Source organism: Idiomarina aquatica, from assembly GCF_003987185.1.
Lineage (GTDB): Bacteria > Pseudomonadota > Gammaproteobacteria > Enterobacterales > Alteromonadaceae > Idiomarina > Idiomarina aquatica.
Genome location: NZ_PIPS01000002.1, coordinates 1 through 57,671, shown reverse-complemented (window position 1 = coordinate 57,671; position 57,671 = coordinate 1). Strand labels below are relative to the sequence as shown.

The 57,671-nt window shown below is 51.0% G+C and carries 51 protein-coding genes and 3 tRNA genes (1 of these 54 running past the window's edge); 18 read left to right on the top strand and 36 right to left on the bottom strand.

All coding sequences use genetic code 11. The features are described 5' to 3' along the window. Positions 1-1,078, top strand: the 3' portion of a protein-coding gene (locus CWE23_RS07145) for a LysM peptidoglycan-binding domain-containing protein (protein ID WP_105306781.1). Its footprint begins 572 nt before the window's first position; 1,078 of the gene's 1,650 nt are visible here — the last part of the coding sequence; the start codon falls outside the window, past its left edge; it ends in the stop codon at positions 1,076-1,078. 10 nt (positions 1,079-1,088) lie between these two features. Further along, positions 1,089-1,598 (top strand): hypothetical protein, encoded by a 510-nt coding sequence (locus tag CWE23_RS07140; RefSeq protein ID WP_241970574.1) that lies wholly within the window; start codon positions 1,089-1,091, stop codon positions 1,596-1,598. A gap of 38 nt (positions 1,599-1,636) precedes the next feature. On the opposite strand, the gene ligA is transcribed toward CWE23_RS07140, so the two are convergent. From ligA to smc, 3 genes are read right to left on the bottom strand one after another with little or no spacing between them, the layout of a single operon-like run. Then, complete coding sequence (ligA, locus tag CWE23_RS07135) at positions 1,637-3,661, bottom strand: NAD-dependent DNA ligase LigA (RefSeq protein ID WP_126819891.1); 2,025 nt, start codon at positions 3,659-3,661, stop codon at positions 1,637-1,639. 28 nt (positions 3,662-3,689) lie between these two features. After that, positions 3,690-4,631: a cell division protein ZipA gene (gene zipA / locus CWE23_RS07130; protein ID WP_126819890.1), complete on the bottom strand. Its 942-nt coding sequence runs from the start codon at positions 4,629-4,631 to the stop codon at positions 3,690-3,692. Positions 4,632-4,656: 25 nt separating this feature from the next. Continuing rightward, positions 4,657-8,124 (bottom strand): chromosome segregation protein SMC, encoded by a 3,468-nt coding sequence (gene smc, locus CWE23_RS07125; RefSeq protein WP_126819889.1) that lies wholly within the window; start codon positions 8,122-8,124, stop codon positions 4,657-4,659. A gap of 115 nt (positions 8,125-8,239) precedes the next feature. Here smc and cysZ point away from each other — a divergent pair, with 115 nt between their 5' ends. Beyond that, positions 8,240-8,980: a sulfate transporter CysZ gene (gene cysZ, locus CWE23_RS07120; RefSeq protein ID WP_126819888.1), complete on the top strand. Its 741-nt coding sequence runs from the start codon at positions 8,240-8,242 to the stop codon at positions 8,978-8,980. A 409-nt stretch (positions 8,981-9,389) separates the two neighbouring features. Here cysZ and rmuC read toward each other — a convergent pair whose 3' ends face one another. Further along, positions 9,390-10,712, bottom strand: coding sequence for a DNA recombination protein RmuC (gene rmuC / locus CWE23_RS07115; RefSeq protein ID WP_241970573.1), 1,323 nt, complete (start codon positions 10,710-10,712; stop codon positions 9,390-9,392). Between the two features lie 3 nt (positions 10,713-10,715). Continuing rightward, entirely contained in the window at positions 10,716-12,239 is a 1,524-nt protein-coding gene (locus CWE23_RS07110; protein WP_105306786.1) for a fumarate hydratase, read from the bottom strand. Positions 12,240-12,378: 139 nt separating this feature from the next. On the opposite strand from CWE23_RS07110, the gene pabB reads away from it, so the two are divergent. Genes pabB through CWE23_RS07095 form a run of 3 tightly spaced genes read left to right on the top strand, consistent with a single transcriptional unit; the run spans position 12,379 to position 15,859 of the window. Next, the gene (pabB, locus tag CWE23_RS07105) at positions 12,379-13,815 is read left to right on the top strand and encodes an aminodeoxychorismate synthase component I (RefSeq protein ID WP_126819887.1); all 1,437 of its coding nucleotides are present in this window, start codon (positions 12,379-12,381) and stop codon (positions 13,813-13,815) included. Continuing rightward, on the top strand, positions 13,812-14,426 hold the full coding sequence (locus tag CWE23_RS07100; RefSeq protein ID WP_105306788.1) for a CoA pyrophosphatase: 615 nt from the start codon (positions 13,812-13,814) through the stop codon (positions 14,424-14,426). The genes pabB and CWE23_RS07100 overlap by 4 nt, the downstream gene beginning before the upstream one ends. A 59-nt stretch (positions 14,427-14,485) precedes the next feature. Then, entirely contained in the window at positions 14,486-15,859 is a 1,374-nt protein-coding gene (locus CWE23_RS07095; protein WP_105306789.1) for an L-serine ammonia-lyase, read from the top strand. A 28-nt stretch (positions 15,860-15,887) separates the two neighbouring features. On the opposite strand, the gene cysB is transcribed toward CWE23_RS07095, so the two are convergent. Then, complete coding sequence (gene cysB, locus CWE23_RS07090) at positions 15,888-16,862, bottom strand: HTH-type transcriptional regulator CysB (RefSeq protein ID WP_105306790.1); 975 nt, start codon at positions 16,860-16,862, stop codon at positions 15,888-15,890. 102 nt (positions 16,863-16,964) lie between these two features. Here cysB and CWE23_RS07085 point away from each other — a divergent pair, with 102 nt between their 5' ends. Genes CWE23_RS07085 through yciH form a run of 3 tightly spaced genes read left to right on the top strand, consistent with a single transcriptional unit; the run spans position 16,965 to position 18,810 of the window. After that, positions 16,965-17,654: a sensor histidine kinase gene (locus tag CWE23_RS07085; protein ID WP_105306791.1), complete on the top strand. Its 690-nt coding sequence runs from the start codon at positions 16,965-16,967 to the stop codon at positions 17,652-17,654. Between the two features lie 58 nt (positions 17,655-17,712). Beyond that, entirely contained in the window at positions 17,713-18,468 is a 756-nt protein-coding gene (locus CWE23_RS07080; protein WP_126819886.1) for a hypothetical protein, read from the top strand. A gap of 6 nt (positions 18,469-18,474) precedes the next feature. Then, positions 18,475-18,810, top strand: coding sequence for a stress response translation initiation inhibitor YciH (gene yciH / locus CWE23_RS07075; protein ID WP_126819885.1), 336 nt, complete (start codon positions 18,475-18,477; stop codon positions 18,808-18,810). Here the strand turns inward: yciH and CWE23_RS07070 are convergent. Together CWE23_RS07070 and CWE23_RS07065 are read right to left on the bottom strand one after the other, a co-directional pair. Then, positions 18,791-20,476: a PP2C family protein-serine/threonine phosphatase gene (locus CWE23_RS07070; RefSeq protein WP_126819884.1), complete on the bottom strand. Its 1,686-nt coding sequence runs from the start codon at positions 20,474-20,476 to the stop codon at positions 18,791-18,793. The two genes, yciH and CWE23_RS07070, sit on opposite strands and share 20 nt — an antisense overlap. Further along, complete coding sequence (locus CWE23_RS07065) at positions 20,476-20,781, bottom strand: STAS domain-containing protein (protein WP_126819883.1); 306 nt, start codon at positions 20,779-20,781, stop codon at positions 20,476-20,478. Before CWE23_RS07065 ends, CWE23_RS07070 begins: the two co-directional genes overlap by 1 nt. 105 nt (positions 20,782-20,886) lie before the next feature. On the opposite strand from CWE23_RS07065, the gene CWE23_RS07060 reads away from it, so the two are divergent. Continuing rightward, on the top strand, positions 20,887-21,681 hold the full coding sequence (locus tag CWE23_RS07060) for a response regulator (RefSeq protein WP_126819882.1): 795 nt from the start codon (positions 20,887-20,889) through the stop codon (positions 21,679-21,681). A 65-nt stretch (positions 21,682-21,746) separates the two neighbouring features. Here CWE23_RS07060 and CWE23_RS07055 read toward each other — a convergent pair whose 3' ends face one another. Beyond that, the gene (locus CWE23_RS07055; protein ID WP_126819881.1) at positions 21,747-23,048 is read right to left on the bottom strand and encodes an amidohydrolase family protein; all 1,302 of its coding nucleotides are present in this window, start codon (positions 23,046-23,048) and stop codon (positions 21,747-21,749) included. Further along, positions 23,048-26,128, bottom strand: coding sequence for an amidohydrolase family protein (locus tag CWE23_RS07050; RefSeq protein ID WP_126819880.1), 3,081 nt, complete (start codon positions 26,126-26,128; stop codon positions 23,048-23,050). The genes CWE23_RS07055 and CWE23_RS07050 overlap by 1 nt, the downstream gene beginning before the upstream one ends. A 151-nt stretch (positions 26,129-26,279) precedes the next feature. Here CWE23_RS07050 and CWE23_RS07045 point away from each other — a divergent pair, with 151 nt between their 5' ends. Then, positions 26,280-26,750, top strand: coding sequence for a c-type cytochrome (locus CWE23_RS07045; protein ID WP_105306797.1), 471 nt, complete (start codon positions 26,280-26,282; stop codon positions 26,748-26,750). On the opposite strand, the gene CWE23_RS07040 is transcribed toward CWE23_RS07045, so the two are convergent. Then, positions 26,747-27,394 carry a cytochrome b/b6 domain-containing protein gene (locus tag CWE23_RS07040; protein WP_105306798.1) on the bottom strand — a complete coding sequence of 216 codons (648 nt, stop codon included), beginning with the start codon at positions 27,392-27,394 and terminating at the stop codon, positions 26,747-26,749. The two genes, CWE23_RS07045 and CWE23_RS07040, sit on opposite strands and share 4 nt — an antisense overlap. Positions 27,395-27,469: 75 nt before the next feature. On the opposite strand from CWE23_RS07040, the gene CWE23_RS07035 reads away from it, so the two are divergent. After that, the gene (locus CWE23_RS07035) at positions 27,470-27,844 is read left to right on the top strand and encodes a response regulator (protein WP_241970572.1); all 375 of its coding nucleotides are present in this window, start codon (positions 27,470-27,472) and stop codon (positions 27,842-27,844) included. 18 nt (positions 27,845-27,862) lie between these two features. Here CWE23_RS07035 and tyrA read toward each other — a convergent pair whose 3' ends face one another. From tyrA to ffh, 7 genes are all read right to left on the bottom strand, one after another. Then, positions 27,863-29,023, bottom strand: a complete 1,161-nt coding sequence (gene tyrA / locus CWE23_RS07030; protein WP_126819879.1) for a bifunctional chorismate mutase/prephenate dehydrogenase — start codon at positions 29,021-29,023, stop codon at positions 27,863-27,865. 46 nt (positions 29,024-29,069) lie between these two features. After that, positions 29,070-29,663, bottom strand: coding sequence for a DNA-J related domain-containing protein (locus CWE23_RS07025; protein WP_126819878.1), 594 nt, complete (start codon positions 29,661-29,663; stop codon positions 29,070-29,072). Positions 29,664-29,820: 157 nt separating this feature from the next. Then, on the bottom strand, positions 29,821-30,186 hold the full coding sequence (gene rplS / locus CWE23_RS07020; protein WP_105306801.1) for a 50S ribosomal protein L19: 366 nt from the start codon (positions 30,184-30,186) through the stop codon (positions 29,821-29,823). A 31-nt stretch (positions 30,187-30,217) separates the two neighbouring features. Then, positions 30,218-30,964 (bottom strand): tRNA (guanosine(37)-N1)-methyltransferase TrmD, encoded by a 747-nt coding sequence (gene trmD, locus CWE23_RS07015; protein WP_126819877.1) that lies wholly within the window; start codon positions 30,962-30,964, stop codon positions 30,218-30,220. 11 nt (positions 30,965-30,975) lie between these two features. Next, positions 30,976-31,515 carry a ribosome maturation factor RimM gene (gene rimM, locus CWE23_RS07010; protein ID WP_105306803.1) on the bottom strand — a complete coding sequence of 180 codons (540 nt, stop codon included), beginning with the start codon at positions 31,513-31,515 and terminating at the stop codon, positions 30,976-30,978. Between the two features lie 35 nt (positions 31,516-31,550). Then, positions 31,551-31,799: a 30S ribosomal protein S16 gene (rpsP, locus tag CWE23_RS07005; protein WP_105306804.1), complete on the bottom strand. Its 249-nt coding sequence runs from the start codon at positions 31,797-31,799 to the stop codon at positions 31,551-31,553. A 118-nt stretch (positions 31,800-31,917) separates the two neighbouring features. Next, positions 31,918-33,282 (bottom strand): signal recognition particle protein, encoded by a 1,365-nt coding sequence (ffh, locus tag CWE23_RS07000; protein ID WP_105306805.1) that lies wholly within the window; start codon positions 33,280-33,282, stop codon positions 31,918-31,920. Between the two features lie 170 nt (positions 33,283-33,452). On the opposite strand from ffh, the gene CWE23_RS06995 reads away from it, so the two are divergent. Further along, positions 33,453-34,247 (top strand): cytochrome C assembly family protein, encoded by a 795-nt coding sequence (locus CWE23_RS06995; protein ID WP_105306806.1) that lies wholly within the window; start codon positions 33,453-33,455, stop codon positions 34,245-34,247. A gap of 11 nt (positions 34,248-34,258) precedes the next feature. Beyond that, a complete protein-coding gene (locus tag CWE23_RS06990; RefSeq protein ID WP_105306807.1) occupies positions 34,259-35,557 on the top strand; it encodes an HlyC/CorC family transporter in 1,299 nt (432 codons plus the stop codon). On the opposite strand, the gene CWE23_RS06985 is transcribed toward CWE23_RS06990, so the two are convergent. Together CWE23_RS06985 and gshA are read right to left on the bottom strand one after the other, a co-directional pair. Continuing rightward, entirely contained in the window at positions 35,554-36,189 is a 636-nt protein-coding gene (locus CWE23_RS06985; RefSeq protein WP_105306808.1) for a transglycosylase SLT domain-containing protein, read from the bottom strand. The genes CWE23_RS06990 and CWE23_RS06985 overlap by 4 nt on opposite strands. A gap of 112 nt (positions 36,190-36,301) precedes the next feature. Then, complete coding sequence (gene gshA, locus CWE23_RS06980; RefSeq protein ID WP_105306809.1) at positions 36,302-37,921, bottom strand: glutamate--cysteine ligase; 1,620 nt, start codon at positions 37,919-37,921, stop codon at positions 36,302-36,304. 160 nt (positions 37,922-38,081) lie between these two features. Between gshA and CWE23_RS06975 the strand changes: the two genes are divergently transcribed. Next, positions 38,082-40,682: a response regulator gene (locus CWE23_RS06975; protein WP_105306810.1), complete on the top strand. Its 2,601-nt coding sequence runs from the start codon at positions 38,082-38,084 to the stop codon at positions 40,680-40,682. 7 nt (positions 40,683-40,689) lie between these two features. After that, positions 40,690-40,863, top strand: coding sequence for a hypothetical protein (locus CWE23_RS13845; RefSeq protein WP_187346262.1), 174 nt, complete (start codon positions 40,690-40,692; stop codon positions 40,861-40,863). Positions 40,864-40,879: 16 nt separating this feature from the next. Here the strand turns inward: CWE23_RS13845 and CWE23_RS06970 are convergent, their stop codons facing one another. The 9 genes from CWE23_RS06970 to CWE23_RS06930 all read right to left on the bottom strand — a co-directional run bounded on the left by CWE23_RS06970 (position 40,880) and on the right by CWE23_RS06930 (position 48,204). Further along, on the bottom strand, positions 40,880-42,007 hold the full coding sequence (locus tag CWE23_RS06970; protein ID WP_105306811.1) for a sodium ion-translocating decarboxylase subunit beta: 1,128 nt from the start codon (positions 42,005-42,007) through the stop codon (positions 40,880-40,882). Positions 42,008-42,010: 3 nt separating this feature from the next. After that, on the bottom strand, positions 42,011-43,804 hold the full coding sequence (oadA, locus tag CWE23_RS06965) for a sodium-extruding oxaloacetate decarboxylase subunit alpha (protein ID WP_126819876.1): 1,794 nt from the start codon (positions 43,802-43,804) through the stop codon (positions 42,011-42,013). Between the two features lie 59 nt (positions 43,805-43,863). Continuing rightward, positions 43,864-44,112 carry an oxaloacetate decarboxylase subunit gamma gene (locus tag CWE23_RS06960; protein WP_105306813.1) on the bottom strand — a complete coding sequence of 83 codons (249 nt, stop codon included), beginning with the start codon at positions 44,110-44,112 and terminating at the stop codon, positions 43,864-43,866. A 128-nt stretch (positions 44,113-44,240) separates the two neighbouring features. Next, a tRNA-Arg gene (locus CWE23_RS06955) sits at positions 44,241-44,317 on the bottom strand. Between the two features lie 22 nt (positions 44,318-44,339). After that, a tRNA-Arg gene (locus tag CWE23_RS06950) sits at positions 44,340-44,416 on the bottom strand. Between the two features lie 25 nt (positions 44,417-44,441). Beyond that, a tRNA-Ser gene (locus CWE23_RS06945) sits at positions 44,442-44,534 on the bottom strand. A 196-nt stretch (positions 44,535-44,730) separates the two neighbouring features. Further along, a complete protein-coding gene (csrA, locus tag CWE23_RS06940) occupies positions 44,731-44,922 on the bottom strand; it encodes a carbon storage regulator CsrA (protein ID WP_105306814.1) in 192 nt (63 codons plus the stop codon). A gap of 119 nt (positions 44,923-45,041) precedes the next feature. After that, on the bottom strand, positions 45,042-47,645 hold the full coding sequence (gene alaS, locus CWE23_RS06935) for an alanine--tRNA ligase (protein WP_126819875.1): 2,604 nt from the start codon (positions 47,643-47,645) through the stop codon (positions 45,042-45,044). Positions 47,646-47,715: 70 nt separating this feature from the next. Continuing rightward, entirely contained in the window at positions 47,716-48,204 is a 489-nt protein-coding gene (locus tag CWE23_RS06930; protein ID WP_126819874.1) for a regulatory protein RecX, read from the bottom strand. A 42-nt stretch (positions 48,205-48,246) separates the two neighbouring features. Between CWE23_RS06930 and CWE23_RS06925 the strand changes: the two genes are divergently transcribed. Then, the gene (locus tag CWE23_RS06925; protein WP_105306817.1) at positions 48,247-48,975 is read left to right on the top strand and encodes an SIMPL domain-containing protein; all 729 of its coding nucleotides are present in this window, start codon (positions 48,247-48,249) and stop codon (positions 48,973-48,975) included. 111 nt (positions 48,976-49,086) lie between these two features. Further along, on the top strand, positions 49,087-50,916 hold the full coding sequence (locus CWE23_RS06920; RefSeq protein ID WP_126819873.1) for a tetratricopeptide repeat-containing diguanylate cyclase: 1,830 nt from the start codon (positions 49,087-49,089) through the stop codon (positions 50,914-50,916). Here CWE23_RS06920 and CWE23_RS06915 read toward each other — a convergent pair. Genes CWE23_RS06915 through CWE23_RS06885 form a run of 7 tightly spaced genes read right to left on the bottom strand, consistent with a single transcriptional unit; the run spans position 50,855 to position 57,594 of the window. Then, entirely contained in the window at positions 50,855-51,859 is a 1,005-nt protein-coding gene (locus tag CWE23_RS06915; RefSeq protein WP_126819872.1) for an agmatine deiminase family protein, read from the bottom strand. The genes CWE23_RS06920 and CWE23_RS06915 overlap by 62 nt on opposite strands. 1 nt (position 51,860) lies before the next feature. Then, positions 51,861-52,733, bottom strand: a complete 873-nt coding sequence (rluB, locus tag CWE23_RS06910; protein WP_126819871.1) for a 23S rRNA pseudouridine(2605) synthase RluB — start codon at positions 52,731-52,733, stop codon at positions 51,861-51,863. Continuing rightward, positions 52,726-53,301, bottom strand: a complete 576-nt coding sequence (gene scpB / locus CWE23_RS06905; protein ID WP_420809956.1) for an SMC-Scp complex subunit ScpB — start codon at positions 53,299-53,301, stop codon at positions 52,726-52,728. Before scpB ends, rluB begins: the two co-directional genes overlap by 8 nt. Beyond that, entirely contained in the window at positions 53,279-54,091 is an 813-nt protein-coding gene (locus CWE23_RS06900) for a segregation and condensation protein A (RefSeq protein ID WP_105306820.1), read from the bottom strand. The genes scpB and CWE23_RS06900 overlap by 23 nt, the downstream gene beginning before the upstream one ends. Before the next feature lie 11 nt (positions 54,092-54,102). Continuing rightward, positions 54,103-54,726, bottom strand: coding sequence for an L-threonylcarbamoyladenylate synthase (locus CWE23_RS06895; protein ID WP_105306821.1), 624 nt, complete (start codon positions 54,724-54,726; stop codon positions 54,103-54,105). A gap of 14 nt (positions 54,727-54,740) precedes the next feature. After that, positions 54,741-55,568, bottom strand: coding sequence for a PHP domain-containing protein (locus tag CWE23_RS06890; RefSeq protein WP_105306822.1), 828 nt, complete (start codon positions 55,566-55,568; stop codon positions 54,741-54,743). A 1-nt stretch (position 55,569) separates the two neighbouring features. Continuing rightward, on the bottom strand, positions 55,570-57,594 hold the full coding sequence (locus CWE23_RS06885) for an NADPH-dependent 2,4-dienoyl-CoA reductase (protein ID WP_126819870.1): 2,025 nt from the start codon (positions 57,592-57,594) through the stop codon (positions 55,570-55,572). Positions 57,595-57,671: the final 77 nt, after the last annotated feature.

The window sequence follows — 57,671 nt, the reverse complement described above, 5'->3', positions numbered from 1 at the left end:
TCGCCGCGATGTTTACGCGGCGACACACGCGGCTCTGGATTACCTGGAAGATCTTTACGATTACTTTGACGGCAACTGGATGCATGCGCTGGCCGCCTACAATTCAGGTCAGGGGCGTGTTGGTCGCGCCATTCGAAAAAATCAACGGGCCGGTAAACCAACCGATTTCTGGTCGCTCGATTTACCCCGTGAAACCCGCGCTTATGTCCCCAAACTTCTTGCGCTCTCTGACATTCTTGCCAACAGTGAAAAATACGGTATTGTCTGGTACCCCATCGAAAACCAGCCGCAACTAGAAGTCGTTGAGCTACCTGCGCAAATCGATTTGGCAAAGGCGGCGGATATGGCCGGTATGCCGTTAGAACTGTTGCACACCTATAATTCGGCTTATAATCGCTGGTCCACCGCCCCCAGCGGCCCGCACCGGTTACTGTTGCCACAACAAAATGCCCAACAATTTGAACAGGCCATCGCCAACTCAGACCCGAAACAATGGTTAAGCTGGCAGCGTCACCAGGTTCGTTCCGGCGAGAGTTTGTTAACCATCGCAAAGCAATACCACACCTCTGTGGAAGTGATTCAACAAGTTAATGACATCAGTAGCCACATCATCCGTGCCGGTGAGTTTTTGCTGATCCCGGTGGCCAGTAATGAACTGAGTGATTATACCTTGTCTCAGGGGCAACGCTTACTGGCGACTCAGGATCGTCAACGCGACGGCAGTAAGACCGAATATGTTGTTCAGGCCGGGGACACGTTGTGGGACATCAGCCGTATGTACGATGTCGGCACGCGCGAGCTGGCAAAGTGGAACGGCATGGCACCGGGTGATTTTTTACGGCCGGGACAAAAACTTGTCATTTGGTCAAAAAATAGCTCGTCATCTGAGCGTGCTGCTGGTTTAATAAGAACCATCACCTATCAGGTACGAAATGGTGACTCACTGGCTCGCATTGCGGATAAGTTTAATGTCAGTATTCGTGATATTGAACAATGGAACAACATTAACCGTAGCCGTTATTTGCAGCCAGGGCAACGGCTCACATTAAAAGTTGATGTGACAAACGTTAGTGGTTAGGGAAGCGATCATGATGAGAAAACTGTTGATGTCGTGTGTCATGCTGTTTGGCGTTATTGCCAGTCAGTCTGTGAATGCTCAGGAATGGGATGCTCCGGGCTCAGGCAAGGTCATTTATCCCAGTGGCCGTGCAGAGGATTTATCCTTTGGCTTTGCCTATCAGAAGAACTTTGACAGCTTTATTTTCAGCGCCGGTGAAGCCAACCTGCGCACCGAGGAAATGCCGCCGAATTACATTCTGAATGTCATCATCAATAAAGAAGGCCTTATCTATATTGCCGAATTTGCCGACGGTTTCTTTGAATCCTTTGAATTAAACCTGGGCGGTCATTACCTGGCAATAAAACCACGTAAAGCATTTGACGAAGACGAACCCTACAAGCATCTGGTTGTGCATGTCGATGACATGAGTTACCTGATTGATACCACGCACCCTTCGTTGAAATTTGTTTTTTCCGATGACGGTATCAAAGATATTGACGGGGTCGGTCTTATTCGCGACTTAAGTTCTCGTCGTTGATTCAGTGTGAAACGCCGCCGTTAACCGGCGGCGTTCGCTTAATCGCCGGCCAGTAATGCCTGCAAGTCATCCTCCGACAGTACCGCAACACCAAGCTGTTCGGCTTTTGTCAGTTTTGAACCGGCACTCTCGCCGGCAATGACCGCCGTGGTTTTCTTCGACACCGAACCCGTGACTTTAGCGCCAAGCGCTTCCAGTGCCTGCTTCGCTTCATCACGCGTCATCGACGCTAAGGTACCGGTCAACACGTAGGTATTACCTGCTAAGCGGTCATCTTTGCTCGCAATTGCCTCGCCTTCCGGCCATGCAATAAACCCGCGCAATTCACTGACCACTTGCTGATTGTGCGGTTCGGCAAAAAAGGTATGAATGTGGTGCGCCACTACTTCACCGATGTCATCAACTTCCTGTAAGGCCTCTATCGACGCCTCGGCGACTTTATCAAACGCCTGGAAATGAGCCGCCAGAGACGCTGCTGTAGCCTCCCCGACTTCCCGAATGCCCAGCGCGTAAATGAATTTAGCCAGGGTTGTTTCGCGCGTTCTGGCAATGGCATTAACCAGATTTTTCGCTGACTTCTGCCCCATACGTGGCAATGACGCCAGCATCGGTTCGGTAAGACGGTACAAATCTGCCGGCGACTTCACCCAGTCCCGCTCGATCAGTTGCTCGACGATTTTGTCGCCCAAGCCATCAATGTCCATGGCTTTGCGGCTGGCAAAATGCTTAATGGCTTCTTTGCGTTGCGCCGCACAAATCAGTCCACCGCTGCAACGCGCGACCGCTTCATCCGCCACTCGTTCGATTTCTGAATCACATACCGGGCAACGGCTGGGAAATTCAATGGCTTCAGTATTTTCCGGCCGTTGATCAGTAATCACACTGACCACCTGCGGAATCACATCACCAGCGCGTCGAATGCTCACCACATCACCGATGCGCACCCCCAGACGCTCAATCTCATCGGCGTTATGCAGCGTTGCGTTGGAGACCGTAACGCCGCCGACCGTGACCGGCTGTAACCGCGCGACTGGCGTAATCGCACCGGTACGGCCAACCTGAAAATCGACACCAATGATTTTGGTTAACTGTTCCTGAGCCGGAAATTTTCGAGCAATAGCCCAGCGCGGCGCTCGCGCCACAAAACCGAGGTCGTTCTGCAGGGCGATGGCATCGACTTTATAAACAATGCCGTCGATTTCGTACCTCAGTTGCTCACGTCGTTGCAGAATGTCCTCGTAAAACGCCTCACATTCAGCCACGGTTGCGGCGGTTTTAACCTCTTCATTCACCGGCAGCCCCCAGGCCGCTAACTGTTGTAAGCGCTGATAGTGACTGCCCGGTAACTGTTGCTCCGCCTGCTCATCGATAACACCAAGGCTGTAAGCGTAAAAGTGCAACGGCCGTTTGGCGGTTATGCGTGAATCCAACTGACGCAGACTGCCTGCGGCCGCATTACGCGGATTGGCAAAGACTTTATCACCGCGAGCCCGCGCCTGGTCATTAAATTGATTAAAAGCGGCCACCGGCATAAACACTTCGCCACGTACTTCCAGACGTTTTGGCGCGCCGGCGGCTAAACTTAACGGCACGTTACGGATGGTCTTGACGTTGGCGGTGATGTTTTCTCCACGGTACCCGTCACCCCGGGTTGCTGCTTGTACCAATTCACCCTCTTCGTACAGAATACTGACGGCTAAGCCGTCCAACTTGGGTTCACAGCAAAAGGTGATCGGTTGGTCACGATCCAGGCGTTGCGCGACACGCTCCGCAAAGGCTTCGAATTCTTCTTCAGAAAATGCGTTATCCAGCGACAACATGGGCACTTCATGCTCAATGGTGTCGAATTTGTCCAGCGGCTTGCTGCCCACCTTCTGGGTGGGTGAATTGGCTGTTGCCAATTCGGGATTTTTTTTTTCCAGTTGCTGCAGCTCGCGAAATAACGCATCGTATTCACTGTCGGGAACGGAGGGTTCATCCAACTCGTAATACTCTCGGTTATATCGGCTTAGCAGCTCTGTTAGGGTGTCGATGCGCTGTTTAACGGACGACTTTTCAGACATAGTAATACAACTCAATTAAAGGGTTAGGCTAGGCACCGGCCTGCGCTTTCTCAAACTCGCGAATGGTGTGATGAGCGCGTTGAATCGACTGTCGAGACAGCACCTGACGTTGGCCATCCAGCACTTGCCCCTGCGGAATTTCCATCGCCAATTTTTTCGCCGCATTCAACATCATATTGAACGCCTGCTGGCCGTCATAATCCAGTGGCAGGCTCATAAACAACGCCACTCCGTCGGTTTCAAAGTTCTCAATGTTGTCGAGGTCGAACGTACCCGGGTTATACATGTTTGCCACGCTGAAGATCAGCGGCCCATTACCCGACGTCTGTTCATAGCGGTGGAAAATCCCCATCTCGCCAAACTTGCAACCGAGCTCAGTCATCATCTGCAACAGCACGGCACCTTGCACCGAGCCTTTTACAAATAACGAAATCACTTCCTGTGCCGGCTGTGGTTTTTCCATAGCTTTGGCCGCCGGCGCTTTGTCCTGCTGCGTTGAGACCGATTCCGGTTGTGACGGCGTGTCGGAATCGACGTTATCTTCAGGTTTCGCCGATGCTGTGGCCTCACGGGAAGCCTTTACCGAAGTCTGCGGCGGCTCATCGGTTTGTGACTCCGACATTGATTCAGGCTCGAGCTTAAATGCTTCCTCCGCGGCGGGTTCGACGTCATCGTCATTTACCCGCATTGACGGTAATGGCGTGTCATCATCGTCGATATCAAGGTTCATTGACATCTGTTCAACCGGGTCATTGGCTTTGGTTTTATCAACCACCTTAACCGAGCCCACGCCGTCATCATCAAAGCCGTTATCCACTGTGCTTTCCCGTTGCTGACGTTTGGCCGCGACTTTACGCGCCTGCCGGGTCATTTGCTGACTGTTGCGGCGCATCGTCCAGAGGCCGTGACCAATGATGGCGACGATCAGTAATACACCGACGATACTTAAGGTTATCTGTAGATTGCTCATTCAGTTGCCAACCCTTTTGTTATAGTTATTCGCCTTCCGTCATCGCGACGGCTTGTTCGACATCCACGGCTACAAGGCGCGATACACCGGCCTCCTGCATGGTAACACCGGCCAGATGCGAAGCCATCTCCATAGCAACTTTATTATGGCTGATGTAGATAAACTGAACCGTTTCGGACATTTCACTGACCAATCGGCAAAAACGCCCGACATTAGCGTCATCGAGCGGCGCGTCCACTTCGTCCAGTAAGCAAAACGGCGCCGGATTCAACCGGAAAATCGCAAAAACTAATGATAAAGCGGTTAGCGCCTTTTCTCCACCACTTAACAGATGAATTGTACTGTTTTTCTTGCCCGGTGGGCGCGCCATGATAGTAACCCCGGTTTCCAGTAAGTCATCATCGGTGAGCTCAAGCTGTGCACTGCCGCCACCAAAAACTTTCGGAAACAACACCTGCAGGTCATTGTTGATCGCCTCAAACGTGGTTTTAAAACGCTGCCGAGTTTCTTTGTCAATTTTGCGAATCGCGTCTTCCAGTGTTTCCAGCGCTGAGGATAAGTCATGGTATTGCTGATCCAGATAGTCTTTACGTTGTTTTTGCGTTTCCGCTTCGTCAATCGCCGCCAGGTTAATCGCACCCAGCCGTTTGATCTGATTTTGTACCTTATCCAGTTGCTGCTGCCAGCGCGTTTCGTCCGCCTCATGACTGAGTTCCTGGAGCAGGGTTTTAAGACTCATTTTGGTCTCGGCCAGCGCCTCCAGAACCGTTTGTGTTCGTTCCTGTAACTTCGCCAATTCGATTTCGGTGTTTTGCATGCGCTGTTCAATCTGATGGATTTTTTCGCGTAACACCGAGCTTCCCTGACTCAGTTCATGCAGTTCGTGCTCGACCGTTGCCAAACGCTCCCGCTGCTCCAACAAGGCCTCGCTGGCGACTTCCCGTTGTTCCAGCAATTGTTGCAGTTGCTCACGTTGCACCTGTTCGTCATTCACATCGTTTTGCGCTGCCGCCAATTGTTCAAGTTCATCAAGCAGTGCCTGCTGACGCTGCTGATGACGCTGCTGAAGCTTTTCTTGTTGCTGTAACTGACTGTTCAGGTGTTGCCTTTCCAGCTGCAACTGTTGCTGTTTGCTGCCCAACTGCTGATGCTGTTGCTGTAACTGACGCAGTCGTTGTTCCAGCTCAGCACCGGCGGCGTTATCCTGCGCAGGTAGTTGTGACAACTGGTGCTCAAGCTGTTCCGCCTGTTGCTGCAGTTGCTGCTGTTGCTCCTGCGCCTGCAATTGTTGCTCCATCAACTCTTCTGCCTGCTGCTGCGCCTGTTGTTGTTGCGCCTGATACTGCTGATATTGTCGCTCAGCGTAGTGACGTTGTTGTTCGCCGGTTGCGACATCGGTGCGCAACTGCTGCACCTTTTGCTGCTCCGCCTGCAGCTCGCTCTGTGCCTGCGTCAATCGCTGCTGATGGTCGGCACAGGTCTGCTGTTGCTGCGTCAGTTGCTGTTGCAAGCGCTGTATCTGCGCTGCAAGTTGTTGTGTTTCATGTTGGGTGGCCAGCACACTGTCTTCTTCATCCACGGCTTCCGTTGTCAGTGAATAACGAGTACACCATTGCCCCGTTACCGTTAGCGCCAGCAGAGCTTGAGGGTTTTGTTGCAGTTGTTGCTGTGCTTCGCCGATATCCTCTACCAGCAGACACAGCGACAGCAGTGGCCATTTCCGGGCAACACCACTCACCACACGAGCGGCTGAATTTGCCGGCTGCTGCGGCGCATTCACCGTGCTTGCCGGCCACAACAGACTGACCCCCTCAGGCACCCGCTGCGACGGCTCTGCGTCAACCCAGAAGCTCTCCAGCCAAGGCTTGACCAAGGTTTCGATGGCACCTCGCCAACGCGGCTCGACCTCCAGCACCTCACGCAAGGGCCGCGCGTTATGTTGCTGCAACCACTGCCGCGCCGCGTCACTCAGGTGCGACTGCCGGCGTTGCAACAGTTGCTGTAACGCCTCATAACGGGCACTGGCCTGCTGCTCGCTGCGCTGATATTCCGTCAACTGCTGTTGATGTCGCTGTAATCCTTGCTGCAGTTCCGTGATTTGCTGTTCACGTTGCTGCAATTGCGCGGTTGCCTGTTCCAGTTGTTCGGTTAACTCAGTCAGGCGTTGCTGTTGCTGTTCCAGCTCAGCTTGCGCCTGCTCGCAGTTACTTTGGTCGTCTCGTTGTGCCAGTTGCTGACGTTGCTGCTGCAGATATTCCAATTGCTGTTCAACCCGTTGCTGCTGCAATTGCAGTTGTTGCTGCTGATGTTGCAATTGCTGGTGCTGTTGTTGATGCTGGCGTTGTTGCTGTTGAAATTGCTGCCACTGTTCGTCAGCCTCCTGCAATTGCTCCTCAAGCAACAGCAGTTGCTCTTCGAGCTGTTCTGTACGCGGCTCGAGCTCTGCGTATTGCTGCTGCAGTTGTTGTTGATGCTGCTGATCTTCCTGGTTCTGTTGTTGCTGTTGCTGCAATTCCTGCTGCAGTTGTTGTTGCCGTTGCTGACGTTGCTGTTGCAACTGTTGTTGATGCTGAAGTCCTTGCTCCAGCCGAGTGATTTGGTTGGATAAATTAAACAACGCCTGTTGTTTGTCATCAACCTGCTGCTTCAGTTGTTCCGCCTGTTCACGCCGTTCTATCACACCGCGTTCATCACCGGTCTGCTCGGCCTGCCAACGTTCCCGTTCGGTACGTTGCTGCTCCAACTCGCTCTGTAATTGCTGACGTTTCTGTTCAAGCTTTAACCAGCGCAGCGCATACAGCTCACCTTTTAACTGGCGCTCTTCCGCCTTCAGGTCTTTATAACGTTTTGCCGCCGCAGCCTGACGTTGCAGTTTTTCCAACTGTTGACCGAGTTCCTCGCGCACGTCACTGATGCGCTCGAGGTTATCACGGGTATGCGCAATTCGGTTCTCGGTCTCGCGGCGCCGTTCTTTGTATTTCGAAATCCCCGCGGCTTCTTCAATAAATACCCGCAGCTCTTGTGGTTTTGATTCAATCAGACGGGAAATCATCCCCTGTTCGATGATCGCGTAGCTGCGCGGGCCAAGTCCCGTCCCTAAAAACAGATCGGTAATGTCCCGGCGGCGGCACTTACTGTTATTGAGAAAATAATTCGACTGCCCGTCACGGGTTACCTGACGTTTTACTGAAATTTCTTTAAACGCCGCATATTCGCCCTGGATGCGCCCACTTTCGTTATCAAACACAAGTTCAACACTGGCTTGAGAAACCGGTTTGCGCGCCGTTGAGCCATTAAAAATGACATCGGTCATGGCGTCACCGCGCAAATTTTTGGCAGAACTCTCACCCAGCACCCAACGCACCGCATCAATGACGTTCGATTTGCCACAGCCATTCGGGCCAACGACACACGTCATTTGATCGGGAAACGGAACTTTTGTAGGGTCGACAAAGGATTTAAAGCCAACCAGTTTTATATGTTTTAGCCGCATTATTGTTGTTATATCGTGTTTTGTAACAATTTCAAGGATGCATCCACTGCCTGCTCGCGCTACTATCTTAGCATTAAAGGTACTCAGATACGCTAGTCAAAAGGACGATGTTAGCATGCGCACGACCATCTACAGTGACAACGGTTTCGCCTATTTAGCACGTGGCCTGCAATTAATCCAAAGCAAAGGCTTAAAGCGCTTTGTGATCATTCCGATCCTGGTTAATTTACTGCTGTTTAGTGCGGCTATCTACTGGCTCACGGTGACCACACAACAGTGGACAACCCAGTTAATGGAATGGCTACCGGGTTATTTCCAATGGGTGGAGTATCTGATTTATCCGTTGCTGGTGATTTTTATTATTGGCATGTTTTATTTTCTGTTTACCTCGCTGACCAATTTAATTGCTGCGCCTTTCAATGGCTTACTGGCCGAGAAGGTCGAACAGTACGAGAGTGGACAAAGCATCGCCGACGATGGCATTGCCGGCCTAATCAAAGATATTCCGCGCACCCTTGGCCGTGAATTTCAGAAAATGGCGTATTTTATTCCACGCGCCCTCGGCTTTTTCCTGCTCTCTCTGCTTATCCCCGTTATCGGCCAGGTTATTTGGTTTGTCTGGGTTTGCTGGATGATGGCGATTCAATATCTCGATTACCCATTCGACAATCATAAACTGCCGTTTACCCGTATGCGCTTCGAGTTACGCGCGCAAAAAGGTAAGTCCTTGAGTTTTGGCTTAGGTATTACGGTGCTTACCATGATTCCGCTGATCAATCTTATCGTCATGCCACTGGCCATCGCTGCTGCCACATCATTGTGGGTCGATCACTACCGCGCCAAAGCGCTACAGTAGTACATCGACGTCAGTCAGCAGTCACTGGTATTTTGCGGCGCTGTTTTTAAACTGAAACAACCAACAGTTTGGTTTTGTTAGATCAGGAAGGACAGCGATATGGATGCGCGCCAGACGAGCCCTTACGTTTATTTGTATCAGCCACAACATGGGGTATTGCTGCTCAGTAATGCCCTGCAAGCTTTCTATAACCTACCCAACCAACAGCGGCTGTGCCCGCCGTTGCGTTGGTTCAACTGCCATGGCCCCGAGTCTCAACAACAATTGAAACAGGCCTTTGCAGCGCTTTGTTTTGCCAACGATGACAATCGTCTGCAACTGACGCTAAAGCTCAACTCCCATACCATTGACGGCCAAAGCCGGCCGGTTGAGCACAAGTTGTGCATGGTACTGATTAACGAGCAACGTTTTATTTGCGGTCGTGTGGCACCGATTTGGAATCCGCGTCTGAGTCGTCGTCATCGAGCCATTCATTGGCAATCCGTTTACTCGTCTGCACCCCCATCTCACGGAATTTCTCGATTCTGCTGACCAGGTTACCACGGCCGCTGGAGAGCTTTTTCATTGCTTCCTGGTAGCGGTTATCCAATGTCTGGAGACTGCTACCGACTTTTTCCAAATCCTCAATAAAGCCGACAAACTTGTCGTACAGCTTGCCCGCATCAATGGCGATCTTCTCGGCGTTACGATTTTGGTATTCATACTGCCAGATGTTGTGGACGGTGCGCAGTGCAACCAACAGGTTAGTCGGACTCACCAGCATGATTTGCTGTTCCAGTGCCAGTTTTATCAACTCGGGTTCACGGTCCACGGCTAATAAGAAGGCCGGCTCGACCGGCACAAACATCAGCACATAGTCGAGCGTCCGTAAGCCTTCCAGTTGCTGATAGTTTTTCTTACCAAGCTGCTTGATGTGCTGTTTTAACGACTGCACATGCTCTTGCAGCAAGCGCTCTTTTTCCGCCTCATCATCACTGTTAAAGTAACGTTCATAGGCCGACAAACTGACTTTGGAGTCAATGACCACGTCTTTTTGGTTTGGCAAATGCACGATTACGTCGGGTTTGAAGGACTTACCGTCTTCATCGCGATGATGACTCTGGGTTTGATACTCATGCCCTTCGCGCAATCCCGACTGTTCCAGAATCCGTTCCAGCACCAACTCGCCCCAGTTGCCCTGTTGTTTGGTGTCACCTTTTAACGCGCGGGTCAGGGCTTCGGCTTCGTGCGCCATTTGTCGGTTGAGTTCACGCAGACTCATTAACTCGCTGCGCAATGCACTGCGTTCTTTGGTTTCGTCGCTGTATTGCTGTTGCACCTGCCGCTTGAACGATTCTAACTGTTGCTTGAAGGGTTCCAGCGTAGCGCTTAGCGTTTGCTGATTCTGCTGTTGCAAGCCCTGCGATTTTTGTTCAAAAATTTTATTGGCCAAATTCTCAAACTGTTGCGACAAACGCTCTTCGGATGCCTGTAATAAGCGCAATTTTTCATCGGCGTTACGGCGCTCCTGCATCGCCGTGGCGCGCAACGTCTGTAACTGCGCTTCCGCATACTGAGCCCGTTCTCTCAGTTCGTTATTGTGCGCTTGTGTTTGCTGCAACTGCTGTTGCAGACGCCGGTTCTGATTGCGTGACATCCACACAACGACCGCCGCCAGTAGCACCACCAGTAGCACAAAAAATAAGGGTATCACCCAGGCGGTGATACCCTCTTGTGTCAGAAACGCTGCCACTGATTAAGCTCCCGCTTTATCACGCATATCAGCAATTTTCACTTTCCAGATGGCCGGTCCTTCCGTGTGGGCATTGTTCCCCTCACTATCCACGGCGACCGTTACCGGCATGTCTTCCACCTCAAATTCGTAGATGGCTTCCATACCCAGATCCTCGAACGCAACCACTTTTGCTTGCTTAATCGCTTTCGCCACCAGGTAAGCGGCACCACCTACGGCCATCAAATAAACGGCTTTATGCTGACGAATGCTTTCAACGGCTTGCGGCCCACGCTCAGCCTTGCCGATCATGCCAATGATACCGGCTTTTTCTAACATTAAGTCGGTGAATTTATCCATCCGCGTTGAGGTCGTCGGGCCTGCCGGGCCAACGACTTCGTCACCCACCGGGTCAACCGGGCCGACGTAATAAATAAAGCGATTATTAAAATCAACCGGCAACGCTTCGCCTTTCTCAATCATGTCCTTAATGCGCTTATGCGCCGCGTCGCGACCGGTCAATAATTTACCGGACAGCAGCACGGTTTCGCCCATTTTCCAGTCCTGGATGTCTTCTTTCGTCACTTCATCAAGGTTAACGCGACGCGCATCGTCACCGAGCTCAAAGGTAACATCCGGCCAGTCTTCCAACTTCGGCGGTGTTAAATCGGCAACCCCTGAACCGTCCAGAGTAAAGTGAACATGGCGGGTCGCCGCGCAGTTCGGAATCAAGGTGACCGGTTTCGACGCGGCGTGAGTTGGCAAGGATTTAATTTTTACATCCAGCACCGTCGTCAATCCACCCAAACCCTGAGCACCGATGCCCAGATCGTTCACCCGGTTAAAAATCTCCAGGCGCAGTTCTTCTTCGGCCGTTTGCGGGCCACGCTCAATCAGTTCATGGATATCAACCGGATCCATTAACGACTCTTTCGCCAGTACCGCTGATTTCTCGGCGGTACCGCCAATGCCAATACCCAGCATACCCGGCGGACACCAGCCAGCCCCCATTTTCGGTAACGTTTCAACCACCCAGTCGGCGATTGAATCACTGGGGTTCAGCATCACCATTTTCGACTTGTTTTCTGAACCACCGCCTTTGGCGGCAATCATCACTTCAACCTTGTCACCGGCGACCATATCGAGATGCACAACAGCCGGCGTGTTGTCACCGGTGTTTTTACGCGCGCCGGCAGGATCAGCCACAATCGACGCTCGCAGCGGGTTATCCGGATTGGTGTAAGCGCGGCGAGTACCTTCATCGACCATTTCCTGCACGGTCATGTCGGTCTTGTCCCATTGCACGCCCATACCTACTTTGACAAAACAGGTGACGATACCGGTATCCTGACAAATCGGACGATGCCCTTGCGCCGACATCCGTGAGTTTGTCAGTACTTGCGCGATCGCGTTCTTCGCGGCTTCGCTTTGCTCGCGTTGATAGGCTTCATCTAATGCTTGAATGAAGTCCAACGGGTGGTAGTAAGAAATGTATTGCAACGCATCTGCGATGCTTTCAATAAAGTCGCTTTGACGAATAGTAGCCATCCAACAACACCTCATGGTTTGGGCATGCAAACGTAAATCCTTAATAACAGCCCGCATAATAGCGTTTTAATCGCCCGCTGACCAGTCACTGAGGTGCTGTGATATACTCGCCAAAAACAGCGATAAGGAAGATACTGCGGTGCTCTCAGGGTTAACGCTTAGATGGCAGAATTTTACCAACGCACTCGCTGCTCAGACTAGCGGCACGATTGATGACTGGGTAAAAGCGCGTGTGGCGCAACATCAGCAGGAAGATTATCTGCTGTGGTTCGACTCCGCCGCCGACAACCATCCCAACAGCCGCTTTCATATTTTATTACGGCGGCCGCAATTTTTTTTACAGGCCACCGAGCGCGGCGCCAAAGTATTACTGAACGCTCACGCAGCAGCCGATGCTGAACGATTGCAAAGCTATTGCAGCGACCGCTCGTTGTTACAGGCCGCCAATGCCATTCTTGTTGATTTGCAAGCGGCCATCAGCGTAGAGCCGCATACTGAACTGCCCTTTAACGGCGGCTTTGCCGGTTATTTAAGCTATGATCTGGGCCGTCAAATCGAACACCTGCCGGCACTGAATCCAACCGAATACCAATTGCCTTATGCCGGCCTGGGCTTTTATACCGAAGCGTTGGTTGTCGACAAACAACGGCAACAATTATGGGTGTTAGCTGCCGACGGTCACCACCAGGCTTATTTTGACAGTTGGCTAAACAAAGCCTCAGCAGGCGCAACACGGCCCTTTACCCTAACGGCACCATGGCAAAGTAATTTAAGCCGCGCACAATACAGTGACCGCTTCGCTCGGGTTCAGGCCTACCTCACCGCCGGTGATTGCTATCAAATTAATTTGGCGCAACGCTTCTCGGCCGCTTACGAAGGTAGCGAATGGCAAGCCTATGATGCTTTGCGTCGTGTCAACGGCGCTCCTTTTTCGGCCTTTATGCGACTGCCACAAAGCGCGATTCTTAGTGTTTCGCCGGAGCGCTTTCTGGCGGTCGACCGTCAACGACGAGTTGAGACTAAGCCCATTAAGGGCACGCGCCCACGTCATCCGGATCCGCAACAGGATCAACGGCAGCAGGAGCAATTGCGGGCATCCGCTAAAGATCAGGCCGAAAATCTCATGATCGTTGATCTGCTGCGCAATGATTTATCCCGCAGTTGCGCCCCCGGCAGCATCGAGGTACCGCATTTGTTTGCCATCGAGAGCTTTCCGGCGGTTCATCACTTAGTATCCACCGTTGTTGGTACCCTGGGGGCCAACAACACCGCGTTTGACTTGTTCGAAGGCGCGTTTCCCGGAGGTTCAATCACCGGCGCACCTAAGGTTCGGGCCATGGAAATTATTGAAGAACTCGAACCCAATCGTCGCGCCTGTTATTGTGGGTCTATGGCGTATTTCTCCTTGTGCGGTGCCAGCGACAGCAGTATCACCATCCGCACCCTCCTAGCCGAGCAAAATACGCTGTACTGCTGGGCCGGAGGCGGTTTAGTGATTGACTCAGAAGACGCCGCCGAGTACCAGGAAACGCTGGACAAAGTGGCGCGCATCTTACCGGTACTGGAGCAACCATGAGCATCAGAACGCGGCAGGATTTTATCCGGCGTTTTAACCTGCACCCCCATGCGCCGGTCAATCGACGGGTTGACGAACCGTTACGCAAGCGGCTGCGGCCGGCAGCGGTGCTGATCCCGATCATTGAGCGCCAGCATGGGCTGTCACTGATTCTGACCCAACGCTCGGCGAAGCTGCGCCAACACGCGGGCCAAATCAGTTTTCCCGGCGGACGTTACGAGCACCAGGACCAGCACCTGCTCACCACCGCGCTGCGCGAAACCGAAGAAGAAATTGGCTTACCCCGGCAACAGGTGGAAGTGATCGGGCGTTTGCAGGACTACCCGGTGCTGAGTAACTTTATGATTCGCCCCTTTGTCGGTTTTGTGACGCCCCAACAACCGTTGGTCGCAGAAGCCGGTGAAGTGGCAGAGATTTTTGAGGTGCCGCTTGCGGATATTCTTGATCTCAACAATCATTATGCCTATCGCATTCGCAAATTTATCTACGACAGGGTGTATTTTATTCCCTGGCAACATCGTAATATTTGGGGAGCAACTGCCGGCATTTTGCGCGAGTTGGCAGAACAGTTACAACCTGAGCTCCGCCATAAGCTGCGCCCCCTTAACTAAGTCCGCAAAGCGTGCGACAATAAGTTGTAAATACATTTAATCGAGATAGGTCACAATTAATGATCAGTGTTTTTGATATCTACAAAATTGGTATCGGCCCATCCAGTTCTCATACCGTCGGACCGATGCGTGCAGCCTATGACTTTCTGCATGCCGCCAAACAAGCCGGCCACCTCCAACAGGCCAATGGCGTCGAAGTGGAATTGTTTGGTTCGCTCGGCCAAACCGGTAAAGGCCATGGCACCGGTAAAGCGGTGATCCTCGGTTTGGCGGGTGAACTGCCGGAAACCGTCGATACCGACAACGTCGACAACTTTTTAGAACAAACCGACAAAACCCAGCAACTTAACCTGCTTGGCGAATACCCGGTGCACTTCCCGCGCCAGGGTGCGATTGTGTTTCACCGTCGCAAAACCATGCCTAAGCACGCTAACGCGATGGAATTGCGTCTGTTGAAAGACGGCGAAGTGCTGTACAAAGACTTGTACTATTCAATTGGCGGCGGTTTTATCGTGCGCGATGAAGATTTCGACGAAACGTTGGAAGAAGCCATTGAGCAATCGAGCAAGCCGATTCCGTACCCGTTTGATACGGCGGCCGAACTGCTCGAACATTGTGAAGAACACGGTTTGCGCATTAGCTCGCTGATGATGGCTAACGAAAAAGTCTTTCGTAGCGAAGACGAGATTCGTCAGGGGCTCATGAAGATTTGGCGTACCATGCAGCAAAGCATCGAAAACGGCATCAGTACCGAAGGCATTCTGCCCGGCGGCTTAAAAGTTCGGCGCCGTGCCTCGGCGCTGTACCAGCGCCTGAAGAAAGAAAAAACCACCGAACCGATGCAGTTCATGGATTGGGTGGATTTATTTGCCCTCGCGGTGAATGAAGAAAACGCAGCCGGCGGCCGCATCGTAACGGCCCCAACGAACGGTGCTGCGGGTATCATTCCTGCGGTAATGAGCTATGCCGATAAGTTTATTGAGAAACTGGATGAAGATGCGGTGGTGCGTTTTCTGCTTACCTCCGCCGCTATCGGTATTCTCTACAAGAAGAACGCGTCCATCTCCGGTGCCGAAGTCGGCTGTCAGGGCGAAGTGGGTGTGGCCTGTTCGATGGCAGCCGGTGCCTTGGCTGAGTTTACCGGTGGTTCACCACGCACGGTAGAAAACGCGGCTGAAATTGGTATGGAACATAATCTGGGACTGACCTGCGATCCGGTTGGTGGTTTGGTTCAGGTGCCTTGTATCGAACGTAATGCCATGGGCGCCATCAAAGCCATCAACGCGGCGCGTTTGGCTATGCGTGGCGACGGTAATCATAAGGTGTCTCTGGATAAAGTCATTAAGACCATGTGGGATACCGGTAACGATATGAAAACCAAGTACAAAGAAACGGCCCGCGGTGGCCTGGCGGTTAACATCATCGAATGTTAAGCGCATGACAGCCTGCCGACGCAGTGGCTTACAGCGTCGGCAGTTCTTCCTCAGCAAATAGTTGCTCGATTTCCTCATGGGTTTTTAAACGCATCGCCTGCTCAACGCGTGGCTTAGTCAAGTGCGGCGCAAAGTTTTCAATAAAATCATACATATAAGTGCGTAGAAAAGTCCCCCGACGGAAACCTATCTTGGTGGTACTCGGTTCGAACAAATGGTGCGCCGGGATGGCCACCAGATCCTTATCTTCTGCTTGGTTGTAGGCCATCGAGGCCACCACACCGATACCAATACCCATGCGCACATAGGTTTTTATCACATCGGCATCGGTTGCGGTAAAGACGATATGAGGCTCTTTGCCGGCCGCCGCAAACGCCCGATCCAATTCCGAACGTCCGGTAAACCCATGCACATAAGTAACCAGTGGAAACTCGCTGATATCGGCAATGCTCAGTTTGCTCAGTTGTGCCAGCGGATGATCTCGAGTGACGATGATCGAACGGTTCCAGTGATAACACGGCAACATGATCAAATCCTGATACAAATGCAGTGCTTCGGTAGCAATGGCGAAATCGGCGCGCCCTTTAGCAGCGGCCTCGCTGATCTGTTGTGGTGAACCTTGGTGCATGTGCAGCGACACTTTCGGATACTGCTTGATAAACCGACTGATGACGGACGGCAGCGCATAACGTGCCTGAGTGTGTGTGGTGGCGATATTCAACTTGCCACAATCTGGCTGATTATGTTCAGCCGCAACGGCTTTAATGGCATTGACCTGTTCCAGCACTTGCTGCGCAATATCAATCACTTCCCGACCGGCTGGGGTAATGTGTGTCAGGTGCTTGCCGGTACGGCCAAAAATCTGAATGCCCAGTTCATCTTCCAGCATCCGCACCTGCTTACTGATACCAGGTTGCGACGTGAACAAGCTTTCCGCCGTCGAAGATACATTCAAATTATGGTTCATAACTTCGACAATGTATCTTAATTGCTGTAATTTCATTCTAACGCGACCTGCCGTTGCCAAACTAGGTTATGCGAAAATACTATAGTAAATTACTTATTTATGCCAAACACTAAATAACGGTCTCGACCAACAGTTACTATGAATGAGCCACAACGACAACTCGATTTTACGACCGTACTGGCCAGCTCAGTGCATGATATGAAAAATTCATTAGCGCTGGTGTTGCAACAGTTGGAAGCCGTGGTCATGCGCGTCGATGATCCGGAACTTGGCAGTGATGTCGCCAATATTTATTATGAAGCACAACGCATTAACGCCAATTTGGTCCAATTACTGCAGTTGTATCGTCACCAGCAACACAGCAATTCGCTGAATATTGAACGCCACTTTGTGGATGAAATTATCGAAGAAGTGGTGATGAACAATGAGCTTTATGTCGAGCAGCGTGGCATTAACCTAAGCATTGATGTGAGCGATAACTGTCCGGCGTACTGTGATCGTGACCTTATTGTTAACCTGTTAAATGATATCGTCATTAATGCAATGCGCTATACCGCCGATAGCCTGTCTATTGAGGCGGAATCGGGGCCAACCGGTGAAGTCACGATTCGCGTGAGTGATAATGGCCCGGGTTATCCTGAGCACATGCTGGCAGCGGTGCCAACCCTACAGGCTCCGCAGCCGCAGAACAGCTCCCGCACTGGGCTGGGACTGTATTTTGCTCAGCAAATTGCCAGTGCACACGAACGCAACGGTAAAAAAGGTTTTATTACACTGCAAAATGGCGGACACTTAGGTGGTAGTGTGTTTAAATTAGTGTTGCCCTAAAGGTTTATCCATAACCGTTTAATGATAAAAACAATATGAGCATTGACTCGGATTACGCATGTTATACACCATTATCATCTCGCTGATCGTTTTGCTTGCAATACTGGCGGTCATGATAGGCGCTGTGCAACAGCACAAACAAAAGCAAGATATTCTGCGTCGGCAGAAACTGGCTAAATTTAGGGCTGCCCTGGAGCAAGTTGAGGATTTACTCAACATGGCCAGTTACTTTCCGATCGGTAAGTCAATGTTAGCGGTACTCAATGCCCGCGCCAAAGAGCTGTTAGAGGGTATGGACGAAGTCAGCCCAAGCGATGACTACAAAGCGCGAATAAATGATTATGCGCAACGCCTGCAACAAATGGATCGCAATGACACGTCACTGATCACCGAAGGCTTTGAGCTGCCTCATAACGATAAACAAATCATCGCCATGATCAATGCCCTCAAGCGTTTACGCAGCGCGCTGCGTTCCGAGCACACCCGCGGCAAGGTTGACAGCGGTGTTTACACCACCGAAGATGCCCGTTTGCAGAAGTTGCAGTTAAAGATCAGTGTAGAAACTCTGATTCGTCGAGGTCAAAACGCGTATCAGGGACATATGTTGGGTTCCGCACGACAGTATTATGAAAAAGCGCAAAAAATGCTCGAGGACCAAACGTACAGCGATGACTATATCGAAGGTCGTAGCCAGGTGATCGACCAGGCACTGGAGCAGATCACCAACGAATTGCGTGACGTTAATACTCGTGATGCGGCTAATCGCAAGCAAGACGAACTTGAAGAATTATTCCAACCGAAGAAAAAGTGGTAAGCGGTAATGACAGACTGGAAAGACCAACTGAGCCAATTGGTGTACTCTACTGACAGTGGCAAAGTCGACCCCGAACCGCAACCTGAACAGATTCCTGAGGGTGACGGCATTGTTCGGCTACAGCGTCAGACCAAAGGCCGCAAGGGTAAGGGCGTCACCATTGTCAGTGGCATAGCTGCTCCGCAGCAGGAACTGAAATCTATTGCTAAAACCTTGAAACAACACTGCGGTGTCGGTGGTGCTGTCAAAGACTACACCATCGAGTTACAGGGCGATCAACGTGACGCGGCTGAGCAGTGGCTGACCAAACAGGGCTACCGGGTTAAAAGGGCGGGCGGCTGAGGTCGTACTCAACGTGCAACACCTGCCCTTCGGCACGCCATTCCACCTTACCCGCAAAAGTTTCAATTAACTGCAGACCGCGCCCAAACAGCGCCTCCTCGTTGCTTTCTGAGGCTTTACCGGTGGACGCTTTTGGACTGTATGGCGCAAGGCCGTTTGAGCTGATATCGAAACTGATAAATTCTTCCTCTGGCAAGTAATGAATCACAATTTCAACACAAAAATGTTCATTTTGCTCGAGTCGCCGCTGCCGCTCTAAATAATAACGCTCAAAGCCAAGTTCGTCCTTCATGGTCGAATCCATCTGCAGCACATTGTGGTCAAGAATGTTGTTAAAACACTCGGCAAACAGCAGATACAAAGTGGTTTTGTGACTTTTTAAGGCATCCAATTTGCCGAGCGAATCAACCAGCTCCTGGACCGGATCGAGCCGCATCACCTCGCGTTTGCTGATGGTCACGGTTAACGTAAAGGGTAAGTGGTTATGCACCACCGGTTGTTCTGTTCTTACCGGCGGCTGTCGCTGGCACTGCAGAGCGATCAGGGACACATCATCATGAATTTGCTGTTTCGCCTCCATCATTGCCAAGAGCTGGTCGCGGACAGTGGCAAACCCATTTTCCCCCTGCTGCCAGGCATCGGCCAATAATTTTTCAAAGCCGCGCTCACCAAGCATGTTATCGTCCGCCAATTGCATTTCGACCACGCCATCGGTAAACGCAATAAGTGTCTGGTCAGCGCGCACAAACAAATGCTCGACCTGACTGTCGAATTGCTCCTCGGGAACAATCCCCAACGCCATATGACGTGGCGGAATACGATGCTCAATCTGTCCGTGTCGATTAATCACCAGAGCGTCGGGTATACCGCCGTTCCAGCACGTTAACCGCTCTCCTCCCGGCGACAGCTCGATGATCAAGGCGGCACAGAACATGTCATCGGGTAACAACTTTAACAGCCGCAGATTAAATTCAGTGGCCATATCGCTCACTGACATGCCGCGCTCTGCCATACCAAAGAATGCCTGTGCAATGGGCAGGGTTCCGGTTGCCGGCGCCAGTCCGTGGCCAGTAAAGTCACCGACAAACAGATAATAATTGCCAAACGGACCTTCTTTGCCCAAACAGAGATCGCCGTTAAAGGTAGAAACTGAACGCAGAAAGGATTTTACATAGGGTTTGTCGAGCTCATTTTCGCTCAGTGCATTGTGCAGCATATGACGGACAATGGCCTGCTCACGTTCCATCCGGTTAGAGTGCCACTTTAGCGTTTTATTCTTTTGTGCCAGCGAGTAACTCAACTCCCGTACCCGGGCATGAGCATTAATTTTTGCCTGTAACACCACCGGCTCAAACGGAATACTGAGAAAGTCATCGCCACCAACTTCCAGGCAGCGCAACAACGTATCCTTAGCGTCTAATGCGGTAATAAAAATGATCGGTAGGTGTACATCACCGCTCAGTTCTTTCAGTAATGGCGCTGTTTCAAAGCCATTTAACACCGGCATCATCACATCAAGCAAGACGATTTGTGGTTTTACCTCGGCAAATACATCCAACGCCTGTTGACCGTTATCGACACAATGCACCTTATGCCCAATACTGGTCAGAAGCCCCTCAAGCATGATTTGATTGGCTTTTTGATCATCAACAACCAGAATTTTCATTAACTGATGGTAAAAATTTTATCGAACCGCGAAATATCCAAAATGCGCTTAACTTCGGGGCGCGCATTAATTAACTGGATGCCCCGTACACTATTGCCTAGCGATTTACGCATATTCAACAACATACCTAACGCCGAGCTGTCGAGGTATTCGGTTTCACGCAAGTCGATAATAATGAGTGGTTGCGTCTCACCAACATGGCTGTAAGCCTGCCGAAATTCCTGTACCAGACTAAAATCAAACTTTCCTTTGATGGCAATGACCAACTGTTTTTGGTCCGCCGAAAACTCTCGTGTTACACCCATAACAGCCTCATTTTATTGATTGTTCTATTAGCATATATTTTTTTCATTGAGTTTGTCTGCTAAATCCCATAATCTTTTTGCACCACCAATCAAATGCAACCACCTATGTCTGTAGCGCTAGACCAACTTCGGATTTTGTTGGTAGAACCATCCGACGTGCAACGCAAAGTGATCTCGCAGCATCTCAATCAAGCCGGCCTTGACCAAACTCGGGGCGCTGCCAGCATTAGCGAAGCCAAACAGTTGATTCAAAGTTGGCAACCCGACATTGTCACCAGTGCCATGTACTTTGCCGATGGCACGGGTCATGAATTAATTGAACACATTCATCAGAACAATTTACACGACACCGTGCATTTTATGTTGGTGTCCAGCGAGCACCGCGCCGATCAGCTGGAACAATTTAAGCAATCCGGTATTGTTGCTATCCTACCAAAGCCGTTCACGCCGGAACAGTTGCAAAAGGCAATTAAAGCCACCGTCGATTTACTCGAACCTGAACACCTTGAACTCGACCTTTACGATATTGAGGATTTACGGGTATTGGTGGTTGATGACAGCTCGACTTCCCGCCATGTGTTACGCCGGGTGCTGGAAAACATGGGGGTTGAGCATTGCGTCGAAGCCGAGAACGGGCAACAGGCTATCGACATCCTGTCAGAGCAACAGTTTGATTTGATCGTTACCGATTTTCATATGCCGGAAGTTAATGGTAGTGAGCTGGCTCAATACGTTCGTAACCACTCAGCGCATTCACACACGCCCATGTTGATGGTGACGGCTCGTGCTAATGAGCCACAACTGGCAAACGTCAAGCAAAGCGGTATTGATGCTCTGACCGATAAACCCTTTGAACCCGAAACCTTACGCAAGATACTGAGCAAACTACTCAGTCATTAAGCAGGCCTTCAGGTACAAAAAAACCGCGCTGCCAACAGCGCGGTTTTTTATTTCAGCAGCAGCCATTATTCTGGTTTTTGCTGATACTTTTCGTACAACTCCGTATGGCGGCTTTCAAGTTCGACCGCTCGTCCGCTGATAAACAAGTGGGTCAAATCCTGACCCATAGGGTCCAGTAAATCCCCTTTTGATACACTGAAGGTTGCATTTTTTCCCACTTCCAGTGAACCCAACTGATCAGCAACACCCAGGAATTCCGCTGGTTTCAGCGTGATGGCTTTTAACGCCTGTTCGACATCCAGACCAAAAGCAACCGATTGACCGGCGGCAAACGGTAAGTTGCGAACATCCCAGTAACCCGGATAAGAAATCGCGAAATTAACGCCGGCTTCGGCTAAACGGGCCGGTGTTGCAAAGGCCTGATCATAGCCTTCGTCATCGCGGGCCGGTAACCCAAACGGTGAACCAAACACCACAGGGGTCTGAGTTTCAGCCAGCCGCTCGGCAATACGCCATGCGTCACGCGCACCCATTAACACGAGATCAAATCCGTATTCCTGTGTCAAATCCAGTGCCTGTTCAATCTGGCGCTTATCTTCGGCGTGAACGAACAGTTTTTTGGAGCCGTCAAACAGCCCTAACATCGCTTCCCAGCGTTGATCGACCAGCATATTAAGGTCGGCTTGCTTGGCATCATAGTAGGCTTTAGCATCCGCAAACACACGCTTAAGGCGTTTTAATGCCTTGGCATTGGCTTCCCGCTGTTCAGCCGGAGAACGACGCTCCCACCAGGTATCAACAACGTAGGTCCGCGGCCAGCTAACGTGCACACCGACTTCCGCCGCAACCAGGCTATCCTGATAGTTCCAGCCGTCCAACTGCATCAACGAGGATTGACCGTTGATGAGCGAGCCCTCAGGCACGACCTGTGCATGAGTAATGCCGTGGTAGCGTACCGTCGGGATCACTTCGGAATCGGCATTAAAGGCAATATGCCCGGCCACTTCCGGGGTGACTTCGCCCACTTCACGGGCGTCGCGAGTCGCTCGCACCGCCTCGATTTCGTTCAAGCCCAGGGTTGTATCCATGGCAATCACGCCCGGATAAACATGCTGCCCGGAGATATCAACCACCTCGGCATTGTCAGGAACGGCAACATCGGTGCCGATGGCGGTAATTTTACCGTCACTGAATACCAGGTCCGTATCGACTAAGGTGCCTTGGGTAACCGTATGCAACGTGCCGCCCTGCAACACAATTGGCTGTTGCTGCTTAGCGCCCGGAACCTGATCATGAGCCTGAGTTGCCGACGTTGCAGCCAGTGCACCTATTGCTGCCGCAGCGAGAGTTTTGGTTAATGTTTTCATTAGTGTTTACCTCCATGGCTATGGGCACCGGCTAAGAAATGATCCATCCATACGTCGTGATCCGTGTCGCAATGCCAAGTTGGCTGGTCGGCTTTATACACGTCTTCTGCACCAATATAGGCTTGATCGCCCTCTGCCAATACTTTCTGGATTAACGCGTTCTTCTCAGCTTGTACACGTTGCTGACGTTGTGCATCCAGCTCACGGTCAAAGAACTTACGACCATTAATCCAGGTTTGCTGAGCTTGAGCATAAGCACTCAGCGGATAGTTATTCCACAACACAAAGTCAGCGTGCTTGCCTTCTTCGATGCTACCGACGTATTGATCAACTTTCAGTTGTTTGGCCGGGTTAATGGTCACCATCTTCAGTGCTTCGTGTGGATCCATACCGCAGTAACGCACGGATTTCGCCGCTTCGGTATTGAGACGACGTTGCAGGTCGTTACTGTCTGAGTTGATACTGGTCAACACACCGCGGTCATGCATCAGACAGGCGTTGTGTGGAATCGCATCATAGACTTCAAACTTGTATGCCCACCAATCCGCGAAGGTCGAGCCGCCGGCACCGTGAGCAGCCATTTCGTCTGCCACTTTGTAGCCTTCCAGAATGTGAGTGAAGGTATCCAGCGTAAAGCCAAAATCTTCCGCCACTTCCATCAGCATCAGGATTTCTGACGCGACATAGGAGTGGGCGTGAACAAAACGCTCACTGTTGAGGATTTCGATCAAGGTTTCCAGACGGTAGTCCGGACGCGGCGGCGCCTGTTTTTGTTTCTCAGCGCGACTTAAGCGATCATAGGCTTGTTTTTGCTGCTGATACTCGAGGGCGGCCTGGAATCCATCACGCATAATGGTTTCTACACCCATGCGTGTTTGTGGGTAGCGAACGGTCATGTCGTCGCCCCAGTTACTTTGCTTAACGTTCTCCCCCAACGCAAACTTGATGCTCTCAGGCGCGGCGTCAAATTTCATTAAGTCAGCATTAGCACCCCAACGCAACTTGATGACTTGTGCCTGCCCACCAATAGGGTTAGCGGAACCGTGCAGTAGCTGTGCCATGGTGGTACCGCCGGCAAGCGAACGATAAATATGAATGTCATCGGGGTTCACAACATCACCAATGCGTACTTCTGAGGTAATGGATTCAGAACCTTCGTTAACACCACGGTCAATCGCAATGTGCGAATGTTCGTCAATAATACCCGGTGTCAGGTGCATGCCAGAACCGTCGATGACTGTGGCACCGCGCGGCGCAGACAAGTTGTTACCGATATCGGCGAATTCACCATTTCGCACCAGTACGTCCGTATCTTCTAAAATGCCGTCCTCGGTTGCGGTCCAGACCGTTACGTTACGGATCAATACATCCTGGCGCTCCGGCAGACCGTCAACACCATAAGCGACATTCGGGAAGGTTAAATCACCTACGTATTGAACTGTTTGTTCAGTGTCTTCCGCCGCATCCTGTGGTTTCGCACTGTAACTGGCGCTCAGTTGTTGTGCCGCACCATCGGGCGCTTTGGCGGTTAACTGAAACTGGTTTTGTGCGCTTGGTTCAAGTTTGAAGCGCCAGGTTCCCGCCGGCGTTGCCTGTGGCAGATCAGCAACGAATTCCATCACGTCCTCTGCCGCATTGACATGGCGTAACTTGATGGTGTCTTCACCCCATGTAAATTCACCACTGGCCGTCGGCTTCGCGGTAATATCGAGCGTCACTTGGTTACCCTGCCAGTCGATGTTGTACTGGCCGGCGAAATCGACCTCGTGGCGCGGCAGCAATTCGACTTCTTCACCCTGCATCCACACCGACTGAATGACGCCGTCGTCAAACACGTCACCTTTTACCATCACAAAATCGGCCATATAGCCCGCTGCCAATTTACCGACTTTGTCGCTGACACCGGCAATTTTCGCCGGAATGGTTGTCAGTGCTGCCAGAGCATCCTGTTTTGACAAACCGTGTTTGACCGCTTTACGGACGTTTGGCCAGAACTGATCGGCTTTATCCAGACCGTGCATGGTCAATGCAAAGTCAACGTCGGCCTGAGCCAGCATTGCCGGGTTAGCCGGCGCGCGTTCCCAGTGACGAAGCTTGGCTAAATCAACATCCAAATGCGCATCAACACCAGAAACATCCGGTGCTGCCGGGAAGTTCAACGGCAAAATCAACGGACTACCGGCGTTCTTAACATCGTCTAAACGGGCATATTCGTAACCGGAGCCAACGTAGATCGTTGGTACATTAAATTGGTCAAACACCGCGTCAGCCCGCAGCAGGGACTTTTCGTCTTCAACTTTAAAAACAATCCCGGTGTCTTCAATCGACGCCAGCGAATCGAGCGCGGCATTAAACTCCACCGGGCCTTTACCGGCTTGTTTACCATAGGCTTGCTCATACCAGTTAGCGTCTGACAGGGTCTGCCGAACCAACGCGATACTGCCCATCAACGAGCTTGGGTATTGCTGTTGTGAGGAGCCTTTATCAAAGGAGCCAAAGTGTCGTGTTTCTGCTTTATAAATCACGTCATTGGCGATTTTATCCGCCAGTGAAACCGTAACCGCGCGACCCTGGAAAATGCCGTCTAAACGTGCCGACTGCACACTGGTAAAACCGGCATCAACAAAGTTTTTGCTCGCCGCGCTGTCCGTTTTAAACGCACGAAACCAGGAGTCATCTGCATGAATAGCGTCGTTTGCCGCATTACCGCCCTCTCGTTCGTTGTTGTAGATCGGACTGTCCGGACGCGACGCTTTTTCCGGCGACGGCACACCATAATTGGCATAAGCATCGATAAAGCCGGGGTACACAGTATAACCCGTCGCATCAACAATGCGGGCACCTTCCGGCGCGCGGTTATTCTGTTGTACTGCAACAATTTTTCCGTTTTCAATGACCAGAGTGGCATTGTTGACCTGTTGCCCTGGTTCAGTAACTATGGTGGCATTCTGAATAGCGATCAGACTGGGTGTGTTGTCGCGCATACCGTTAACGCGCGAAGTCTGATCAGCTATTGCTGAGGTCGTGAACGCTGTGCTCAGCGCCAACGCCAAAGCACTTAACTGATGCTTTGCTTTCATTATGGGTTCCCCGTTTTCGTTATAAAAAATGTACTTATTAACCCTAATGACCAAATTATTCGTAATGCTGTAAAGTAACAAGTGTTAACCGACAGAAAGTGTAAATTTGTCGTTAAGTTTCACCTAAAACAATAAGATGAAGGAAGTGACTATGAACAAGCTGACGATCACAGCCGTTACCACGGCGTTACTGAGCTTTGGTATTGCCGGCAACGCCATGGCCGACAAACATGCGTTTAACGACGCAGAATCGGCCGTCGAGTACCGCCAGAACGCATTGTCAATCATGCGCGATAACTTTGCCGCTATGGGCGATATGGTAAAAGGAGATGTTGCATTTGACGCCGCCATCTTTCAGCAACGCGCCGAGGACTTTGCCCGTCTGAGCCATATCCCATGGGCCGGGTTTTCAGTAGACGGCGCGATGCCAGGCGACAACACCGATGCACTGCCTGAAATCTGGGATAATTGGGACGACTTCAAACAACGCACCGTTGATTTTACCGCTGACGCCGAAAAGTTGGCAGAAGTAGCCGCCGGCGGCTCACTGGACGACATCAAGCCAGTGTTTATGGCAGCCGCGAAGAACTGCAAGGGCTGCCATGACAATTACAAGGACTAATTGATCAGCAAATAAAGGATAAACCACACCGCCACCGTCAGCAGCATTGCCTGCCAGCCCGGCTTTAACTCGGGCTGGGTGGCTTTGCTGTTACGATAGCCGCTGAACATCGCCCCCAGCAATGGCACACCGAAGATTCGGTAGATCACAACGGCTAACACATGCAGCGCCACCAACGCCAGAATCACGTTAAATTGCGCCTTATGCCAGTCCGTTGCCCAATCCACCAAATCGCCACTGGCGTACCCTGCTAACGGTCCCGAAAACAAAATACCATCGCTGCTGAACATGCCGGTGATAATTTGCATCGCCAGGATCAGCAATAATGCAATCACCGACCACCCACCGGCTGCATTATGTGTGTCTCCGGTGCGATAACGTCGTTGCAATAATGCCTGCGCGTGTTGCGGAATTTTCATTGGCGAGCGGATAAAATAGCTAAAGCGAGTGTTTTTGCTGCCAAAAAATCCCCAGCCAATACGCACAATTAATAATGCGGTTAATACAATGGCGAAATCCTGGTGCAATGCCATCTCGCCATTTTCACCGCTCCACCACAGTGCCCCGACAAGCGCTACCATCAGCCAATGATAAAACCGGATAAAGCTGTCCCAAACCTTGATCCTGGGCGCCTTTACAGCCATCGTATCTCTCCTTTCTCTAGGCAAAAAGCTATGACAATGCTAGGGTAAAGCTATTATCAGTAAAACGGTAGTATTATGAACGAAGTTAACCGCATGACGGTGCTGGTTGCGGACGATGATCTCATCAGTCTGGAAGTCTTTAAGGCGATGTTGAGCCAGCATCCTATTGACGTCATTACCGCTGAAAATGGGGAACAGGCGCTGGCCGCGCTGGAGTCACAACCGGATTTGATTTTTCTTGATTTCGAAATGCCTGACATGTCCGGCGCTGACGTTTGCCGGACATTGCGGCAACAAGCGGAGTTTTCGGATACCCCGGTCATTGCCGTCACCAGTCACCAGAGTGCCACCGAAATGGAGGCCTGCCGAGATGCCGGCATGAACGCCACCTTACACAAGCCGGTTGCACCTGATGCCCTAGCGGAATTACTTGAGCAATTCCGCCGTTAGCGCCACACAGCGCCTTTGTCAACCACCGTGTTGTTGACGAAAGCGCTGATCATCGGCCAACTGCACCATACCCTCACTTTCATCGAGAAACTGACTGGCGTAGTTGCCAAAATACGCCTTTACTTGCTCAAACTGTTCAATAAAGCGAGCTTTATCGCCCTTTTCTAAATACCCTAAGGCTTCCCCAAAACGCTCCAGATAGCGACCAATGGTTGGAAACTGCTGCTTGTTCGCCATAATGATATCGGCATAAAGCTCCGCGTTTTGGGCAAACAAGCGCCCGACCATCATCAGTTCCATGCGATAAATTGGCGAGCTCATCTGCAATAAAGCATCGATATCCGCATTTTCTTCAGCCATATGCAAACCATAGCTAAAGGTGCTCAAATGGCGCATAGCCTGAACCCAACCCATTGCCTCGTCGTGTTGCCCCGCATCGCTGGTTTCAATATGAGCCCCCCAGTTAACAAACTGATCCAGCAACCACTGACAAGCGTCAGCGCACCGCCCCGGCGTCACCACCACCAACTGTTTCGCCAAGTTTTGTACCGACGGGCCAAACATTGGGTGTAATCCCACCACCGGTCCACTGTGCTGTTCCAGCATCGCCTGCAATGGTTCGGACTTAACACTGGTCACATCCGCCAAAACACAGTCAGCGGCCAACGCTGGCAGTTGCCGAATCACCCCAACCGTCTGATTCACCGGCACCGACAGCATCACCAACTGCGCCTGCGCGGCCAATTCATCAGTCCACTGATCGCCCTTATCCAGCACCGTCACCTGATAACCGGTCTGCCCAAACAACTTAGCCAGCAACTGACCCAACCGTCCACGCCCACCAACAATCACCACCGGACGTGACAAATCGGTCGAGGTTGGCGTCGCCTGCATAGTCTGAGTGCGGTACGACTCCCGAATGATGCGGCGCAATACGTCCTCTATCAAATCCGCTGCCAAGCCTTTTTGCTCGGCATACTGGCGCCGAGCACGAATCAAACTATGCTCACGCTCAGGGACATAAAGGGGTTGTTTCAACTGACGTTTTACCTGCCCCACCTGAGCAGTGATCGCAGCACGTTGTGCGATTAAGTCGACCAATTGGGTATCGACGGCATCAATGGCATCACGCAGCTGGCTCAACTGCGTAGCCGCGGCATCGGCGCTTTTACTGGACATAGTTACTACTCACTTATCCTATGTATGGGTTAATCAATGTTTTCAATTACAACTGCGTCATCAGTGTCTGATACGCCTTTTTAATGGTCTGCATTTTAACAAGACTACCGCCTTTATCCGGATGGTGTCTATGAATTAAGCGCCGGTACTGACGTTTGACTTGCGGCGCTGTCAGCGGCGGTGCCACCTCCATCACTTCACACGCTTGCTCATACGGCATTTGCGCCCCGGCGCTGGGTTTATGCGCCCCCATTTTACGCCAAAAGTCATCCAATAACGCTTCAACGTCAGCACAGGTCGTACCCGTTAATTGCGTAAGATCAAGATAATAGTCCGCCAACGGGTCATGTGGTTGCAACCCCGCTTCCCCTGCCTGCCAGGGTAAGGTTTCAATCTTTAAGGTATTGATCGTTAAATCCGCCTGTTGACGTTCACGCCAATCAGCCCGCAGTCGATAAAGACAATGAAAGATCAAAAAATGCGTCTGAAATAACGACAAGGGATCGCGCAAAGCCCCTGCCTCCAGCAGCTCATAAGGCGGCTTTTGCAAGGTTTCGATTAACTGATGTTCAGTCCATTGCGACTGTTGTTGCAGTAAATCCGCCAACGCCGCCGTGAGTATTGCGATATCTTCGTCCATAGCGCCAGCTTAGCATTTAGCACTAAAGCACGCTAGCAGAGCGGGCTGCATTGAACATGCTGAAGGTTATCAGGTCATGAATGGCCGGCAATCGGCGCTTGCCTATGACAGGCATAAAAAAACCCGGCCGAGGCCGGGTTTTTCAAAGCGACACCAATTACTTGGTTGCCAGCTTTTCGCGGATACGTGCAGATTTGCCTGAACGCTCGCGTAGGTAGTAAAGCTTGGCGCGACGTACTGCACCGCGACGCTTCACATTGATGCTGTCGATCAACGGGCTGTGCGTTTGGAACGTACGTTCTACGCCTTCACCGCTTGATACTTTACGAACCGTAAATGCAGAGTGCAAACCACGGTTACGAACACGGATAACCACACCTTCAAATGCCTGAAGACGCTCACGGTTACCTTCTTTTACTTTTACATTTACACTGACCGTATCGCCTGGAGCGAATTCCGGTAAATCTTTTTTCATTTGCTCTTCTTCAAGAGCCTTAATGATGTTTTGGCTAACTTTTGCCATGGTATTTCTCCTATCCTAGGTAAACTGTACGCTATTTTTCGGACGAGTGCTGCGCGATAAATTCGTTCAGCAACTGTTCCTGCTCGTCAGTCAGAGCTAGGCGATTCATTAAATCCCGACGTTGCAACCAGGTTTTACCCAGTGATTGCTGCAAACGCCAACGACGTATCTTTTCATGGTCGCCGCTCAGTAATACTGAGGGTACCCGCTGCTCGTTATAAACCTCCGGGCGAGTGTAATGAGGACAATCCAGTAAGCCATCAGCAAAAGAATCTTCGGCTGCGGAATCTTGATGTCCCAATACGCCGGGAACCAACCTCGCTACAGCATCAATCAGTACCATTGCTGGTAACTCACCGCCGCTGAGCACGTAATCCCCAATTGACCATTCAGCGTCAACATATTGCTGAATGACTCGCTCGTCGATACCTTCATAGCGACCAGCAATTAAAATCATTCGATCATGTTGGGCTAACTGTGTTACCCCTTGATGATCCAGTTTTTGCCCCTGGGGCGATAGATAAATAACCGGTGTTTCTTCACCCAGACGTTGCTTCGCGGCATTAATGGCGTCCACTAGAGGTTGCACCATCATTAACATGCCAGGTCCGCCACCATAAGGTCGATCATCAACCGTACGATGTTTGTCCTGCGTGAAATCACGTGGGTTCCACACCTCGATACTCAGCAAGCCATCCTGAATCGCCCGACGCGTAACACCGTGCTCGGTGATCGCGGCAAACATTTCGGGAAACAAACTGATAACGCCTACTTGCATCGGCAAGTCCGCTAAAAGTCTGCTGGCCAGTCCACCTGAATGAGCTGATTATCGTTGTCCACGGCCAGTATGTACTGGCTTTGCACAAACGGAATCAGTCGCTCAGACTTCCCAAACGCATCGTTCGAGTTGGCACTCACAACCAGCACATCGTTCGCTGGTGTTGGCATAATCTGTTCAACCACCCCCATGTCGTAGCCTTGTTTGTTTTTCACTCGCATACCAATCAGGTCACGCCAGTAAAACTCATCTTCGGCTAACGCTGGTAACTCATCAGCTGCAATGCTGATTTCCATGCCGGTCAAGCGACTTGCTTCATCGCGGTCATTAATACCATCGATGAGCGCAATCAAACCTTTATTGTGACGACGCCATTCGACGACAGTCACAGCCTGTTCGCTTTGTTGGCGTGCTGCAGAACTCTGCAGGTACCAAGGGCTATAACTAAAAATATCTTCCGGGTTTTCGGTGTATGACTGAATCTTCAACCAGCCTTTCACGCCATAAACCGCACCGATGCAACCGATGACGACGTTATCTGATTGTGCCATATGCCGACGACCCTATGACTGAATAAGTCTTATGCTTACGCCGCAGCGCGAGCATCTTTTACTAATTTCGCAACGCGATCGGATAACGATGCGCCTTGACCTACCCAGTGTTCAACACGGTCTAAGTCGATGCGAAGTTTTTCTTCCTGACCACGAGCTACCGGGTTGAAGAAACCTACATTTTCGATAAAGCGACCGTCGCGGGCATTGCGACTGTCAGCAACTACCATTTGGTAGAAGGGGCGTTTTTTAGCGCCGCTGCGTTGTAAACGAATGGTTACCATTGCGTTCCTCGATTTCAATTGTGTAAATGTAAAACGTATCTGTTAAAAACAGCAAAGCCCTCCGACACGGTCGGAAGGCTCGGCAATTCTACTGATTTTTTCTTCAAATGCAAGTTAATTAGCGTCCTGGGAACATTCCCGGCGGCAGTTTCCCGCCCATGCCGCGCAACATTTTTTGCATGCCGCCGCCTTTCATCTTTTTCATCATCTTTTGCATTTGCTGGAATTGCTTCAGCAATTTATTGACGTCCTGCACTTGAGTGCCTGAACCAGCGGCAATACGACGCTTACGAGAGCCTTTGATGACGTCCGGGTGCGCGCGCTCCTGCGGCGTCATCGAGTTGATGATGGCTTCCATGCGGATGGTGACCTTATCGTCCATCTGCCCCTTGATTTGGTCGGTCATCTTACCCATACCGGGCAATTTATCCATCAACCCCATCATGCCGCCCATGTCACGCATTTGCGCCAGTTGATCGCGGAAGTCTTCCAGCGAAAACTGGCCTTTTTTCATGACCTTGCGCGCCACTTTCTCGGCTTTCTCGCGGTCGACCTTGCGCTCGACTTCTTCCACCAGTGACAACACGTCACCCATGCCGAGAATACGCGACGCTACCCGATCCGGGTGGAAAGGCTCCAGCGCGTCGTTCTTCTCACCGACACCCAGGAATTTGATCGGTTTGCCGGTGATGTGGCGAATCGACAGTGCCGCACCGCCGCGCGCATCGCCATCGGTTTTGGTGAGGATAACACCGGTCAGTGGCAAGGCGTCGTTAAAGGCTTTCGCGGTATTAGCCGCATCCTGACCGGTCATCGAGTCAACCACGAATAAGGTTTCGATCGGCTTGATGCTGGCGTGCAGTTGTTGGATTTCCTGCATCATATCTTCATCAATGGTAAGACGACCGGCGGTATCCACCAGCACCACATCGATGAACTGTTTTTTCGCCTGCGCAATCGCGGCCTTAGCAATATCTTCCGGCTTCTGGTCGGTACTGGACGGGAAAAACTCAACGCCGGTTTGCTCTGCCAGCGTCTCCAACTGTTTAATCGCGGCCGGCCGATAAACGTCGGCACTGACCACCATGACCTTTTTCTTTTCCCGTTCTTTTAGGAACTTCGCCAGTTTGCCGACACTGGTGGTTTTACCGGCACCTTGCAAGCCCGCCATCAAAATCACGGCCGGCGGCTGGGTATTCAAGCTGAGCGGAACGTTGGCTTCGCCCATGGCCGCTTCCAACTCGCTTTGCACGATTTTGACAAAGACCTGCCCTGGGGTAAGGCTTTTATTTACCTCGGTGCCAACGGCGCGTTCTTTGACTTTACCAATAAATTCTTTGACCACCGGCAAAGCAACGTCGGCTTCCAGTAAAGCCATACGAACTTCGCGCAAAGTGTCTTTTATATTGTCATCCGTTAACCGACCGCGGCCGCCGATATTACGGAGCGATTGTGACAGTCGTTCGCTTAAATTCTCAAACATAAGGGCGATCTCTTCCGTTACTTGTCGCGTTTGCTGACGAATTGCCTTGTTAGATGGGGCTAGTATATCTGATTTGCAAGTAACTTTCGCCCTCAGATGCTTGGGTTTGTACCATCATGATCGTATACTCGGTGTAAATCATCGTTTCAATTGAGGATTGCGAGCCCGTGATGCTCACCATTCTGTTGCTGTTAGCCATCGCTGGATATGTCATCAGCGCTGTTGTGATTTTGCGAAACTTATTGCAAAACCGCGAACTGCATTCCGGATTTCATATTATTCCGGCGCTGGTTGCTATCATTAGCCACGCGTTGCTGGTTTTTAATGAATTTTCGGCAGATAACTTTCACCATATCAACATTGCCTCCAGTTTAGCCAGTGTGTCCTGGTTGGTGGCCTTGTTTGCGCTCTTGCGCAGCCATCACTCCGGTAGTCTGTTACTGAAACCGGTTGTTTATTTATTTGCCGCACTCACGTGTTTGTTGCTGGCCTTAGCGCCGGCGCAATGGGGCAGTTACATTAATATGAACGCCGGTCTGTTGGTTCATATTGTGTTGTCACTGGTTGCTTATGGCGTACTCGCCCTGGCTACTCTGTATGCGATTCAGGCCGCTTACGTCAGTTACACGTTAAAACAACGGCGCAACCCGACGTTGTTCCATAAATTACCGCCACTGATGACCATTGAGCGTTATTTTTTCCGCTTGCTGTTCAGTGGCACTATCTTACTCATTTTAGCGCTGTTATCCGGCTTTGCCTTTTTAGATAACATGTTCGCTCAAAACGTCGCCCACAAAACCTTTCTCAGCATCGCCGCCGCCATCGTTTATGTCGTGGCAAATGTCATGCACCGTGTCAGTGGTGCCCGTGGTAAAGTGATGGTAATCCTGACTTTAGTCGGCAGTTCCCTGCTGACGTTAGGCTACTTTGGCAGTCGTTTTGTTAAAGATATTATATTGACCTGAGGACAGTAATCTTGGACGAGATATCGACGAGTACGTTACTCGTTAGTTTGGTTATTTTAATTGCTTTATCGGCTTATTTTTCCGGTTCTGAAACCGGTATGATGTCCATCAACCGTTACCGGTTACGGCATCTGGTACAACACCAGCACAAAGCAGCTACCCGCGTACAATACTTATTGGATCGGCCCGATCGCTTGATCGGCTTGATTTTGATCGGTAACAACCTGGTTAATATTGCCGCCTCCTCGATTGCCACCATTTTGTTCATGCGCTGGCTTGGGGATTTAGGCCTGCTGTTGGCACCTTTCGTCTTGACTCTAGTGGTATTAATCTTTGCGGAAGTCACCCCAAAAACTATTGCCGCTCTGCACCCCGAGCGGGTTGCGTTTCCAAGCTCGCTGATCTTACGGCCGTTGCTGACACTGCTCTACCCTGTTGTCACCAGCGTAAACTTTATCACCAACTCGTTCATGCGCTTGCTTGGCATTGACCCCAAACGCGCCCATGTTGGTGATGCGTTAAGCTCGGATGAGTTGCGCACCGTCGTCAACGAGGCCGGCAACTTGATACCGACCTCGCACCAGGAAATGCTGACCAGTATTCTTGATTTAGAAAAGGTGACGGTCGAGGACGTCATGATCCCGCGTAATGAGATCGTTGGTATCGATATCAACGACGATTGGTCAAAAATCACCAAGCAAATTGAACACGCACAACACACCAGGGTGCTGCTCTATCGCAACGATATCGATGATGCAATTGGCTTTTTGCACGCGCGCGACATCATGCGTTTGATGAGTAAAAATCATTTTCAGACCGATAAGTCATCGCTGGTGCGTGCCGTTCGCGACATCTATTTTATCCCAGAGGGAACCCCGCTTAACGTGCAGTTGCTCAAATTTCAGCGTCGCAAAGAGCGTATTGGTCTGGTGGTCGATGAGTACGGCGATATTCAGGGGTTGGTCACGCTGGAAGACATTCTCGAAGAAATTGTCGGTGATTTCACCACCTCAATGGCGCCGCCGCCGAGCGAGACCGTCACGGTTCAGCCCGACGGCAGTTATTTGGTCGAGGGTAGCGCCAACTTGCGCGAATTGAATAAAGAAATGGACTGGCACTTTCCCACCGATGGCCCTAAAACCCTCAGTGGCTTGATCATCGAACAATTTGGCGATATTCCGTCTGCGCGCATGAGCCTGCGCCTGGGCGGCTACCCAGTAGAATTGATCGAAGTGGGTGACACCATGATCAAACAAGTACGGGTACTACCGAATTACTACAAACCCACTAACGAGCATAACGACGACTAACCGAAAAACAGATTCCACAACCAGCCATGCTGAAAATCTTCTTCACAGGTTTTCAGCTGCGCTGCGTAGCGCAGAGAACGCTGCTTCACGATCTTCGATGTGCGCACCAGCCAAGGCTTCTGCAAATAGCTTTTACGTTGATAGCCACCCCAGCCTTCATGATAATTTAAGTACTGGCCATAGGCGTCCCATTTTGACACCCCGTTAATGGTGTAGGTCTTGGTAATAAACCAACCCATAAAATCAATGGCGTCCTCGAAATCACTGCGGCTGGCCCAGCCATTTCCGGTTTCTCGTTGATAGTCTTCCCAGGTCATGGTTTTCGCCTGAGAATAGCCGTACGCACTGCTTACCCGGCCCCAGGGAATAAAACCTAACAGGTAGTCACGTGGCGGCAACGCATCGTGTTTAAACGAGCTTTCCTGGTACATCATTGCCATTGGCACGTGAATGGGTACCCCCCACTTATCGCGGACGTCTGCTGCGGCGTGGTACCAGTCTTCCTTCTCTTCAAAGATATGGCAAATATTATCGGGCGATGCTGGCGGTGCCGTCGCACAGCCGCTGATGGCCGCTGTTGCAACAACGATAAGAGAGAGTTGCTGGATTTTTTTTAATTTTTTTTGGTTCATTGTTGAACTTCTGTTACGCACAAGACTCTGAGTTAATGAGCAGCGATGTTGTGTTCATCCCCTGAATGTATTTTTTGACGCGGCCACCTTGGGTGACCGCGTTTTTTTGTGCTCATGATTTGGCTAAACCACCCGGTTTAGCGGCTTCTTTAAAATAATTGCTTAAGAAAGCGTCAAAATCAACGACATTGTCGTGTTCTTTACGTGCCACAAACGCCGTTTCCGACTCTTGTTTCCAGCGCAGAAAGTCCTGCGGCTGATAATATTCCAACTCGGTACTGCGGAACTCGTGCTGATATTTGTGCGCAAGATCCATCCCCAGCGTGCTGAAGTCCCAATGATTTTCTTTCAAAATCGTTAATACCCGACCGGACAACGTCAACTCCGGGTTTAGCACACACTGATACAACTCGTTTAAGTGGCTTTGATACTGACCCGGATTATCTGAGAACTCGTCCAGTGAGCGTGCAATCAACGTAAAGTCAGCAAACAACTCTTCCAGCCAGTCAGCCATCAACCGTTGCTGGCCCGCCTGCCATAATTCCAGACTGGGGTTGCGCCCTTCAAGCACAACCTTGGCAAAGTTCTTATCGTATTGTTGCTGTTCTTCCCATGACATTTCTGGGCTGTCAGTCAACAGGCAATACATTAACAGCAGATCTAAAAAGTGAATTTGTTGTTCCGTAATGCCAATGCCACTGAAAGGGTTCACATCAAGCGCCCGTACCTCGATGTATTCCACACCACCACGCTCTAATGCCTGGCTCGGTGTTTCACCGGACTGCGCGGTACGTTTTGGCCGTATCGGCGAGTAAAATTCATTTTCAATTTGCAGAATATTATCGTTCAGTTGATGGTATTCACCGTTCACTTTTACGCCGATTCGGGCGAATTGCTTTGACGGTGTCGTAATGGCTTTACGCAATCCGGCGACGTACTCATCCAGCGAATTATAAGTAATGCCCAGGCTGGCCTGCTCTTTATTGGTGTAACCCAGATCACTCATGCGCAGAGATGTGGCATAAGGCAAATAAGCAGTACCTTTACCAAGGCGCTGGAAGTTCCAGTCGGTGTCTTTTTGCTCGGTACCGGTCTGCTGGAAAAACGACTGACAAAATGCCGGTGACGCGCCGAACAGATAGGGAATCACCCAGGCAATGCGTTTGAAATTACGTATTAACGCAAAGTATTTTTCAGAACGGAACGCTTTATCATCAGGACGTTGCTGTTGCTGCGCCAACTGCTCCCACATTGCTTCCGATACAGAAAAATTATAATGCACACCGGAAATGATCTGCATGGTCGCGCCATAGCGATGGGTCAACCCCCGCCGATACAGGCTTTTCATGCGCCCGGAATGCGAATCACCGTAGTTAGCAATACGAATATCATCATCAGAACCAAGATAACAGGGCATACTCATTGGCCACAGCAGCTCGTCACCCAGCGCCTGATAGGTAACCCGATGAATGTCACGCAGTTGCGCCAGGGTGTCACTAATGCGACTGGCAACGGGGGTAATAAATTCAAGCAAGTTTTCCGAGTAGTCGGTCGTGATGGTTGGGTGCGTCAACGTTTTACCCAGTTCGGCCGGATGATCCGTCGTAGCTAAAGTTCCGTCTTTCATGATGCGCAGCGCTTCGCGCTCGATACCGCGGTGAATACCCGACCAGGCCTTACCCTGCTGCGCTTGATTCAAATCCTTTACGCGATCTGCTAGTGAATTCTGCAAAATACAACTCCATCGAACCGTTTCATTCTGGCTAGCCCCAAAGCTTACTGGGAATTTACCTTAACGTCTATGTTTGGCGGCGCTATCGTCCGCAACAACTTGGTGTTTTTCGCCGCTCATGGCAAACTACTTGACACATTGACATCACCCACTGGCAATCATGACTTCTATTTGGACGTTTCTGCAAATCGCCTTTATCGCGCTGCAATCCATCAGCCTGGTTTTGTACCTGGTGTTACCCGCCCCATGGAACGCCAGTGCGCTACTGGTAACGGTTATCATCAGTCTCATACTGGCCTGCAGTGTGTGGCTCTGGACGCACCGCACATCGCTAACGTCACCGTTACAACAGCCGTTTTTATCGTCCAATTCACTGCACCTGTTCGAGCAGGTATTCAATGACTTGCCGACGCGCGTTTACTGGCGTGATCGGGATCTTAAGTTGCTGGGTGGCAACCATGCCTTTTGTCAGGACATTGGCATTGCCGAAGATCAACTCAGTGGTAAAGACGATCGTGACATCAATATCCTCGCTAACAACGAAATTTTGCGCCAGCGGGATCAACAAACACTTAAGAATCAGCACGCATCCTGTAACGATGAAATCGAATTGACACTGACCAGTGGCCAACGCTGGGTCGAACACTCGAGCGTGCCTTTATACGACGAAGACCGCAACGTCATTGGCATTCTGGGCAGCTACTATGACATTTCCAGCATCAAATCGGTCGCCGAACAAATGGAAAAAGCGAAGGAAACGGCGGAGCAGGCAAATCAGGCGAAAGGTGAGTTTCTGGCCAATATGAGTCATGAAATTCGAACCCCGATCAACGCCATTGTCGGTATGGCTAACCTATGCCTTAAAACCGAGTTGAATCAGAAGCAAAAACGCTATTTAAAGGTCATTGATTCCTCATCGCAGGCGTTGCTGGGGGTCATCAATGACATTCTCGACTTCTCTAAAATTGACGCCGGCAAACTCACCATCGAGCGCATTCCGTTCGATTTACAGGATGTCCTGACCTCACTTGCCGATATGTTTGCCTACAAAGCTTACGATAAAGATCTCGAGTTCATCATTAACTTGCCGGCCAATATTCCAACGCGGTTACTTGGCGATCCTCTGCGTTTGAATCAGGTATTGGTCAATCTGGTCAGTAATGCCATCAAGTTTACCGACGATGGCGAGATTAACGTCGCCGTTACCTTGTTGGAAAAGTCCGATGCGCAAGTGTGGTTACGTATTTCGGTCAGCGACACCGGCATTGGCATGGACGAAGAACAGCGGGCCAACCTGTTCCAGGCCTTTACTCAGGCAGACACCTCAACCACACGCAAATACGGAGGAACCGGCCTGGGTTTGGCCATTTCGCGGCGGTTAATTTACCTGATGGGCGGTGACATCGGGGTCACCAGCGGCGTTGGCCAGGGTTCTACCTTCTACATTGAATTGACACTGCCATTACAAGACGAGCAGGATAATTCGCACCATCAGTATTTGATGCAGAAACTTGAAGGTGTGCGGGTATTGGCGATTGACGACAATCTCAGCACCCGTGAAATGATTCAGGAAATGCTGCGCAGTTATCGGGTGGATGTAAAAGTCTGTCGCACCGCTGAGCAAGCGTTAGAAATCTATCAGAGTTCGGTTGCCGACGAACACCCCTTTGATTTGATTTTAGTCGACTGGCGCCTGCCGGGTATGGACGGACTTGAATTCTGTCGCCGTATCAGCCAGCACTACAGTGGCGAGCAACGTCCGGCGCTGGTGCTTGCCACCGGCTACTATGTCGAAGAATTGAACGAAAAAGCGCGCCAGGCCGGCGTCGATGACATTTTGTCAAAACCCTACACCGCAGCCAGCCTGGGCCGCAGTTTAAGTTCAACACTGTTCCCGTCGGCGCAGCCTGCCATCAATGACAGCAATAACCATGCGAAAATACCCGATAGTATTCGTCATGCCCCCATCCTGGTGGTCGAAGACAACGAAATAAACCAGCAGGTTGCCCGTGAATTGCTGCAGTCGCACCAGTTCCGGGTGGATATTGCAGAGCATGGCCAGGCTGCCATCGAGGCCATAGAACGCAAACGTTATGCGCTGGTACTGATGGACATTCAAATGCCGGTCATGGATGGGCTTACCGCCGCCAAACAGATCCGTGCCCATTACAACTACCAGCAGTTACCCATTCTGGCGATGACCGCGAACGCCATGAGTGGTGATGAAGAACGGTCACTGGCGGCGGGCATGCAAGGACACATCGCCAAACCTATCGATGAGGCACAACTGCTGAAAGCGATGGTCAAATGGTGTGTTCCCGGCGACTACGATGGCGAAGACAGCGATACCTCAGCGGCAACCACCGAACAGCAGCCGGATAAACATCCTAAATTGCGTTATCCGCAAACCAAGGGGATTGATTTCGACGGGGCGTTGGCGCGGCTTGGCAATAATGTTGAACTGTACATTAAGTTGGTTGGTCAGCTTTATGAGCAGTACCAAAACAGCGCCATGAAGGTATCTGACTTTATCACCCGCGGACAGCACGAAAGCGCCCGACGCTATTTTCATTCTCTGAAAGGAGCGGCCGGTAATTTAGGCCTTGATGCGCTGCAAAACAAAGCCAGTGAACTTGAAAAATACATGGCAGACGGCGATATTGACAAAGTTGCTGATCAAATCACGGTGCTTGAAAAACGTTTGCAGCATGCCTATCTGGCCGCAAGTGATCTGGACGCTATCCAGAACCATCAAGCTTAGGAGCGTTATGATTCGTTTTATTTTTCTGATCCCGTTGGTGTTGAGCTTAGCGTGGCTCATCTACCTAAAACTTAACGGCTGGACCATTAAACAAGGATTGAAGGGGTTCGCTTACATCGCGATTTTCAGTACAGTGATCGCGTTATTTTACACGTTGATGATGTGGGTGACGGGTCGCTAACCCGTCACCCGTTCCATTAGACAAGCGCCAGCAACACACCGGCAGCCACCGCAGAGCCAAGCACCCCGGCGACATTCGGTCCCATTGCATGCATCAATAAAAAGTTACTCTGATTCGCATCCAAACCCACTTTATTGACAACCCGGGCCGCCATCGGTACCGCCGATACACCAGCCGCACCGATCAACGGGTTAATCGGGCTTTTACTGAATTTACCCATCAGTTTTGCCATTAGGATACCGCTCGCTGTACCAATGGCGAAGGCGACCGCACCTAATACCAGAATACCCAAGGTGGTAAAACTTAGGAATTGCTCCGCCTGCAGCTTTGAACCGACCGCAAGCCCCAGAAAAATGGTGACGATATTGATCAGCTCGTTCTGCGTGGTTTTTGTTAAGCGTTCCACCACACCCGATTCGCGCATGAGGTTACCCAGACAGAACATCCCGACTAATGGCGTCGCACTGGGCAGGAACAACAGCGTTAACAGAATCACGGCTAATGGGAAAAACAGCTTTTCACGACGACCTACCGGGCGTAGCTGCTCCATTTTTATCTGCCGCTCTTCCTTGTTCGTCAGCAGCCGCATAATGGGTGGCTGAATAATCGGGACCAGCGCCATATACGAATAGGCGGCCACGGCTATCGCACCCAATAAATCAGGAGCCAGTCGCGATGCCAAAAAGATAGCGGTCGGCCCGTCCGCACCACCGATAATGGATATCGCCGCCGCATCAGCCAGCGTGAATTCGATGCCCGGAATCACGTTCAGACCGATCGCGCCGAATAATGTTGCGAAAATGCCAAACTGGGCGGCACCGCCAAGCAGCATCATTTTGGGGTTGGCCAACAACGGGCCGAAATCCGTTAGCGCGCCCACACCCATAAAAATCAGCAGCGGGAACATACCGGTATCGATACCCACGTTATAAACGTAATAAAGCACCCCACCGGGTTCATTAAAGCCGCCCAGCGGGATATTGGCGAGAATAGCACCAAAGCCGATCGGCAATAACAACAACGGCTCAAACTTCTTCGCGATGGCAAGATACAGCAAGATACCGCCAACGATGATCATTGAGGCCTGGCCTATGGTCATCGCCGCAATACCAGTGGTCTGCCACAAGGTTAATAATTTATCCATAATTTAACCCAAGGTTACCAGCTCATCACCCACAGAAACGGCGTCGCCTTCTTTAACATGCAGCGACTTAACGGTGCCGCCGGTCTCAGCCTTAATATCCGTTTCCATCTTCATCGCTTCCATCACGATCACCACATCACCGGCCGCTACCGCTTGCCCTTCTTTGGCAACCACTTTGAAAACATTACCGGCTAATGGCGCTTTGATGGTTTCGCCACCCGTACTCGATGAATCACCACCCTTATCCGTGGACGACTTCGGCGCCGCTGCAACCTCTTCTAATTCACCAGCCGGACCAATCCGGACTCGATAGCGTTGACCGTCGACATCGACATCATACGCTTCCGGCTCAGCCGAGCCGCTGCTAGTTGCTGGTTTCGACGTTGATTTGGCAGGACTTTCAGACTGCGCTTGTGGTGCCGGCTCAAAAGCGTCCGGATTATCACGGTTCTTAAGAAATTTAAGCCCGATTTGAGGGAATAGTGCATAGGTCAGCACGTCATCAACCACAGCGTCAGCCAGACGAATGTCTTCATTTTTGGCTTTTTCTTTTAGCTCGTCTGTGAGCTTATCCAACTCGTTATCCAACAAGTCGGCAGGCCGCTGCGTGATCGGCTCAGCACCGTCTAAAACGCGTTTTTGCAGATCTTCGTTAACCGGTGCGGCTGTAGCACCGTATTCACCTTTTAATACCGCCGCGGTTTCCTTCGAAATATTGGCATAACGCTCACCACTCAAAACGTTCAGTACCGCTTGAGTACCGACAATTTGAGAAGTTGGCGTCACCAGAGGAATAAAACCTAAATCCTCGCGAACTTTAGGAATTTCTTCCAGCACCTGATCAAATTTTTCGATGGCACCCTGTTCTTTCAACTGGTTTTCCATATTGGTCAGCATACCGCCGGGCACCTGTGCCAGCAGAATGCGCGCATCAACGCCTTTCAGTGAGCCTTCAAACTGCGCGTACTTTTTACGCACATCGCGAAAATAGCTCGCAATTTCTTCCAGCAACGGCAAGTCCAGACCGGTATCACGATCCGTGTTTTCCGTCATAGCAACCAGTGTTTCTGTTGGCGAATGGCCGTAAGTCATACTCATGGATGAGATGGCGGTATCCAGCATGTCAATGCCGGCGTCAATGGACTTCTGATACGTCGCAACACTTAAACCGGTGGTAGCGTGGCACTGCATCGCAATCGGCAGGCTGGTGTTCTTTTTCAGCGCCGAAACCAGCTCGAACGCATCATTAGGCCGCAATAAACCGGCCATGTCTTTAATACACAAGGAATCGCAACCCAGGTCTTCCAGTTCCTGCGCCATTTCTACCCATTTCTCTAAGGTATGTACGGGGCTCACCGTGTAAGACATTGTCCCCTGCGCGTGTCCATCAACGTCCTTTGCCGCTTTAATTGCGGTTTTTAAATTGCGCACGTCATTCATCGCATCAAAAATACGGAATACGTCAACGCCATTATCTTTCGCCCGTTCAACAAAGCGCTTAACCACATCGTCAGCGTAGTGCCGGTAACCAAGCAAGTTCTGACCGCGTAACAGCATCTGCTGTGGCGTATTGGGCATGGCCTTTTTTAATTCACGGATGCGCTCCCAGGGGTCTTCACCAAGATAGCGAATACAGGCGTCAAAGGTTGCGCCCCCCCAGGATTCCATTGACCAATAACCGACTTTATCCAGTTTTTCGGCAATCGGTAACATATCGTCGATGCGCATACGCGTTGCAAGCAACGATTGATGCGCGTCACGAAGCACTAACTCCGTGAGCTTAAGTGGGTTACTCATGCGGAACTCTCCTTATTTTTTTATGCGGTTTGGCTGACCATGATTATTTACGGTGAGTATTAGTTACGGTGAGTTTTGCGATAACGATTTACCGCCACACTGATGGCGGCAACAACACCAGGTGATGGATTGCCATCTGAGTGAGAGGAATCTGGAGCCGAAGATGGCGTGCGCTGCGGCACAGGTTCAGGATGCGGAATTAGCCGCCCCATCAATGCCATAACAACGATCAGTAGTAACAGAAACGCCAGCACGGCGCCCATACCAACCAGCATGATTTCTGCAGCGTTGACAAATAACTCAGTCACGTTCACTCCTGCTTTGGTAGCCTAAAATGTTATAAAAAGATTAAAGACTATGGTAGCAGGCTTAGCAAGCAGATAAAGAGATATATAACCGGTATAAAGAGATAAAATATTGGGGAAAAACTAAGAAATGGCGCGCTCGGGAGGACTCGAACCTCCAACCGCCTGGTTCGTAGCCAGGTACTCTATCCAGTTGAGCTACGAGCGCATCATCGGGGTGTGTGTGAAATTGGCGCGCTCGGGAGGATTCGAACCTCCGACCGCCTGGTTCGTAGCCAGGTACTCTATCCAGCTGAGCTACGAGCGCGCTGATTTCAACGTCTAAACGTTACTGGCGGAGAGGGAGGGATTCGAACCCTCGATAGGGCTATAAACCCTATACTCCCTTAGCAGGGGAGCGCCTTCAGCCACTCGGCCACCTCTCCGTAACGTTGTGGCGTGCATTCTAGCGAGGTTGGAAATAATGTCAATCGCTTTTTTCCATCTCTGCGTTCAAGTGTGGGATATTTAACCATCTCGACCAGTTTTCAGGCAAAACCGGCCAAAAAGACAAAAGCCAGCTTAACGCTGGCTTTTTCATTTAGTGTTTTTACTCGGGCAAGCGGAACGGTATTGTCTGACTTATTCGTCAGTGGTCTGGCCGTCGTCCTTTTCAGACTGAATGCGCATATAGATTTCTTCCCTATGCACAGACACCTCTTTTGGGGCATTCACTCCAATACGAACTTGATTGCCTTTTACTCCGAGCACTGTAACGGATACATCATCACCAATCATTAGAGTCTCACCGACTCGGCGTGTCAAAATCAACATAACTTGCTCCTTCAATACTGTCCCGCTTCACCACGAATTAGAACGTTTCCCTAAGCTACTGATTGGCAGTCTAACAATATCCGCGACAATTACACTATAACGAAACATATATAATTTCGTTAACTTTTAAGTTCGTTTTGTAACCAACTTGTCGCTGTTGCCAATGCTTCGCTCAGGTGCTCAGGTTGTGAACCGCCGGCTTGCGCCATATCCGGACGGCCGCCACCTTTGCCACCTACGACATTCGCGGCTTGATTAACCAAATCTCCTGCTTTCACGCGTTTGGTTAAATCTTTCGTAACCCCAGCAATCAAGCTCACCTTATTAGCTTGCGCTGTAGCAAGTAATACGACACCTGACCCCAATTGGTTCTTCAAATCGTCGACTAAACCGCGCAGTGCTTTCGGATCAGTTTGCTCAAGTTCGGCAACAATTGCTTTGACACCACCAATGTCTGTTACTTGATTAATTAGACCACCACTGGCCTGTTGCGCAAGTTTTTGCTGCAATTGTTCTTTCTGCCGCTCCAGTTCTTTTGCGCGAGACTGCAGTTGCGCCACTTTCTCCGGAACCGATTCGTGGTCGGTTTTAAACTCTGCAGCCAACTGATCAAGCAAGCGTTGCTGGCCGAGCGTGTAATCCACCGCCGCTGCGCCGGTAACTACTTCGATACGGCGTACACCCGAGGCAATACCGGTTTCATTGATAATACGGAACAAACCAATATCGCCCGTTGCGCGAACGTGGGTACCGCCACACAGTTCCATCGACACGTCACCCATACGCACCACGCGCACATCATCATCGTATTTCTCGCCAAACAACGCCATAGCACCGGCCTGTTTGGCGTCTTCAATGTTCATCAGCTGCGTGCTGAGTTCAATATTGGCACGGATCTGCGCATTGATCTGTCGCTCCAGTTCGGCAATCTGTTGTTTACTGACTGGCTCAAAGTGGGAAAAGTCAAAACGCATCCGTTCGGCTTCAACCAACGAGCCTTTTTGGTTTACGTGCTCGCCGAGTAGCTTTCGCAGCGCTGCGTGCAGCAAATGCGTGGCCGAGTGATTGCGGCGAATATTATCGCGTCGCTGTGCGTCAACTTGAGCTTCGACGCGATCATTACGTTTGATTGCGCCATGAGCTTTACCGTGATGCGCAATCGCCTTACCAATGTATTGGGTATCGCTTACTTCAAACTCACCGTCGGCCAGCAACAGCCGCCCGGTATCACCCACCTGACCGCCGCTTTCGGCATAAAACGGGGTTGCTGACAAAATCACGATACCTTCATCACCGGCCGCCAGTTCGTCCACCGACTCGCCATTTTTGAACAGCTCGACAACCGTCGAATGTCCTTCATTGCTGTCATAGCCGAGGAATTCACTCTGCTGCGATGATTTCAGTTGGCTGTTGTAGTCAACGCCAAACTGTGAACTTTGTTGTGCGCGTTGACGCTGTTCTGCCATCGCCTGCGCAAAACCCTCTTCGTCGATGGTCAGCTTCTGCTCGCGGACGATGTCTGCGGTTAAATCCATCGGGAAGCCATAGGTGTCATACAATTTAAACACCACATCTCCGGGAATCACTGTACCCTCAAGGCCGGCAATTTCTTCGTTCAGAATCGTCAGACCGCGCTCGAGTGTCTTCGCAAACTGCTGTTCTTCACGATGCAACGCATCTTCGATAATTTGGCGCTTTTCACTCAGTTCGGGATAAGCATCTCCCATCTGATTAATAAGCTCAGCCACCAATTTATAGAAAAACGCCTGTTTGGCCCCCAACAAATGACCGTGACGCACAGCACGACGGATGATACGGCGTAGCACGTAACCGCGGCCTTCGTTAGACGGCATAACACCATCGACAATTAAAAACGAACAGGAGCGAATATGATCAGCAATGACGCGCAGCGATTTGCTCTCGGTATCATCCACACCAACCGCCTGTGCAGCCGCTTTTATCAGCGCCTGGAACGTATCGGTTTCGTAGTTACTGTGAACACCCTGTAAAATCGCAGCAATACGTTCTAATCCCATGCCCGTATCAATCGATGGATCCGGTAGGGGTTCTAACGTGCCATCAGCCTGACGGTTATACTGCATGAACACCAGGTTCCAGATTTCGATGTAACGGTCACCGTCTTCTTCCGGCGTACCCGGAGGGCCGCCCCAAACCTCAGGGCCATGATCATAAAACACTTCTGAGCACGGGCCACAGGGGCCGGTATCACCCATTGACCAGAAATTATCTTTTTCACCAATACGGGAAATTCGATCTTCAGGCACTCCGATTTCTTTTGCCCAGATATCATAAGCTTCATCATCTTCGGTAAAGACAGTCACCCACAGCTTTTCTGCCGGTAACTTGAGCTCTTCGGTTAAGAACTGCCAGGCGTACTGAATAGCTTCACGCTTAAAGTAATCACCAAAACTAAAGTTACCCAGCATTTCAAAGAAGGTGTGATGACGGGCTGTGTAACCAACGTTTTCCAAATCGTTGTGTTTGCCCCCGGCACGCAGGCACCGTTGTGCAGAGGTCGCTCGCGTATAGCGGCGCTTGTCGGTTCCCAGAAATACATCTTTAAAGGGCACCATACCGGCATTCGTAAACAATAAGGTCGGATCATTACCGGGAATCATTGACGCTGACGGTACACGTTCATGTCCCCGTTCAGCAAAAAACTGTAAAAACTTCTCACGAATTTGGGCGCTATTCATGCTCATTTAACATCCTATTGAACTTCTGCCTGAACCGAATTTGACTGTCTAGATTATCACGAAGCGAAAGCCTCGCCTAGCGTTCGAGTTCGCCGAGTACGGCGAAAATCTCATCGCCATTGAAGCCTTTTTGCTGCAAGTAGCGCACGCGCTTTGCCCACTGTTTGCGATCCTCCGGTGCCGAGTCACCAAATTTTTTCTGGTGCGCGGCGCGGCAACGACTGCGCCAGTCCGGCTGTTGCTGTTCCAGAACTGCCTCAACCAGTTCGCGCGCAATACCGCGCTGTTGTGTGGCCTGCGCCACGATTTTTAATCGTCCTTGGCCCTGCATAAGTTTGTCGCGAACAAAGCTCTCCGCAAATCGTTCATCGCTCTGCCACCCCTCAGCCTTTAACCAGTCAAGCAGCTCTGCAACCGCTGCGCTTGACCAGCCTTTTTTAACCAACTTCTGACGCAATTCAAAACGGCTGTGCTCGCGCCGGGTCAGTAGCCGAAAAGCGCTGTCTTTCAGTGCTTGAGTATCATCCGATACGGTTTTATCGCTTGCTGAGGAACTTTCATCCATAGCGGGACTCCAACTGATTAAATTAAAAGAAGAGAGGTGATAATGAAACACTCCGATCCATTTTGGAAACCAACCCTGATATTAACAGTTTGTCTGGCGTTGCTCATTTCTTTTACTTCCTTCGCGCAGTCATATTCTGCGAGCGACAACACCCACGGCCTGCGAGTATCCGGTTCCGCCAGTGTCAGTGCGGTACCTGACCAGGCGTCACTGACCTTCACCATCGAACAACGCGGCAATAAACTCAGCTCGTTAAAGACACAAGTCGACCAATACACCACTGCGCTGATTGATGACTTGCGTCAACGTGACATACCGGATCGCAACATTCGTTCCTACCAGTTGAATGTTTATCCGCAGTACGATACCTCCGGCGATGGTAAGCGTGAACAAAGCGGTTTTGTCGTGATGCGGTCACTGGAAGTTACGCTACCGTCACTGGAGCTCTATGACCAAATCATTGATTTAGCACTGGCACAGGGGGTGACCCGTGTTGGTCAGGTACAGTTTGAGGTATCTAATCAACAACAACTGTATCAACAAGCGCTGCAACAGGCCTTTAAGAATGCCCGTCAAAAAGCCACCTTTATTGCTGATACGGCCGGCGTCATTATCGACGGTGTCCTACGCATCGAAGAACAGTCGATGTCGCAGCCAATCATGATGCAAATGGCGGAGCTTGATACTCGCTCAAAGTCTCCCTCATTGCCCGGCGAACAACAGATTGAAGCACGACTGAATGTCATATTTTCCATTAAAAACACAAACTAAGCGGGACAAGCGTATGCCGCTGTACTACAATTTGTTAACAAATCATCTGCCAACGACTCCGTGACGTCAATACCACGCTTTATCGCATTGTATGTTTTAGCATTCGTTGCAATGGCCTTCAGCGTTGCCGGCAGCGCCGCCGAACCCTGGCAGAAATGGCGGGTTGACGCCAGCAATCATCCGCAACGCTGGCTCAATACCACACAGGAATGGATTCAAACATACGATCGTGAACGTCAATTCAGAGACCTCGCCCTCGCTTACGCAATTAGGGTAGAGGCGCTGCGCTATTCCGGTGACGAAGATCATGTCCAGGATGCCATTGAAGAAGGGCTGCGCTTCGCCAAACTGGCCGATTACCCTACCGCAACATCACTGCTACGGATTAATCAAGGTTGGTATTTTATCCAGCGCGGTATGCTTAAACGCGCCGCCAGCAGTGCCATTTATGCCATCGAAGCCGCAAAAGATGCCGACAACAGTAATCTCATTATCGAAGCGGAAATACTGCAAGCCCAGGTTTTTCATGAGTCCGGTGATGTCGCCCGCGCGCTTGAAATCCTCGAGGCATTGGAGCAACAACGCTACTCCGATCTCCCCCGTCTGCAAATGGAGTTCCATGGGCTGATAGGTGCCATCTACCTTGAAATTGGTGCGTACGATATCGCTTTGCAACACATGCACGATACCCTGTCGATTGCCCAGCAACATCTTGGTGACTGGGATGTTTCGGTCGCTCAGTACAATCTTGGCCGGGCCTATTCGCTCACCTCGGATTATCAGAAAGCCAGACAGTATTTTAATCAGGCGCTGGCGTCGAGCCGCAAAATCGACGACCAATTGGGCATTGCTTATGCGCTACAACGACTTGCGGAGATCGAAGATACCCAAGGTAATGAGCAACGTGCGCTGCAACTGATAGAACGTGCACTCCCGGTTTTTAAAGCGGCCGGAGCCCACCCGATGGAGGCGCAGGCGTGGCTCGCAAAAAGTGAAATTCATTTGGAGCAACAACAAATCATCAGTGCCGAACAGACACTGCAAGCGGCACAGTCATTAATCAACACGCTCAATGATACCAAGCTGTTACAGCGTCTTTACGAACTGCAATCACGGTTATTCCAGCAACAGCAAGACTATCAGCAGGCACTGGCGGCCTATCAGCAATCCGTCGACTATCTGTTGCAACACCAACAGACACTGCAGAATAAGCAAATTCAGGAAATCATGGTACGTCTGGAGATTCGTGAGCAAGAAGCCACCAATGAGCTACTGCAAAAAGAGAATCAGTTGCAACAGTTGCAATTACAGGAGCAGCGGACTTCCAATTATCTGATGTTATGGCTACTGTTTTCCGGTGCCGCCATCGTTCTGCTGATCAGCTATTTTCTTTATCAACAGATGCGGGCGCGTCGCCGTTATGCCGAGCTTGCACTGAAAGATGATTTAACCGGCGCACCGAACCGTCGTGCCATTGTCCGGCAATGTCAGCTCGGGCTGGAAGCGGTCGCGCACGGACAGCACCAACTTGCTCTAGCGGTTGTCGATTTCGATTTCTTTAAACAAATTAATGACTCGTTTGGCCATGACGTCGGCGACGCAGTGCTGCAACGTTTTGCTGAGGTTACTCAAGATTGTTTACGCAGTCAGGATAAATTCGGCCGTCTTGGCGGTGAGGAGTGGCTGTTGGTACTGTATGATGCAACCGAACAGGATGCGGAACTGATTTTCAACCGTCTACTCAACCGCATCAACGAGCACCCCATCCGCGGTTTGCCCGAAAGCTACCGCATTACCTTCAGTATGGGCTTTGCAACCGCCACGGCATCGGACACCTTCGAGACCTTATATAAGCGAGCTGACGATGTCCTTTACGATGCTAAGGAGCATGGTCGACAACGGTTAAAGATTGCGCCAGCGGCCGCGGTAGCGAGTGACTGATACAGTGTAGTCCGCCACCGCCAAGTACAAACTCGCGCGCATTCACCGTCATTATCCGATAGTCCGGCAGCGCTGACTTCAGTATGCTCAGCGCGATGTCGTCCTCAGCCAGTCCGTACTGAGGCAATACCAAATGATGACCGACCACAATCACGTTCACGTAACTGCACAACAACGCCACGGATGTGTCACGTTTCATCACCCCCGCTGCTGATTTCAGTCCCGATCGTTCAGGGGATGTCGGCCATTGCGGGTAAGGCAGCGGCAGCGCAATTTGGCGAATATGATCGGGTAACAGCGCCAGCTGTTGCTGGACAAGCCGGCAGGCAGGATAATCCGGGTGTTCAGGGTCGTCAGTAGCACTGTAGATTAACGTTGTATCATTAATAAACAACGCCAGATTATCAATATGGCCAAAGGTTTCATCAGCGCTGAGACAGGTTTCGATAAAAACGGGTCGCAACGGTGCAAAATCTTCTGCGATGCGCTGTTTCAGTTGTGCGGCGGGATAGCCGGGATTGCGCTTGCACAAACTGGTAAAACCGACCAATAGCCATTCACCGTTATGGCTGAACATGCCGCCCTCACCCGTCCAATCGGTGCCGGTCACGACCTCACCAAACAGCTGCTTTGACAACCTTGCATCCTGCTCAATATGCGACTGTACGCCACCCCAACCGTCAAATTGCGGTAACAGCCCGCGCCAATCGTCGCGGGTGTCATCAATAAACCATAACGGCAGCGTATCGCGTAACCAGATGTCGTCATAAGCCACCGTTTCAGGGGTTAAACAGCAGACATCGATAACCGCTGACAGATTGTCGCGCAGATTACTCAGGGCTTGTCGAGCAGGTTTCGCCTGGTCACGCCAGACATCATCACGGAAAGGTACGGCGAGCAGCAGTTGCTGTTCGCCGGCATACTCTTTAAACCAATGGCGCATACTATTTTTTCGACTTGTTTGCGCGTGGCTTCTGTTGTTTTAACTGTTGTTTGCGTTTCGCGGTCGCTTTACGAATTTTTCCAAATCGCCGCTGCTTCGATTCTTTGTGGCGAGGATCAATAAATGAACGTTGTTCAGCCGGCAGTTTAACTTGCTTGCGCAAATAGTTAACTTCCTCCAACGACAACTCTGTCCAGCCCCCCTGCGGGAGCCCCGATTCTAATGGAATGTCGCCATAACGAACACGGATCAGACGACTGACCTGAACTTCCTGAGATTCCCATAACCGGCGGACTTCACGATTACGTCCCTCGCTTAAGGTAACGTGGAACCAACGGTTAATACCTTCGCCGCCAGCCGCTTTGATGGTATTAAATTTCGCCGGCCCGTCTTCCAGTTGCACACCTTTGCGCAGACGTTGCAACATCGCCTCATCCACTTCACCAAAAATACGCACGGCATACTCGCGCTCAATCTGCTGACTTGGATGCATCAATCGGTTGGCCAATTCACCGTCGGTGGTAAACAACAATAAGCCAGACGTATTAACATCCAGGCGACCAACCGCCACCCAGCGCGCGCCGGACATTTTCGGTAACCGGTCATAAACCGTCGGGCGGCCTTCAGGATCTTTACGTGTACACAGTTCGCCCTCAGGCTTATGATACATCAGCACCCGACAGATCACGGCCTCTTCCGGCTTAATCTGTACTTCGTGCCCATCAATCCGCACCTGAGCATCGGCATCAATACGTTCGCCAAGTCGCGCCACTTTGCCGTTAACGCGAATGCGTCCGGCCGAAATTTTTGCTTCAATTTCGCGCCGTGAACCGTGGCCAGAACGTGCCAATACTTTTTGTAACTTTTCAGTCATTCAGGAAATCTCTCTCGTTAGTCGCTGTCTCAGCGGTACGTTTTTCATCCGGCGAATCAATCACCGGCAATTCATCCAAAGTTTTTAAATTAAAATCATCTAAAAATTCGTTGGTGGTTGCATAAAGTTGCGGGCGTCCCGGCACCTCTTTTACTCCCACCACTTTAATCCAGCCTCGCTCCTGCAGCGTTTTCATAATATTGCTGCTGACACTGACACCACGAACTTGTTCAATTTCACCACGGGTTATCGGTTGCCGATAAACGATCAGCGCCAAGGTTTCCAATAACGCTTGCGAATAACGTGGTGGTTTTTCCTGCCACAAACCCGCCAGCCGCTGCCCAAGTTCCGCCCGTGTCTGGAAGCGATATCCGGACGCCACCTGCACCAATTGCACACCACGTTCCTGATAGTCTTGTTGCAGTTCATCCAACGCTTTCTTTACCGCCGTCAATGACGTTTCGCTGCCATTCAGCAACAATTGCCGCAATTGTTCCGCCGATAATGGCTGCGGATGAGCAAACAACGCGGCTTCTAATAACTGTTTAAGCTGATTCGAATTCATCATGTTGGCGTTTTAAGCGAATGTGAATGTCACTCATTGGCTCCATTTGCGACAATTCTATCATTGATTCCTTCACAAGTTCCAAAATTGCTAAAAAACTAACCACAGCCCCCGCTCGACCCTCACTGCGTTTGAATAAGCGTGAGAAGCTGACGTAATGGTTGTGTTGTAGCAACTCTAAGACCTGACTCATCCGGGCCCGGGTGGACAACTGTTCGCGTTTGATTTGGTGGTGAGCCTGCAGCTTGATGGTATTGAGTACCCGACTGAACGCCAGCGTCAAATCCTCCAGCGTCACCTCCGGTGGTGGCACTGTTACATAGTCTTTGGCATCGGTTTTTATCTCACTTAACCAACTGTCACGACCAATCTGCGGCTGTTGCTCAATAAATTCCGCACCACGTCTTATCGCCTCATACTCTTGCAGTCGCCGCACCAGCTCGGCGCGCGGATCGTCCTCTTCTTCATCCTCTTGCGGAGGCTTGGGTAATAACAGTCGACTTTTGATTTCCGCCAGCATTGCCGCCATCACCAGGTAATCGGCCGCCAACTCCAGTTTCAACTCTTTCATCATTTCGACGTATTCAACATACTGTCGGGTGATGGTCAGTACCGGGAGCTCAACAATATCCAGTTTTTGCCGTCGGATCAGATACAGCAATAAATCCATCGGTCCGGAAAACGTTTCCAGAATCACTTCCAGCGCATCCGGAGGGATGTAGAGGTCTTCCGGTTTTTCAATGACCGGCTCGCCGCGCACAAATCCAAGTGGTAACGACTGCTGTTCCGGCATGGTGTTGTTGTTCAAAAGTCGAACGGTTCGGTGTCACCGGCGCCTTCACGACGGATGGTCGGCGCCCCCTCAGACAGATCCACTACCGTGGTGGGATGCTCGGCTTTATTACCACCGTCAATGATCAAATCAACCAGCTTTTCCAACCGCGCTCGAATCTGATGCGGATCGGCTTCCGCTAACTCACTGTCGTCCAGGATCAAACTGGTCGACATCAGCGGTTCATTGAGTTCTTCCAATAATGCCAGCGCAATGCGGTTCGTCGGCACGCGGATACCAATGGTTTTCCGTTTGGGGTTTAACAAGCGTTTCGGTACTTCTTTGGTGCCTTTAAGAATAAAGGTGTAAGGCCCCGGCGTGTTGTTTTTCAGCAAACGGAACGCATCGTTGTCGACACGAGCATAAATCGACAGTTCCGACAAATCGCGACACATCAGCGTAAAATTATGGTCTTTATCGATATTACGTATCTGGCAGATGCGATCAACACCCTGCTTGTTACCCAGTTGACAGCCAATCGCATACCCCGAATCGGTGGGGTACACCAGCACCCCGCCACGGCGAATAATATCGACAGCCTGCTGTACTAATCGTTTTTGTGGATTATCAGGATGAATTTCAAAATATTGGCTCATTTACGCCTCCAAGCTTAGGTGGGCAACCATTCACTCCATATTGGCACACACTGCTCCGGCAGACAAAGGTTTTTGCCGAGGTCTCGCCAGCCATTGGGGTGATGAAAATCCGAGCCCTGTGAGGCTTTTAACTGATAATCCGTGGCAAATTCAGCCAGTGCATTACGCTGTCCCAGCGGTTGCTGACTGATACTGACTTCGATGCCGTCCAGCCCCCAACTTTTGGCTTCCTGACACAGCTTGCGCAGCCACTTATTCGATAGTTTGTAGGCATGCGGATGTGCCAAAACGGCGTCACCGCCCGCGGCGTGGATAGCGGCAATAGCGGTTTCAATGTCACACCATTGTGCTTTTACATAGGCGCTGTTGCCCTTGCCAATGTATCGGTCAAACGCTTGCTGCGGACGCTCTACCACCCCCTTTTCGACCAGCGCGTCGGCAATGTGCTTGCGGGTCGGCATTGCGCTTATCCGACACTCTTCACGAGTCAGCATCACCCCCCGTTTTTCGAGTTTTTCCAGCATCTGCGTAAAGCGTTGTTCGCGAGCCTGTTGCTGGCGCTGCAACAACTGTTGCAGCGCTGGGTGATGACAATCAACGTTTAAACCGACGATATGAATTTCGAACGCATGCCATTGACAACTGAGTTCGACACCGCCAACTAGCGTTAACGGTAACGGCTGCCGCTGCAAATAATCCGCCGCCGCGAGGCTACCGTCGACAGTATCGTGGTCGGTGATCGCCAGTACATCAATGTCGTTGGCAACGGCGCGCTGCAAAAGCTCATCCACCGCCAACTGGCCATCGGAGTAATTACTGTGGCAATGCAGATCAATCCTCATATCAGAGTTCAATCGCCAATTCGGTGCCCTGCCGGATAGCCCGCTTAGCATCAAGTTCGGCCGCCACGTCGGCGCCACCAATAAGATGTACCGACTGCCCGGCCTCCAACAATTGTTGCTGCAAATCACGCATCGGCACCTGACCGGCACAAATGATGACATTATCCACGCTCAGCAAGGTGCGTTCGCCATTGCGTTCGATCTCGATTCCCTCGGGCACAATTCGATGATAAGTGACACCGTTCCACATGTGCACATTTTTGCTTTTCAGTTCGCTCCGGTGTACCCAACCTGAGGTCTTACCCAGCCCTTTACCAACTTTCGAGTCTTTTCGCTGTAACAACCACACCTCTCGCGGACTTGATTCCGGCTGCGGCGCTTGCAGGCCGCCACGTTGCTGGTACGATTTATCGATGCCCCAGCGCCGCGACCATTCAGCTTCATCCAGTGACAGTGATTTTTCGGTGGTCAAATATTCGGAAACATCAAAACCAATACCACCGGCACCAATAACCGCCACTTTCGAGCCCACCGCTTTGTGATCGCGCAGCACATCCAGATAGCCCAATACGTGCGGCAGTTCAACGCCCGGAATATCAATGCGCCGAGGCACCACCCCGGTCGCCAAAACCACCTCATCAAAATTACCTGCCAGCAGTCCATCTGCTGATTGTGCCTGGCCGAGTTTGAGGTGTACGCCGGTGTCCTTCAGGCGCTCAGAAAAATAGCGGATGGTTTCGTAGAACTCTTCCTTACCCGGAATTTGCTTCGCGTAATTAAACTGCCCACCAATCGCATCGGCTTTATCAAATAAATGCACGTCGTGGCCGCGCTCGGCCGCCGTGCAGGCAAACGCCAGTCCAGCCGGACCCGCACCAACCACCGCCACCCGCTTCTTACGTTTGGCTTGGGTGACCACCAACTCGGTCTCGTAGCAGGCGCGAGGATTCACCAGACAACTGGCGCGTTTGTTTTCAAACACATGATCCAGACAGGCCTGGTTGCAAGCAATGCAGGTATTAATTTTGTCGGCCTGCTGACGTTGTGCTTTATTGACGAATTCAGGATCGGCCAGCAGCGGCCTCGCCATCGACACCATATCCGCTTGCCCGGACGCCAGAATGGTTTCCGCAATCTCCGGTGTATTAATTCGGTTTACCGCCACCACCGGCACCGTCAGTTCACGGCGCACTCGCTCGGTTATCCAACTGAACGCCGCTCGCGGTACAGAGGTCACGATGGTTGGTACCCGAGCCTCATGCCAGCCAATGCCGGTATTGATGATGGTGACACCGGCCTGCTCCAGTGCTTTGCCTAACTGCAGCACCTCATCCAGAGTATGACCATCTTCCACTAGATCCAGCATCGACAGCCGGAAAATAATAATAAAGTCATTGCCGACCCTGGCGCGTACGGCATCAACAATTTCCAGCGCCAGGCGCATGCGGTTTTCAAACGAACCACCCCAGCCATCATTGCGCTGATTAGTGCGCGGACACAAAAATTGATTGATCAGATAACCTTCCGACCCCATCACTTCAACACCGTCATAGCCCGCTTTTTGCGCCAAGCGAGCGGCGCGCGCATAGTGTTTGATGGTGTTAACGATCTGCCGTTCACTCATTGCTTTAGGTTTAAACGGGTTGATCGGTGCTTTTACCGCACTCGGAGCAAGGCTGAACGGATGATAACTGTAACGTCCGGCATGCAGGATCTGCATGCAAATTTTAGCGCCGTATTGGTGCACACGTTCGGTCACCTTGCGATGCTTAGCAACGTGCCACGGACGCGACATTTCACTGCCAAACGGCGCCAAACGGCCACGAAAATTGGGGCTGATACCGCCGGTAACAATCAACCCGACACCACCGCGGGCGCGTTCTTCATAAAACGCAGCGAGTTTATCAAAACCGCCTTTTTCTTCTTCTAACCCTGTGTGCATAGAGCCCATAAGCACGCGGTTTTTCAGTTGCGTAAAGCCCAAATCCAGTGGTTCAAACAGATGCGGATAAGATGATTGTGTCACGACAGCCTCTTTTTAAACGGGTGTTTGATTTTTACCACACTTTACTCGCAACGGCGACGTTGCTCAAGTTTAAAACG

Excerpts from the sequence above, each read along its gene's own strand:
- CWE23_RS06915 (WP_126819872.1), bottom strand. The coding sequence starts at position 51,859 with ATGCGCCATTGGTTTAAAGAGTATGCCGGCGAACAGCAACTGCTGCTC.
- CWE23_RS06890 (WP_105306822.1), bottom strand. The coding sequence starts at position 55,568 with ATGAGGATTGATCTGCATTGCCACAGTAATTACTCCGATGGCCAGTTG.
- CWE23_RS07025 (WP_126819878.1), bottom strand. The coding sequence starts at position 29,663 with ATGGACGAAGATATCGCAATACTCACGGCGGCGTTGGCGGATTTACTG.
- CWE23_RS07040 (WP_105306798.1), bottom strand. The coding sequence starts at position 27,394 with ATGGCTGTAAAGGCGCCCAGGATCAAGGTTTGGGACAGCTTTATCCGG.
- rpsP (WP_105306804.1), bottom strand. The coding sequence starts at position 31,799 with ATGGTAACCATTCGTTTACAACGCAGCGGCGCTAAAAAACGCCCCTTC.
- CWE23_RS06920 (WP_126819873.1), top strand. The coding sequence starts at position 49,087 with ATGGCCTTCAGCGTTGCCGGCAGCGCCGCCGAACCCTGGCAGAAATGG.
- CWE23_RS06970 (WP_105306811.1), bottom strand. The coding sequence starts at position 42,007 with ATGGATAAATTATTAACCTTGTGGCAGACCACTGGTATTGCGGCGATG.
- CWE23_RS06895 (WP_105306821.1), bottom strand. The coding sequence starts at position 54,726 with ATGAGCCAATATTTTGAAATTCATCCTGATAATCCACAAAAACGATTA.
- CWE23_RS07055 (WP_126819881.1), bottom strand. The coding sequence starts at position 23,048 with ATGAAAACATTAACCAAAACTCTCGCTGCGGCAGCAATAGGTGCACTG.
- ligA (WP_126819891.1), bottom strand. The coding sequence starts at position 3,661 with ATGTCTGAAAAGTCGTCCGTTAAACAGCGCATCGACACCCTAACAGAG.
- csrA (WP_105306814.1), bottom strand. The coding sequence starts at position 44,922 with ATGTTGATTTTGACACGCCGAGTCGGTGAGACTCTAATGATTGGTGAT.
- ffh (WP_105306805.1), bottom strand. The coding sequence starts at position 33,282 with ATGTTTGAGAATTTAAGCGAACGACTGTCACAATCGCTCCGTAATATC.
- CWE23_RS07100 (WP_105306788.1), top strand. The coding sequence starts at position 13,812 with ATGAGCATCAGAACGCGGCAGGATTTTATCCGGCGTTTTAACCTGCAC.
- CWE23_RS06995 (WP_105306806.1), top strand. The coding sequence starts at position 33,453 with ATGCTCACCATTCTGTTGCTGTTAGCCATCGCTGGATATGTCATCAGC.
- CWE23_RS06925 (WP_105306817.1), top strand. The coding sequence starts at position 48,247 with ATGAAACACTCCGATCCATTTTGGAAACCAACCCTGATATTAACAGTT.
- cysZ (WP_126819888.1), top strand. The coding sequence starts at position 8,240 with ATGCGCACGACCATCTACAGTGACAACGGTTTCGCCTATTTAGCACGT.
- CWE23_RS07035 (WP_241970572.1), top strand. The coding sequence starts at position 27,470 with ATGAACGAAGTTAACCGCATGACGGTGCTGGTTGCGGACGATGATCTC.
- trmD (WP_126819877.1), bottom strand. The coding sequence starts at position 30,964 with ATGCAAGTAGGCGTTATCAGTTTGTTTCCCGAAATGTTTGCCGCGATC.
- CWE23_RS07110 (WP_105306786.1), bottom strand. The coding sequence starts at position 12,239 with ATGGCTACTATTCGTCAAAGCGACTTTATTGAAAGCATCGCAGATGCG.
- rimM (WP_105306803.1), bottom strand. The coding sequence starts at position 31,515 with ATGGCACAATCAGATAACGTCGTCATCGGTTGCATCGGTGCGGTTTAT.
- CWE23_RS06930 (WP_126819874.1), bottom strand. The coding sequence starts at position 48,204 with ATGGATGAAAGTTCCTCAGCAAGCGATAAAACCGTATCGGATGATACT.
- rluB (WP_126819871.1), bottom strand. The coding sequence starts at position 52,733 with ATGACTGAAAAGTTACAAAAAGTATTGGCACGTTCTGGCCACGGTTCA.
- CWE23_RS07140 (WP_241970574.1), top strand. The coding sequence starts at position 1,089 with ATGATGAGAAAACTGTTGATGTCGTGTGTCATGCTGTTTGGCGTTATT.
- smc (WP_126819889.1), bottom strand. The coding sequence starts at position 8,124 with ATGCGGCTAAAACATATAAAACTGGTTGGCTTTAAATCCTTTGTCGAC.
- rplS (WP_105306801.1), bottom strand. The coding sequence starts at position 30,186 with ATGGCAAAAGTTAGCCAAAACATCATTAAGGCTCTTGAAGAAGAGCAA.
- CWE23_RS07080 (WP_126819886.1), top strand. The coding sequence starts at position 17,713 with ATGTTATACACCATTATCATCTCGCTGATCGTTTTGCTTGCAATACTG.
- CWE23_RS06900 (WP_105306820.1), bottom strand. The coding sequence starts at position 54,091 with ATGCCGGAACAGCAGTCGTTACCACTTGGATTTGTGCGCGGCGAGCCG.
- scpB (WP_420809956.1), bottom strand. The coding sequence starts at position 53,301 with ATGATGAATTCGAATCAGCTTAAACAGTTATTAGAAGCCGCGTTGTTT.
- CWE23_RS07070 (WP_126819884.1), bottom strand. The coding sequence starts at position 20,476 with ATGAAAATTCTGGTTGTTGATGATCAAAAAGCCAATCAAATCATGCTT.
- CWE23_RS06975 (WP_105306810.1), top strand. The coding sequence starts at position 38,082 with ATGACTTCTATTTGGACGTTTCTGCAAATCGCCTTTATCGCGCTGCAA.
- CWE23_RS07050 (WP_126819880.1), bottom strand. The coding sequence starts at position 26,128 with ATGAAAGCAAAGCATCAGTTAAGTGCTTTGGCGTTGGCGCTGAGCACA.
- CWE23_RS07085 (WP_105306791.1), top strand. The coding sequence starts at position 16,965 with ATGAATGAGCCACAACGACAACTCGATTTTACGACCGTACTGGCCAGC.
- yciH (WP_126819885.1), top strand. The coding sequence starts at position 18,475 with ATGACAGACTGGAAAGACCAACTGAGCCAATTGGTGTACTCTACTGAC.
- CWE23_RS06985 (WP_105306808.1), bottom strand. The coding sequence starts at position 36,189 with ATGAACCAAAAAAAATTAAAAAAAATCCAGCAACTCTCTCTTATCGTT.
- zipA (WP_126819890.1), bottom strand. The coding sequence starts at position 4,631 with ATGAGCAATCTACAGATAACCTTAAGTATCGTCGGTGTATTACTGATC.
- tyrA (WP_126819879.1), bottom strand. The coding sequence starts at position 29,023 with ATGTCCAGTAAAAGCGCCGATGCCGCGGCTACGCAGTTGAGCCAGCTG.
- CWE23_RS07095 (WP_105306789.1), top strand. The coding sequence starts at position 14,486 with ATGATCAGTGTTTTTGATATCTACAAAATTGGTATCGGCCCATCCAGT.
- oadA (WP_126819876.1), bottom strand. The coding sequence starts at position 43,804 with ATGAGTAACCCACTTAAGCTCACGGAGTTAGTGCTTCGTGACGCGCAT.
- cysB (WP_105306790.1), bottom strand. The coding sequence starts at position 16,862 with ATGAAATTACAGCAATTAAGATACATTGTCGAAGTTATGAACCATAAT.
- alaS (WP_126819875.1), bottom strand. The coding sequence starts at position 47,645 with ATGAGCATGAATAGCGCCCAAATTCGTGAGAAGTTTTTACAGTTTTTT.
- CWE23_RS07060 (WP_126819882.1), top strand. The coding sequence starts at position 20,887 with ATGTCTGTAGCGCTAGACCAACTTCGGATTTTGTTGGTAGAACCATCC.
- CWE23_RS13845 (WP_187346262.1), top strand. The coding sequence starts at position 40,690 with ATGATTCGTTTTATTTTTCTGATCCCGTTGGTGTTGAGCTTAGCGTGG.
- CWE23_RS07045 (WP_105306797.1), top strand. The coding sequence starts at position 26,280 with ATGAACAAGCTGACGATCACAGCCGTTACCACGGCGTTACTGAGCTTT.
- CWE23_RS07065 (WP_126819883.1), bottom strand. The coding sequence starts at position 20,781 with ATGGGTGTAACACGAGAGTTTTCGGCGGACCAAAAACAGTTGGTCATT.